Source organism: Pectobacterium sp. 1950-15 (assembly GCF_037136835.1).
GTDB lineage: Bacteria > Pseudomonadota > Gammaproteobacteria > Enterobacterales > Enterobacteriaceae > Pectobacterium.
The window spans coordinates 1-57671 of the sequence record NZ_JBBBQR010000018.1 but is presented as its reverse complement, the minus strand read 5'-3'; the positions used below and the strand labels follow the sequence as shown (position 1 = coordinate 57671).

At 52.5% G+C, this 57671-nt stretch carries 45 protein-coding genes and 4 pseudogenes (1 of these 49 running past the window's edge); 9 read left to right on the top strand and 40 right to left on the bottom strand.

Annotated elements, in window-relative coordinates:
• Both WCT94_RS17610 and WCT94_RS17605 read left to right on the top strand, forming a co-directional pair.
• Window positions 1–35 carry the final stretch of a MarC family NAAT transporter gene (locus WCT94_RS17610; protein ID WP_336870721.1) on the top strand. The gene continues 640 nt to the left of window position 1, outside the view, so only the last 35 of its 675 coding nucleotides appear in the window; its start codon lies off the left edge, out of view; it ends in the stop codon at window positions 33–35.
• Between the two features lie 179 nt (window positions 36–214).
• Window positions 215–1813, top strand: coding sequence for a sensor domain-containing diguanylate cyclase (locus WCT94_RS17605; protein ID WP_336870720.1), 1599 nt, complete (start codon window positions 215–217; stop codon window positions 1811–1813).
• Between the two features lie 256 nt (window positions 1814–2069).
• On the opposite strand, the gene WCT94_RS17600 is transcribed toward WCT94_RS17605, so the two are convergent.
• Complete coding sequence (locus tag WCT94_RS17600) at window positions 2070–3260, bottom strand: MFS transporter (protein ID WP_336870719.1); 1191 nt, start codon at window positions 3258–3260, stop codon at window positions 2070–2072.
• Window positions 3261–3381: 121 nt separating this feature from the next.
• Window positions 3382–4263 (bottom strand): LysR family transcriptional regulator, encoded by an 882-nt coding sequence (locus WCT94_RS17595; protein WP_336870716.1) that lies wholly within the window; start codon window positions 4261–4263, stop codon window positions 3382–3384.
• A gap of 215 nt (window positions 4264–4478) precedes the next feature.
• On the opposite strand from WCT94_RS17595, the gene grxB reads away from it, so the two are divergent.
• Window positions 4479–5114, top strand: a complete 636-nt coding sequence (grxB, locus tag WCT94_RS17590; RefSeq protein ID WP_336870713.1) for a glutaredoxin 2 — start codon at window positions 4479–4481, stop codon at window positions 5112–5114.
• A 90-nt stretch (window positions 5115–5204) separates the two neighbouring features.
• Here grxB and WCT94_RS17585 read toward each other — a convergent pair whose 3' ends face one another.
• The 5 genes from WCT94_RS17585 to WCT94_RS17565 form a co-directional block, all read right to left on the bottom strand.
• Window positions 5205–6545, bottom strand: coding sequence for a glycosyltransferase (locus WCT94_RS17585; protein WP_336870711.1), 1341 nt, complete (start codon window positions 6543–6545; stop codon window positions 5205–5207).
• A gap of 11 nt (window positions 6546–6556) precedes the next feature.
• Window positions 6557–7411 carry a TauD/TfdA dioxygenase family protein gene (locus WCT94_RS17580; RefSeq protein WP_442955503.1) on the bottom strand — a complete coding sequence of 285 codons (855 nt, stop codon included), beginning with the start codon at window positions 7409–7411 and terminating at the stop codon, window positions 6557–6559.
• 64 nt (window positions 7412–7475) lie between these two features.
• The gene (gene pvcA, locus WCT94_RS17575) at window positions 7476–8441 is read right to left on the bottom strand and encodes an L-tyrosine isonitrile synthase (RefSeq protein ID WP_336870708.1); all 966 of its coding nucleotides are present in this window, start codon (window positions 8439–8441) and stop codon (window positions 7476–7478) included.
• A 418-nt stretch (window positions 8442–8859) separates the two neighbouring features.
• Entirely contained in the window at window positions 8860–9192 is a 333-nt protein-coding gene (locus WCT94_RS17570; RefSeq protein ID WP_336870706.1) for a hypothetical protein, read from the bottom strand.
• Window positions 9193–9202: 10 nt separating this feature from the next.
• Window positions 9203–9493: a barstar family protein gene (locus WCT94_RS17565; RefSeq protein WP_336870704.1), complete on the bottom strand. Its 291-nt coding sequence runs from the start codon at window positions 9491–9493 to the stop codon at window positions 9203–9205.
• A gap of 61 nt (window positions 9494–9554) precedes the next feature.
• On the opposite strand from WCT94_RS17565, the gene WCT94_RS17560 reads away from it, so the two are divergent.
• Entirely contained in the window at window positions 9555–9788 is a 234-nt protein-coding gene (locus WCT94_RS17560) for a SymE family type I addiction module toxin (RefSeq protein ID WP_336870755.1), read from the top strand.
• 63 nt (window positions 9789–9851) lie between these two features.
• On the opposite strand, the gene WCT94_RS17555 is transcribed toward WCT94_RS17560, so the two are convergent.
• The 6 genes and pseudogenes from WCT94_RS17555 to WCT94_RS17535 all read right to left on the bottom strand — a co-directional run bounded on the left by WCT94_RS17555 (window position 9852) and on the right by WCT94_RS17535 (window position 12690).
• Window positions 9852–10115 carry an immunity protein TriTu family protein gene (locus WCT94_RS17555; protein WP_336870702.1) on the bottom strand — a complete coding sequence of 88 codons (264 nt, stop codon included), beginning with the start codon at window positions 10113–10115 and terminating at the stop codon, window positions 9852–9854.
• A pseudogene (locus WCT94_RS20855) lies at window positions 10109–10386 on the bottom strand (TreTu family toxin); the annotation flags it as partial. The pseudogene WCT94_RS20855 and the gene WCT94_RS17555, both read right to left, overlap by 7 nt.
• A 57-nt stretch (window positions 10387–10443) precedes the next feature.
• A pseudogene (locus WCT94_RS17550) lies at window positions 10444–11052 on the bottom strand (RHS repeat-associated core domain-containing protein); the annotation flags it as partial.
• Window positions 11053–11120: 68 nt separating this feature from the next.
• A complete protein-coding gene (locus WCT94_RS17545) occupies window positions 11121–11447 on the bottom strand; it encodes a hypothetical protein (RefSeq protein ID WP_336870701.1) in 327 nt (108 codons plus the stop codon).
• 644 nt (window positions 11448–12091) lie between these two features.
• Window positions 12092–12412, bottom strand: coding sequence for a type II toxin-antitoxin system RelE/ParE family toxin (locus WCT94_RS17540; RefSeq protein WP_336870698.1), 321 nt, complete (start codon window positions 12410–12412; stop codon window positions 12092–12094).
• On the bottom strand, window positions 12412–12690 hold the full coding sequence (locus WCT94_RS17535; RefSeq protein ID WP_336870695.1) for a type II toxin-antitoxin system ParD family antitoxin: 279 nt from the start codon (window positions 12688–12690) through the stop codon (window positions 12412–12414). The genes WCT94_RS17540 and WCT94_RS17535 overlap by 1 nt, the downstream gene beginning before the upstream one ends.
• Before the next feature lie 306 nt (window positions 12691–12996).
• On the opposite strand from WCT94_RS17535, the pseudogene WCT94_RS20850 reads away from it, so the two are divergent.
• Both WCT94_RS20850 and WCT94_RS17530 read left to right on the top strand, forming a co-directional pair.
• Window positions 12997–13081 (top strand): annotated as a pseudogene (locus tag WCT94_RS20850) (SymE family type I addiction module toxin); the annotation flags it as partial.
• Window positions 13066–13291 (top strand): annotated as a pseudogene (locus WCT94_RS17530) (SymE family type I addiction module toxin). The pseudogenes WCT94_RS20850 and WCT94_RS17530, both read left to right, overlap by 16 nt.
• A gap of 72 nt (window positions 13292–13363) precedes the next feature.
• Here the strand turns inward: WCT94_RS17530 and WCT94_RS17525 are convergent.
• The 27 genes from WCT94_RS17525 to WCT94_RS17395 form a co-directional block, all read right to left on the bottom strand.
• The gene (locus WCT94_RS17525; RefSeq protein WP_336870693.1) at window positions 13364–13762 is read right to left on the bottom strand and encodes a hypothetical protein; all 399 of its coding nucleotides are present in this window, start codon (window positions 13760–13762) and stop codon (window positions 13364–13366) included.
• Window positions 13762–19038 (bottom strand): RHS repeat-associated core domain-containing protein, encoded by a 5277-nt coding sequence (locus WCT94_RS17520; RefSeq protein ID WP_336870690.1) that lies wholly within the window; start codon window positions 19036–19038, stop codon window positions 13762–13764. The genes WCT94_RS17525 and WCT94_RS17520 overlap by 1 nt, the downstream gene beginning before the upstream one ends.
• 20 nt (window positions 19039–19058) lie before the next feature.
• Window positions 19059–19976: a DUF4123 domain-containing protein gene (locus tag WCT94_RS17515; protein ID WP_336870688.1), complete on the bottom strand. Its 918-nt coding sequence runs from the start codon at window positions 19974–19976 to the stop codon at window positions 19059–19061.
• Window positions 19973–20929 (bottom strand): DUF4123 domain-containing protein, encoded by a 957-nt coding sequence (locus tag WCT94_RS17510; RefSeq protein ID WP_336870686.1) that lies wholly within the window; start codon window positions 20927–20929, stop codon window positions 19973–19975. The genes WCT94_RS17515 and WCT94_RS17510 overlap by 4 nt, the downstream gene beginning before the upstream one ends.
• A 152-nt stretch (window positions 20930–21081) precedes the next feature.
• A complete protein-coding gene (locus tag WCT94_RS17505; protein ID WP_336870753.1) occupies window positions 21082–21780 on the bottom strand; it encodes an ankyrin repeat domain-containing protein in 699 nt (232 codons plus the stop codon).
• Window positions 21781–21860: 80 nt separating this feature from the next.
• Window positions 21861–23231 carry a PAAR domain-containing protein gene (locus WCT94_RS17500; RefSeq protein WP_336870684.1) on the bottom strand — a complete coding sequence of 457 codons (1371 nt, stop codon included), beginning with the start codon at window positions 23229–23231 and terminating at the stop codon, window positions 21861–21863.
• Window positions 23232–23240: 9 nt separating this feature from the next.
• On the bottom strand, window positions 23241–25277 hold the full coding sequence (locus WCT94_RS17495) for a type VI secretion system Vgr family protein (RefSeq protein WP_336870682.1): 2037 nt from the start codon (window positions 25275–25277) through the stop codon (window positions 23241–23243).
• A gap of 244 nt (window positions 25278–25521) precedes the next feature.
• On the bottom strand, window positions 25522–26040 hold the full coding sequence (locus WCT94_RS17490) for an Hcp family type VI secretion system effector (RefSeq protein WP_194430799.1): 519 nt from the start codon (window positions 26038–26040) through the stop codon (window positions 25522–25524).
• A 606-nt stretch (window positions 26041–26646) separates the two neighbouring features.
• On the bottom strand, window positions 26647–28002 hold the full coding sequence (locus tag WCT94_RS17485; protein WP_336870681.1) for a tetratricopeptide repeat protein: 1356 nt from the start codon (window positions 28000–28002) through the stop codon (window positions 26647–26649).
• Window positions 28003–28030: 28 nt separating this feature from the next.
• Window positions 28031–29467, bottom strand: a complete 1437-nt coding sequence (locus tag WCT94_RS17480; protein WP_336870678.1) for a VasL domain-containing protein — start codon at window positions 29465–29467, stop codon at window positions 28031–28033.
• Between the two features lie 48 nt (window positions 29468–29515).
• Window positions 29516–33013: a type VI secretion system membrane subunit TssM gene (gene tssM, locus WCT94_RS17475; protein ID WP_336870674.1), complete on the bottom strand. Its 3498-nt coding sequence runs from the start codon at window positions 33011–33013 to the stop codon at window positions 29516–29518.
• Between the two features lie 24 nt (window positions 33014–33037).
• The gene (gene tssA, locus WCT94_RS17470) at window positions 33038–34462 is read right to left on the bottom strand and encodes a type VI secretion system protein TssA (protein ID WP_336870673.1); all 1425 of its coding nucleotides are present in this window, start codon (window positions 34460–34462) and stop codon (window positions 33038–33040) included.
• 11 nt (window positions 34463–34473) lie between these two features.
• The gene (vasI, locus tag WCT94_RS17465; protein ID WP_336870671.1) at window positions 34474–35034 is read right to left on the bottom strand and encodes a type VI secretion system-associated protein VasI; all 561 of its coding nucleotides are present in this window, start codon (window positions 35032–35034) and stop codon (window positions 34474–34476) included.
• Window positions 35034–36572, bottom strand: a complete 1539-nt coding sequence (locus WCT94_RS17460) for a sigma-54 interaction domain-containing protein (protein WP_336870670.1) — start codon at window positions 36570–36572, stop codon at window positions 35034–35036. The genes vasI and WCT94_RS17460 overlap by 1 nt, the downstream gene beginning before the upstream one ends.
• Before the next feature lie 2 nt (window positions 36573–36574).
• Entirely contained in the window at window positions 36575–39172 is a 2598-nt protein-coding gene (gene tssH, locus WCT94_RS17455) for a type VI secretion system ATPase TssH (RefSeq protein WP_336870668.1), read from the bottom strand.
• Between the two features lie 13 nt (window positions 39173–39185).
• Window positions 39186–39962, bottom strand: a complete 777-nt coding sequence (gene icmH, locus WCT94_RS17450; protein WP_336870666.1) for a type IVB secretion system protein IcmH/DotU — start codon at window positions 39960–39962, stop codon at window positions 39186–39188.
• A gap of 15 nt (window positions 39963–39977) precedes the next feature.
• Complete coding sequence (gene tssK, locus WCT94_RS17445) at window positions 39978–41315, bottom strand: type VI secretion system baseplate subunit TssK (RefSeq protein WP_015841403.1); 1338 nt, start codon at window positions 41313–41315, stop codon at window positions 39978–39980.
• Window positions 41316–41317: 2 nt separating this feature from the next.
• A complete protein-coding gene (tssJ, locus tag WCT94_RS17440) occupies window positions 41318–41839 on the bottom strand; it encodes a type VI secretion system lipoprotein TssJ (RefSeq protein WP_194430817.1) in 522 nt (173 codons plus the stop codon).
• Complete coding sequence (gene tagH / locus WCT94_RS17435; protein ID WP_336870663.1) at window positions 41839–43059, bottom strand: type VI secretion system-associated FHA domain protein TagH; 1221 nt, start codon at window positions 43057–43059, stop codon at window positions 41839–41841. Before tagH ends, tssJ begins: the two co-directional genes overlap by 1 nt.
• 2 nt (window positions 43060–43061) lie before the next feature.
• The gene (tssG, locus tag WCT94_RS17430) at window positions 43062–44060 is read right to left on the bottom strand and encodes a type VI secretion system baseplate subunit TssG (RefSeq protein ID WP_015841406.1); all 999 of its coding nucleotides are present in this window, start codon (window positions 44058–44060) and stop codon (window positions 43062–43064) included.
• Window positions 44024–45790: a type VI secretion system baseplate subunit TssF gene (gene tssF, locus WCT94_RS17425; protein ID WP_180779059.1), complete on the bottom strand. Its 1767-nt coding sequence runs from the start codon at window positions 45788–45790 to the stop codon at window positions 44024–44026. Before tssF ends, tssG begins: the two co-directional genes overlap by 37 nt.
• Window positions 45791–45792: 2 nt before the next feature.
• The gene (tssE, locus tag WCT94_RS17420) at window positions 45793–46224 is read right to left on the bottom strand and encodes a type VI secretion system baseplate subunit TssE (protein WP_015841408.1); all 432 of its coding nucleotides are present in this window, start codon (window positions 46222–46224) and stop codon (window positions 45793–45795) included.
• Between the two features lie 5 nt (window positions 46225–46229).
• Window positions 46230–47708 (bottom strand): type VI secretion system contractile sheath large subunit, encoded by a 1479-nt coding sequence (gene tssC / locus WCT94_RS17415; protein ID WP_336870661.1) that lies wholly within the window; start codon window positions 47706–47708, stop codon window positions 46230–46232.
• 21 nt (window positions 47709–47729) lie between these two features.
• The gene (gene tssB / locus WCT94_RS17410) at window positions 47730–48233 is read right to left on the bottom strand and encodes a type VI secretion system contractile sheath small subunit (protein WP_319850310.1); all 504 of its coding nucleotides are present in this window, start codon (window positions 48231–48233) and stop codon (window positions 47730–47732) included.
• Between the two features lie 1142 nt (window positions 48234–49375).
• Window positions 49376–50788 carry an efflux transporter outer membrane subunit gene (locus tag WCT94_RS17405; RefSeq protein ID WP_336870660.1) on the bottom strand — a complete coding sequence of 471 codons (1413 nt, stop codon included), beginning with the start codon at window positions 50786–50788 and terminating at the stop codon, window positions 49376–49378.
• Window positions 50785–53928 (bottom strand): multidrug efflux RND transporter permease subunit, encoded by a 3144-nt coding sequence (locus WCT94_RS17400; RefSeq protein WP_336870658.1) that lies wholly within the window; start codon window positions 53926–53928, stop codon window positions 50785–50787. Before WCT94_RS17400 ends, WCT94_RS17405 begins: the two co-directional genes overlap by 4 nt.
• Window positions 53929–54004: 76 nt before the next feature.
• Window positions 54005–55183, bottom strand: coding sequence for an efflux RND transporter periplasmic adaptor subunit (locus WCT94_RS17395; RefSeq protein ID WP_336870655.1), 1179 nt, complete (start codon window positions 55181–55183; stop codon window positions 54005–54007).
• A gap of 189 nt (window positions 55184–55372) precedes the next feature.
• Here WCT94_RS17395 and WCT94_RS17390 point away from each other — a divergent pair, with 189 nt between their 5' ends.
• The 3 genes from WCT94_RS17390 (at window position 55373) to WCT94_RS17380 (ending at window position 57490) form a co-directional block, all read left to right on the top strand.
• Entirely contained in the window at window positions 55373–55945 is a 573-nt protein-coding gene (locus tag WCT94_RS17390) for a TetR/AcrR family transcriptional regulator (protein ID WP_336870653.1), read from the top strand.
• A gap of 476 nt (window positions 55946–56421) precedes the next feature.
• Window positions 56422–56913 (top strand): YhfG family protein, encoded by a 492-nt coding sequence (locus WCT94_RS17385; protein WP_336870651.1) that lies wholly within the window; start codon window positions 56422–56424, stop codon window positions 56911–56913.
• Window positions 56906–57490, top strand: coding sequence for a putative adenosine monophosphate-protein transferase Fic (locus WCT94_RS17380; RefSeq protein WP_336870649.1), 585 nt, complete (start codon window positions 56906–56908; stop codon window positions 57488–57490). The genes WCT94_RS17385 and WCT94_RS17380 overlap by 8 nt, the downstream gene beginning before the upstream one ends.
• Window positions 57491–57671 lie beyond the last annotated feature (181 nt).

The following is a 57671-nucleotide window of genomic DNA, read 5'->3' as shown; positions in this document are numbered from 1 at the left end:
ATGGCACGCTGGAAATCGTGCACTCTCTCCATTAAGTCAAGGATGATGGAGAGATATCAATACGTTGCCAGATAGCCTAATTAGCGTCTATAACTTTGAATGGCGGGTTTATTCATTGGTCGCAAGCGAATGCCCCGCCGGTTTGCCATTGATGATGACATAACAAAAAGACAGCGTGATTTTGCTTACCTAGCGGAAAATAGGTGCGGCCACCATGAAAATAACAAAACGATTCCCGGTCAATTTACGTTCACTCATTTTATCTCTCGCCATTATCAGCATGCTCATTACGCTGACCAATGCCTATATTGCTGTTTATAACGTACAAAAAAAGCTCATTACCGATCAAATACTGAGCTCAAACCTTAACTACTCTTCCAAACTCGCTGCTACCACGGAAAGTTTTTTATCCTCCGCACAACAAGAGTTGGCCTACAGCGCGACATTGATGGCTGAAAGCTTTGATGACGATAAGGCATTGCAGGAGAAAAGCGAGCAGACATACCGCATGAGCGAAAGTTTTAATTCCGTCTTCGTTGCGGATACGCAGAATCGCATACGCACGGTTTACCCAGCATCGCTGAATCTGAAAGGAAACACACTAACCTCAGCGGCCAGTAAGCAAGCACTAACGGAGCGGAAACCGTTAATCAGCCAGCCTTATATTTCTGTTACGGGCAATCTGATCGTACTGGTGTCCTCTCCAATCCAAGATAAACAGGGAAATTATCTCGGTTACATCGGCGGAACCATTTATTTAAAAAGCAAAAGCGTCTTAAACGAATTCATGAATACCCATTTTTATAACGATTACTCCAGCGTTTACGTGATCGATAAAAGTGGGATTGTTCTCTACCATCAGGATAAACAATGGGTCGGCAAATCCATCAGAGATGAGAAAATCAAAGCCGCATTTCAGAACAAAAAAAGTGGAACCCTCGCGATACCCGATATGCAAGGTACCCCATCGCTGGCTGGTTTTGATACGGTCAAGTCATCTGGCTGGATTATCGTTACCTTGCATCCTTACCAAAACGTTATTGATTCACTTAACGGCGTCATGCGTTCAGTCTTATATGAAGGCGCGCCAGTGATGGTATTAATACTTATCGCGCTCACCCTGCTCGCCTTCTTTATAGCTAACCCTCTACGCCTGCTGGCCGTTTCTGCCAGTAAAATGGAGGAGCCCGACGTGATTGAAAAAATAAAGAAAGTCCCCTCCTGGTACTTTGAAGTTGAGCAGCTAAAACGCGTCATTCTTTTCGGTACGGTCTTGTTGCACAAGCGAATCGGCAAACTGAGCTTGCAGGCCCACACCGATCCACTCACTGGGTTACTCAATCGCCGTGGTGTCTATGAAAACATTGAGCTCATTCTGTCAAAGAGCCATCAGGCTGCCGTGATCGTGATTGATATCGACCATTTCAAACGCGTGAATGATACCTACGGGCACAATATCGGCGACGATGTCATCAGGCTGCTGGCTAAAAGCATAAAACAAGGCTCACGTGACGCCGATCTGATTTGCCGTACTGGCGGAGAGGAATTTCTCGCACTCCTGCCCAACACGGATATGAAGCAAGCCGTTGATATTGCAGAGCGGCTGCGTAGAAAAGTGGAAAAAATGCCGCTGCCGATTCCTGAAAACATCACGATTTCATTAGGCGTCACCTGCTTTATTCCGGGAACGGAACAGATAGACAGCGTGTTGAAAATCGCGGATGACGCCCTCTATCAGGCCAAACATGAAGGCAGAAACCGGGTCGTCACCAAAATCGTGCCTGAGAGTGCAATCAACAACGACACAAAATAGTTACGCGTCTCGTGAGCGGGAAAACAGGCAAAAAAAACCCGCACAAGGCGGGTAAGGTCATTCTAATGACAGGGATGGTTAACTAACACAACACTCACAGAGATGTGAGGTACTGACAAGGGATGAAAGGACTATAGCAAGCCAAATGTATAGTATTGTCATCAGCAGGTAAGGTTAATCTACCGGTTGTAAAACAACATTGGCGATGTTTCCCTGCCGCCCTGTCTGGCTACTTCAGCCTGCTTTCCAGCCACCATTACGCTTTTTTCGTTTTCATCAGCGCAGCGAGCAGTGCCATGATTGCCAACGCGCAGGCAAGCCCTCCGACCATCAGCCATCCCCCCTGATGCCAGGCAGCCATCGCAACGGAGGATCCCCCCGCGCCACCTAAAAACATACCGCCCATGAATACGGTATTGATTCGACCTCTTGCCGCTTCACCGAGCCCGTAAATCACATGTTGGTTGGCCACTAATGCGCTTTGTACGCCGAGATCGAGCAGGATAACGCCAATAATCAGGCCAATAACGGAATCGAAACCGATGAATACTCCCCATGAGAGCAGCGTCAGCAGTGCTCCGGCAATCACAACCGGGCGACTACCAGTTCTGTCGGCGATTCTTCCCGCCAACGGAGCTGCAAAGATCCCCGCGACACCAATCACGCCGAACAGCCCCGCAGCAGCAGCGCCCATGTGAAAACGTCCGCTTTCCAGATACAGCGCAAGCACGCTCCAGAACGCGCTGAACGATGCAAACAGCAGCGCCTGAATCAGCGTGGCTTTGCGTAATGCGCGTTCACCGCGCCACAGCGTCACCAGCGAACGCATCAGCGCACGGTAACGAACGGTTTGATTCGATGGTGAAGCCGGTAACATTCTTCCCATTGCCCACGCGCCCGCCAGCGCCAACGGCACACTCAGCCAGAACATCGCACGCCAGCCCGCGCTTTCCGCCACAAGGCCCGCAATCGTACGGCTCAGCAGAATCCCGCTTAACAACCCACTCATCACCGTCCCGACAATGGCGCCGCGCTGTTTCGCATTGGCAAGCTCCGCCGCCGCCGGAACAATCTGCTGTGCGGCAGTCGCCCCAAAACCGATGAGCAACGAAGCACTTAGTAAAGCGACAGCCGATGTCGATAAGGCTGCAAACGCAGAAGCCAGCGCCAGCATCAAAAATTGCCACACAATCAACTGACGGCGATCGAATTTATCACCGAGAGGAACCAGCAGTAGCAGTCCCAAAGCGTAGCCCAGTTGGGTCACCGTTGGGATCAGCGAGACTGCCCCGCTCGACGTAAAACTTTCACCAATCACGCCCAGCATCGGTTGGTTGTAATAGATATTGGCAACAGAAATACCGCTAGCTGCGGCCATCGAGAAAATCAGTAATTTGCCGGGAACCTGCTGCGTTCTAACCTCGGCTTCGCTGGATAATGTACTCATCATCATACCTGTCTGTGTGTTTCCCGCCGGAAGTCGGCAAGTGATGAGCACAGCATAAGGTACCGTCTTCATTCCCAGTAGAGAGGTAAAATGGATATCAGCTATTCCAAACAGGAATGTATCAGGGGAAAAGACGCTGAACGAAACCGGTAAAAATTCTGGCGCGGGCTGATGTCATGCGACCTCCGGGGTAGACAGCCCACAGATCCATCTTACCCAGCGACCATGAATCCAGCGCAGTGACGACCTGCCCGCTTTCCAGTTCTGGCGCAAACATCCATTCCGACGCCACAATCAGTCCTACACCGGATAGCACCGCTGCACGCACGCCTTCCGCCGCAGAAACCCGGATACGCCCATTGGGGAATACTGTGGTCTGTGTTCCATCCCGAGAAAAAATCCAGCGATCGGTTCTCTCTCCCTGCAAATAGATGACGGCAGGATACGCAGCCAGAACGTCAGGAGAAGCTGGCACACCATGACGTGCGAAATAGTCAGGGGTCGCCAGCAGGCGCATGGAACACGATGCCAAGCGCTGGGCAATCAGGCTGGAATCCTTCATTTCGCCCAAACGCAGAGCCACATCAATGCCTTCAGCAATCAGATCGATCGGGCGATCGTCCAGAATGACATCAATATTTAGCTGGGGATGCTCAGCCATGAATTCATGGAGCCGCGGTATGATGAGCTGTCTGGCGAAAGTCACGGGTGCACCGATGCGTAGCCGCCCAGACAGCGCCGTGCTCCCGCTCACCGCCTGCTCTTGGGCATCCCCCAGAATCTTTAACGCGGGGGCGATTTGCTCATAAAAATTCTGCCCAGCTTCTGTCGGCGTCAACCCTCGGGTAGAACGAAGCAGCAACGGCGTTGCCAGCTGATTTTCAAGCTGCATGATCGCTTTGGAAACCGCAGGCTGCCCGATACCGAGCCTGCGGGACGCAGCGGAAAACGACCCCGTTTCAAAAACGCAGATAAATGTTTCCAGCGCGCTAAGGCGATCCATGGCTTCTCTTCCGCAAAAGGAGTTTCACTGCATCATACAGGAATCCGGCAAGGATAAGACGGATTCACACACGCCCTTCCTTTCCTCACCCTCTGCAGCGGTAAGCCACATTCGCTTTACCGCCAACCACATCAGGTATTACTCTGATGGCATGATTTGTCATGACAGGGCTGGCAAGCTTTTGCCGCCTTTTTCAAAATCTTACGAGGCGATGCATGAAACTTTTCATTTACGAACACTGCCCATTCTGTGTCAGAGCCAGAATGATTTTTGGTTTGAAAGATCTGCCTGTTGAGCAATCGGTCATTATGGAAGGCGATGTCGACACACCGACGCGCATGGTGGGCCGCAAAGTGGTGCCCATCCTGCAGAAAGAAGATGGCAGCTTCATGCCAGAAAGTATGGATATCGTCCACTATGTCGACAGCAAGCAAGCGCCGTTAATCGCCGACAAAGCGGTTGATGCTGAGATAGAAGCCTGGTGTAAGTCCGTTTCCAGCGCGGTGTTTAACCTTGCAGTTCCCCGCTTCACGAAAGCGGATTTCAAAGAGCTTTCCACGCCAGAGGCGCGTCATGCCTACATCTTGCGCGAAGAAAAAGCCTTCGGTGACCTGGATGCGCTGCTCGCAAAAACGCCGGAACTGATTGCGGAAGTGGAGCAGAAACTCAAGGCGCTGGAGCCACGTCTGGCAAACGTCAGTGCCATTTCCACCACCGATTTTATTCTGTTCCCAATCTTACTATCGCTCACGATCGTGAAAGGCGTACAGTTTGGCCCTAACGTTCAGGCGTACCTTGAGCGGGTATCAAAAGCCAGCAAGGTTGCGTTGTTGATCGATAAAGCGCTATAGGGTTAATCGCATTCGAATAGCGTTATGGGGCACAGTTTTACCCCATAACGCGTGGCGGATTTCAACACGTTATTACGTATGAAATAATAGCTACACGCGAAGCAGAGAAGTATCCCTACCTGATGTTATACCGTCCTCCTTTAGCGGACATTCCGTTGTAAAACACAGCGCATTAACCTCAGTCTGAATCAGGGCAAGCGCATCGTGGCTGGCATAATCTGCCTTAATCCATCTTGCACGCTGCAAATAGCCGGGATCCTCCAGTATCTCAATGACAGACTGCTTAATCTGCTGTTCACTTGGCGTACTGGTTTGCAAGTTAATCCCACATTTGGCGAATACCACACGTGCAGCACTTTCCTGCTTATCTTCTCCTACCCCGGCCACAATTAAAGGCACACCCTCTTTTAAGGCAGCATTTATCGAACCGTATCCACCGTTGGTGATGAAGATCGACGCTCTTGGCAGCCAATCGTCATAAGAGAGGAAGCTCACCACTCTGGCATTTTCAGGCAAGGAAGCTTGCAACGAATCAATCAAACGCCCTCCCGTGGTCGCCAGCACCCTGACAGGTAAATCAGCCAGCGCACGCAGTGTCGGCCCAATAAGCTGCTGGAGATCGACATTCGCCAGTGTGCCTTGTGAAACGATAATAAGCGGTCGACTGTCGTCCGACGTCCACCATTCAGGAACACGTTCTGCTGCAATCTGGCGAGATAATGGCCCGATAAATCGCACACTTTGTGGCAAATCATCACGCTGATACTCAAGCTCAGTAGTGGATAGCTGCAAGAAACGATCGCAGCGGCCAATCAGTGTATCCATAAAAGGCTGTTCGAGGGGCCTCCCTCCCGACTGCACCATCGCACGGTCAAACGCGCGCTGAACTTCACTCATCAATGCCCGCGTTTCCTCATCAACAAGCTGTTCATGGCTCAGATCGGGCGGCAGCAATTTCGGAGGAATACGAGGCCCATAGAAAACTGAATCTCGCGTCGAATAGGACAGCGGCGTAACCCCGATGACGATCACGGGCGGCCGCTGCCCAGAAAGCAACAACGGAAGGACACCATAAAAACAGTTTTCAACCATGAGCAGATCGGCCTGAGTTTTTGCCAACGCGTCCCGCAACTGGCGATCCAACAAGGGAATCGGTGCTGCAAAAAAATCTTTCAGAGCCAAAGCCATCTGTGCGTTACCCGGCGGCAGCATGGCACGTTGGGGGAAATGCTGTTCAAGGTGTCGGTAGTCAAAATCAATGTCATCGCTAAAAGGGATAAACCCGACGCCAGCCGCCTCCGCCTGCTCGCGGAACAACGCCCCGCTAAACAGCGTGACGTCATTCCCCTGCTCAACCAAATAGCGAGCGATAGTCAGTAACGGGTAAACATGCCCCGGCGTCGCCATCGCCGCCATAAGAATATGTGCCATGATGTTTGCCCTTATGCCGCGTTATCAATACAGGTATTCACACAAATCGGGGTGCCCTGAATGTGAACCCGTTGCAGGTGGCGTGCAGACTGCGCCGTAAAGGCTTCACGGCCATGCAGCAGCGAGAAATTATCGGCGACCACAACATCGCCCTGTAGCCATTGATGCGCATAGTAATAACGGGGATCGTACAGATGCTGCCGTAACGTCTGACTAAATGCGTTTTGCGTTTCCGGCGTGACATTATGGTATTCCAGCGCATGCTGGTTAAGGAAACGCTCTCCTTCGGTCGGCGGCTCGTTGTAACGCATGATCTCCCCCGTGCCGTTAGGGTGAGGAATGACCAATGGAGACGTGACCTCACCGCCATAATGCACAACGGCTTTAATACGGTAAGTGATTGAAACACTGCGCCACTCATCGACTAATTGTGCGTCGACCTCTGCCAATAAGCGCGTGGTGTCAACAAAGGTGGTACGTCCGCCTTGCTCCTGCCCCGGCGCAGAGACACAGTGGAACAGCTGAAACTCGGGTATGGTTGGTTTGTACATGCCATCCCAGTGCAGCGGTACATAGCTATTATCAAAGATGTGATCCTTGGTATCCGCATGCTCCTTCACGTCGAGCACCGCCCCGAAAGGCCACATCATGATTTCCCCCCAGTGACCAGCGTATTCGGTCAACGTTTCAGGATCGGAAAACCCGGAAGAAAACCCACGCAGTACCAGAAGATGATGCTCTCGGGCGAGCACACGCAGTGTGTCGATCGGCAGTGTAGTGATGCTCTGCCCCGTTTCCACAGGCGTCAGCAACGCACCAAAAGGGGAAAGCGGTTCAATGCGGCAGTTCAGGCTATTTTCCATCATGTATATTCCCTTATAAGATGACAATATCGGTGTCCCAGTAAACGATAAGACGAGAAAAGTGCGCTTAGGCCATATCAGTCTGTTTAACCAGGTAATGGCTGGGCGTACCGCGGATTTCCACAATCTCACCATCCAACTGCTGTGCATCAGCATTCTTCATCAGCACAAATTGCCCATTAACATTGGCGGCAACACCATGCCAGGGCGTCAGCCAGTCGTCCTTGGTAGGCATCATATGAATACCCAGCTTCAGACTGTCCGAAGGCTGAGGGTGAATAGACAAACGGATGGCGTCTGGGAATTGCTCAGCAAGCAGGTTGCCCCACGCCCAGCTGCGTTGAATAACGCCACACGCACGTTTTTTGGCATCCTTCTGTAACGCCGCATTAGAACCGGTATAGCCAGGCCGCAGGCTATCCTCATAGAGAAAACGGGTTATTGAACGATAAAGCTGCAAGCCTTCTTCACTCTGCATGAGCTGCGCCTTGATGTCCTCTTCTGACTCGGCGTAATCCTCAACCAGCCGCTGGCGGAGCTGATCGTAGTCAGCAGTAAGTGGCGCCATATTCTCGACGTCCTTAAGGTTAAAGACGCTGAGATGAACGGCTCCCAGCTCATGCAGTAAATTTTCAATCTCATCCTGATAGATGTTAATCGTTTCGTCGCTAGTCCCAATCAGATCGCCAAATACATGTCCATCTGAGCAAATACGGATATGCGCACCGGGCGGATAATACAGCTGAATACGCTGACATAACGAATTCAGGAAGGTCAGGGACAAACGCTCCGCCATATCTGGTTTTCTCCCTAACACCTTATAAGGACTGGGAGATTTCACCGGAAACGCTGGGAGAATAAGTTCAATGCGACGGCCTTCTTCAATAAAGGCACGGATTCTGGGCAACTGAACCTGAGTCACCTGAGACTCTTCTTCACGAATCGGTTTCGTCGAATGGGTAAATCTACGTCGATATTGAATTAACTCATTTAATATTAGCGATGAAACTAATTCATTATTTATTATATCCAAAATAACCTCATTAACTTAAAGAAGGGAATTAACTGCATAGCAGTGACGCACAAACAATAGAATAAAACCCTTACGCGATCACAAAAAAAATACTGAATAACATATTCAGTATTTTTATTTACGATGCTAATAATTAAAATCGTTCATAAAGTAATTATGAGAGAATAATTAAGTATCAGAACCTGGGAATAAGCCGCGATGCAGATTCTGCTATCGGCAGGATGGATAGGATTAGATGGATATAGGAGGATAATAGAGAATGGACTCTGACGGGCGGCGAACCACACAGTTCAGGAAAACGAGTCTATCGCTGACGATTGAAGTATTGGCGACTGGGTAAAGCGAAGGGAACGTTGGCGTAATGGTATTATGAGTGGAGTGATTAGCGTGAGGGGGATTGATTATGAATTGTTGTTAATTACTTCTCTTCAATTTGGTAATGGCCTGGTTTTGACCATAAAATGATTTTATACTTCCCTGTGTATAGCCCTTTCTCTTTATAAAACCCCATAACCTCTGACGGATACCAACCGTAACCGAACAAAAATAACGCATCTAATTTAACCATTTCTCTGATGAGATAGAGTTTATCACTCTCACTTTCTACAGCTTTGGTCATAAAACCACAAGAATGAAAAAAACCAAGAGATTTTACTTTATTTGTTAAGTCCTCTCCTTGCACACTAAGTTTCACAGTGCTCCCTGTCATATCGATTACAATAATCGTATTTTCTGGCATTGTGTTCATCATGCAACCATCATCAAGAAACATTAAATTTAAAAACACCTTCGTTAAACCCAGAAAACCTGGATATATTTCTGAAGGTTGATAACAGCCTTGAAAATTCTTCTGGATAACTATTTTTAAAAACAGAACTATTCCTCCACTCCACAATCAATGGTCGACATTCATCATCAATCGGGGTCATGAAATCATATAGAGCATCTGCGTTTCTTCCAAAATAAGGACCAAACGCTAACGCTTGTGAAAGGTGATCATAAATATCATGTGGTGTTTTCTGTTTTTCACCATCAAGGACGATGAGTTTCATATGATTCTCCCTTCACATCACTTAAAGTAATGAAACTACTGCTGGTATTTTACACGACTAAATTAGACGATCCAGCGCGTCATTCATCCGGTCTTTCCAGTATCTGACGCTAACGCAACTCCCACAGGGCGAATATCAAAATGAGACGAGTAAAATGGTAAATCTTCTGCTCCCGCCCTCCGCCATCAACCTTAAAGGCCGCTGGCTGGAAGAGTCGAGTTTCATCACCGGGATGCCCGTCATCGTCACGGTGGCGCGCGGCAGGATTATTATTGAGACCGAGATTAATTTGTAGCGACTGACCAACAGCTAAAAATAAAAAAGCCGGAAGGATCGTGTGCTCGCTTCCGGCTTTCATTTATTTTAAAAGATCGCTAAATTCTTTAAATGACTCTCTTATTTCACCTATATCAGATAGTTCTCTTCGCTCATTTATAATATATCTTTCAGTATCAACATTTATTATTTCCAACATGCATGATTTATCATCCCACACAGTAAAACGGGCGATATTATTTTCATCTTCAAAATCAACCACCAAGCTATCTGTATAGTCATTCTGATTAATTACAATTTGATAATCACTATTTAATAAAATCCAATCCTTTATTTCATTTAGCATTTCTTTTCTATTCCTTTCTCAGTTTTATGTGCTGTTACCTTTATATTTTCTGCTTTTGGCATTTCAGGAACAGGTAATCCTTTACGTTTAGCTAAACGTCCTTCAAGAGAATCTGGGCCTACAATTTTGCCCAGCCTTCATTGGTTTTAATTAAAGATCCTTCTGGCACATCAAACTCAGCATATACTGTTCCGGGTTTAGCCTGTTTACCAAAGGCTTCAACATCTGCGGGGAAAGCAACATGAGTTGTACCCGTATTGCTTTGCACAACTTTTCCCGTCTCCAGCATTTGTTTATGTTCGGCAGGGCTCATCCAACGACCAACTTTGACCAACCCAAGCGGATCAATCCACTCCAGCGGGTTATGAACATAAGCTTGAGGCCTTATTCCCCCACCCAGCCCTATCGGGTCCGGCGAAAGATATTGCCCGCTCTCCGCATCATAGTAACGATGCCGGTTGTAGTAAAGCCCCGTTTCCGCATCGTACAACTGCCCCTGATAGCGCAGCTCGCAGTACACCTCTTCGTTCGCCGCATCCCCAAGGTAGCGACGTAGCGGAATAGGCCGCCGCTCTTCCCGGTGGGCGCCCCACAGCCCCTGTTCCCCGCGCCAGCGAACGTCCCCTTCCTCGCTGCATAGCTCTCTTGCGGTTCCTGTCAGGTCCGTCACGATATAGTGCAACTGCGTGCTGTCGCCCTGTGCCTCGACCTGTGCCAGTGGGCGGAAGCTGCCGGGCTCGTAAACCCACTGTACTTCCCGTGCCGCTGAACCATCCGCCCGGTACTGCTGCTGACCAATCAGTTGGTCACCGTCCCATCGGTACGCCACCCGCGCTACCGCCTGCGCCGACGGCACCTGGCCCTCGTGCACCTTGTTGATTCTGCGCCCAAACGCATCGTAGCGATACCGCCAGCGTGCCCCGTCCGGCAAACTGCTAAAAATAATAAAGCCGGAAGGATCGTAGCGATCGCTCCGGCTTTTATACCTAACCTAGTTTAATTCATCTATAACCATCGAGATAATGGACTTTCTTGTAGATATTTTTCCAATAAATCTTTATCGATTATTTTCTTCTCAATAACAGGACGGAGAATTTCTTCCAAAATCTCAAAATCCTCTTGACAGCCTGTATTATCTAAAAGAACTTTAAATGCACTATCAACAAGTGACATTTCGCCATGAGAGTTAGCATCAAGAATAAAACCAACAACTTCTGATTTTATTCTCTTATTTTCAAAATATTCTTCCTCATCGGAAGAGTATTCTTTCTCGTAAGATGAAGCTAACTCATCAGACAGATATACTAACCGGGAATTTAAATTATCAGTCATTCTATTATCTCATATGCTCCAGCGGGAATACCATTTTTAATCAGCACTTCTCTATCTTTCTTAGCATACCTTGCTGCTTTACCACTTAAGCCCCCTCCGTCGCTAACATCTATAATATTTTCATCAGGTATTTTTGATAAATCTACTTTTATCTTACAACCATTCCTATTATAAAAATCGGCGGTTTTTTCGTTGTTGATATTAATTGCGTATCTAATTTCCCATTACTTACATGCTCTTGTCGTGGCGCGAGCCGTTTCGCAGCTTGCTGTGGGACGGTGAAGTGTCTGCCGGGCTCAGCCAGTGCAGCGGGGTTGTGGCGGGGGCGAGGTAAAGCCCTTTAGCGGAGGCCGTCAGGCCGACAACCCCGGTTCTGTTGACGTTGATGTTTGCTGAAGGTTGACGCCGGAGCCTGCGCCGCCAAGAAGGGCGGCCACGCCGTGGAAGCCGAAGAACGGGCGCGATATTCGCAGCAGAGCGAGCCTGCGAGCTGTGCGCCACACTGCACCAAGAACCCAACCCCGGCGGCCAGCCGCACACCGATGCCGAAGTAGCCCGCAGCGAGCCCTTAACCTGCCCTGCGCCGTCCTGCGCCCTTGAAGGGCGTGAGCTACTTTTTGTGACTGTCTGGCAACTCTGGGCGTTCAGTCAGCAGCATCCGTCACCAGGTCGCTTTCATAGTCCTGACCACCGTGCCAAATGCCCAGCACCGTTACCGTCCTTTTGTCTTCTTCCACCATAAAGGCAATGACCGTTCTTTTACGGTAGTTCGTCACGCGAAGCCCCGCCAGAAGGTCATTACGGGGGTTTCCCCTCTCTGGGAACAGCGCAAGTGACTCACAGTAATCAACCACGCTTTCCGTGTAGCTCAGCGCCGTATTCGGTGTCGCCGCCTCCGCGATATAACGATACAACGCTGCAAGTTGCTCTTCCGCCTCGGGTGCGAACACCACCTGATACGCCATTATGACTCTCCAGTCGCCTTCTTATGCTCGGCTTTCAGTCTGTTTCTTATGTCATTACCGCTGAGGCTGTCCGTTTCCCCCCGTTGCAGCGCATTCCATGCCGGAACAACCTGCTCCTGCAACCATTTATCCACCGCATTATCACGCGCCAATAACGCCCTAAGTCCCTCTCGGATGACCTCGCTTTCCGACGCATATTCGCCGCTGGCAACTCGCGCTTTGACCAGTGCCGCCATCTCATTCGGCAACGTGATGCTCATCTGCTGTGTCGTTCTCATTGGTAACCCCTTTCTCTCGCCAAGTAGGATTTAATCATACTCATTCTTTTGTCCCTTGTCAGGGGCGACCCGAGTTGTTTTCTTTCGGCATGACTTCAGTTTCCGCTCTGCCGGATGGGTCTTCTTATGCACCTGTTTCAGATGACCGATTGCTACTCGGGTAAGGAAGTGATTAAGAAGTTGCTGGATGCCTTTTTAACCAAGAAGCAGTTACAGGCGCTGGCAAAGTAACGGAGTTAACGCGGAACTGACGCGCTTGCAACACGTCAGCCCGCTCACCACAAGCAACTAAACGAGGTAGTTACTATGGCTAAGGCACATTCTAAGTCAGGCGTCACCGTTAATAAAGCAACCAAAACAGAGCGTTACTACACCGTGGGATACGCCCCGCACAAACCTGTGATAAACAGGTTTGAACAGCGTTAGCTGGCCCGCAGGGCGAGTCTCAAAATGAGACGAGTAAAATGGCAAGCCCAACCCGCCCTCCGCCATCAACCTGAAAGGCCGCTGGCTGGAAGAGTCCGGCTTTATCACCGGGATGCCTGTCACCGTCACGGTAGAGCGCGGCAGGATTATTATTGAGACCGAGATTAATTTATAAAAAATAACCTGGCCATAAAATAAAAGCCGGAAGGATCGTGTGATCGCTTCCGGCTATTTTTTAATTAAGAAATCACTCTCCCAGAGAACTTATCCATTTATCAAAATATTCTTTTTGCTCATCAGGGCTAACTAAATCTTCTACTTCATAATCAAAGATACCAACCAAATCACCCCGATCAGCTTGCCTCCCCCAAGTTAATTCATAAGCTTTTATTCCGCTTGCCATCTGTCTAGCCATTCTCGAAGGGTACACATTCTTTTTTGCCCCTTTACATAAGAAAGTGATATTTTTTACTTTATCTCTTAAACCACAGAGACAAGAAAAAAAATCATTAGCTTGAGATTGTTCTATAACTTCCCCATTAACAAGTAAAGTCATCAAACAAGATGAGTCTTTCTTCAGAACTATCGTCCCAAGAGTCTCTTTTCCATCAATTAATAAACTGACATCAACACTATTAATCATCATCACCACCCATAATGCTTAGGATTTAATATACTATAATTTCCAAAAGTACCATCGGCATTAACCGGAGTCACACCTAATACATTCTCTGGTTTAACTCCCCGAGGAATTGCGACCTCTAATTCACGAGGGAATGGTGTCGCTTTTCCCAATGCAGAATTAACATCTATGCCATTATTAGATCTTATAGCGTACACATAGCCACTTTCTGTATAGAGCTGCGAACCAAATTCTGCGGCTACTTCTGGTGATTTAGATGTGCTTATAAAATTACTAGGGGGAGATGTATTATCGGAAGCGTGTTTAAAAAGATCATTACTATCCCCCCAAGGCTGAAAACCCTCATTAAAAATAGTATTAGGGTCTCTTGAATCCCCTCGGTACGTTATTGTTTCCTTCGGTGTCAATCCAAGGGGATCTACCCAACTGAGCGGATTTTTTACATAACCATATGCCCTTCTACCACCCGCCAGCCCTATCGGGTCCGGCGAAAGATATTGCCCGCTCTCCGCATCATAGTAACGATGCCGGTTGTAGTAAAGCCCCGTTTCTGCGTCATACAACTGCCCCTGATAGCGCAGCTCGCAGTACACCTCTTCGTTCGCCGCATCCCCCAGATAGCGACGCAGCGGAATAGGTCGCCGCTCTTCCCGGTGTCCACCCCACAGTCCCTGTTCCCCGCGCCAGCGAACGTCCCCTTCCTCGCTGCACAGCTCTCTTGCGGTTCCTGTCAGGTCCGTCACGATATAGTGCAACTGCGTGCTGTCGCCCTGCGCCTCGACCTGTGCCAGTGGGCGGAAGCTGCCGGGCTCGTAAACCCACTGTACTTCCCGTGCCGCTGAACCATCCGCCCGGTACTGCTGCTGACCAATCAGTTGGTCACCGTCCCATCGGTACGCCACCCGCGCTACCGCCTGCGCCGACGGCACCTGGCCCTCGCGCACCTTGTTGATTCTGCGACCAAACGCATCGTAGCGATAGCGCCAGCGAGCCCCGTCCGGCAGGCTTACCCGCACCAGCCGGTCCTGCACGTCCCAGTCGAAATACGTTTCCTTCGGCCTGAACCCCGGCCGCGTTTCCCGCTTCACCGCCAGACGCCCGCAGTCATCATACCGGTACTGCGTATGGCCCCGCTCGATGACCCGGCCCGCCGCATCGTACCGCGCCGACGCCTGCACCACCGCATCCTGCACCTTCAGCGTCTCGCTCAGACCCGGCGCTATCTGCGACACCTCGCACAGGTTCTGTTCGCTGTCGTAGCCAAACAGCCGCGCCTGACGACGCCGCCCCTCATCACGGCGCTCCGCCGTCACCTGGCCTGCCCCGTTAAGCCGGAACGCCTGCTCGCCCCAGTGGCTGTCGCTGATGCCCGTCAGCCGGTCCAGCACATCGTACTGGTAGCGACGCTCCAGCACGTCATTCACCCGACCATCCGCCCCTTCCAGCGCCTGACGCTGCAGCAGCCCCGTCGGGCTCCACTCGTGGCGTAATGCAAACCCGCTGCCGTTAGTGCGTCGTTGCTCTTCGCCCGCCGCCGTGTGGCTGAACTGCAGCGGCTGGTGTGAACCGATACCCAGTGACGACAGCCGCCCCGACTGCCACGCCAGCTGCAGCGGGGCCAGAATCCCTTCCACGACAGCACGCTGACCACCCGCGTCGTACCCGCTCTGCACCGCCTCACCGTTGACCGTTTCCGACGTCACCTGACCGGCCCGGTTATAGGCGTACTCCACCACCGCATCCGGGCTGGCGGCTTGGGTCATCCTACCGGCAACATCATATGCCAGCTCGGTGATGCCGTCCGTTTCCCCGTCCGCTTTCCGCGCCGTGATACACGTTATCCGCCCTGCCGCATCGTGCTCATAATGCAGCGTGCTGCCATCCGGCGCGATGCGCTGCACCAGACGGTCAGCCACATCGTACTGATACCGGTATACCCGACCGTCGTAATGCCGCTCCTCGCTCAACCGTCCACTGCCGTCAAAGCCGTACGTCCAGTCGCGCCCCTGACTGTTCGTCACCCCGGCGAACTCGGCTTCCGCATTGTAGTGGTAGCGCACCGTCGCTCCCAGCGGGTCGGTCGCTTCCAGCAGGTTATCGAACGCCCCGTAGCGGAACTGGTAGCGCTGCCCCAGCGCATCCGTCACCGCCGTCAGGTTACCTTCCACATCGTAACCAAACCGCGTCTCGCTGCCGTCTTCATACACCACTTTCGACGGAGACTCACGCACGCCGTCATACTCCCAGCGCCGCACCTGCACGCCCGCTTCATGCCCGATATGCCGCTCTGTCAAACGGTCAAGATCGTCATACCGGAACATCACCGGTGGTGCATTATCCCGCTCAAGGCTGCTCAGCAGGCCACGACGATTATAGTGATAACGCTGCAACACACCGTCCGGCCCTATCACCGTCGACAGTTGCCCTGTTTCACCATAGCTATACAGCCACTCGCGCCCTTCCGGATCGTTAACCTCGACAACCTGCCCTGCTGCGTTACGCTGATAGCGCCATTCGCTGCCTAGCGGATCGATATAGGCCAGCAGTTGTCCGTTATCATCATATTCATATTGATGCGCCGCGCCGTCAGGCAGGATAACTTCGGTTACCTGCCCCCAGTCATTGCGCTGATACACCGTGCGGCCACCCAGCGGGTCGGTCTCTGCCACCAGTTGATTATCCACCCACTCAAACCGGGTCTCACCACCGTCTGGTGTACGTTCCAGCAGAATATTGTTGCGCTCGTCGCGTACATAGCTGAATACCCCACCAAACCCGCTGTGATAATGACTGGTCAGCGTGTCATCGTCGTATTCAAAGTGACCCGGCCAGTAGCCTTCCGAGGTTCTGTCCCGGATGGCGCGGCCTTTTTTATCATAGTCGTGCTCAACCCAGGTCGAGCCTAAATCCGACCAGCGTAGCAGCCAGCCTTCCGGCGAGTAGCGATAGTCAAAGTTGCGTCCCTCATCCGCCCGTACGCTCAGTAAATGCCCACGCTCGTCATAGGTATAGCTCGCCAACGTTTTTAATCGCTGACGCTGCGGGGTACACAGCGTCAGTGCCGTGATCCTTTGGTGTTCCGACGTGACGTGAATCAAACGCCCATCCGACAACGTAACCCAGTGCAGTTCGCCCAACACCCATTCGAAAACCACCCGATTACCCGCAGCATCGTCGATAGACGTCAAACAAAGTTGGAGGCCAAGCGCATATTCAAAGCGATAGTACAAGCCACCTACGTGGTGAAGCACCAGTTCACCCTGCTGCCGAGTCAGCCGCCATTGTGGGTTCGACGTTGAGCGACTGAACTCCCCTTCATTCGGGAGCGTGAAAAATGCCTGATTAAATTCACCATCCGTTAACGTTGCTACCCCATCGTTAAGCGTCAGGCTGATATCCCAGTTGGTACGCCACAATGTGCCTAATAAACCAGAGTGACGTTTTCCCGTGGAACGATAATAACGTTGCAATGAAAGCGGCAGAGGACTACTTACCTGAATATCCGTGCGCTGCTCCACCACCGCCCCGGTTGCCATGTCGACGGGGTCACCATTTTGTTTGCCATTTTTGGGGTCAGATTTAGCGTCTTCATTTTGTTCTTGGGCCTTTTTCTTGGCTGCTTCATCAACGTTTTGTTTGGGGGTCCGAGCACCCGCCGTTATAGTATGAGTGCCATCAGGAAGTGGCGTGGCATCATCTGGCGTGTGCTTCTTCTCACCCGATGAATGTTTTTCAGCCTCATGAGGCTGACTTTTTTGACTGCTATCAGTAGATTTAGGCTGAGGCTTATCTTGAGGTTTTGGCGTTTCCGCCGGTGTTGAATGGGGTTGCTCAGACGGTGTATGTGGGCGTTGAGAGGCATGTGAGGCACTCGTCGAATGTTTCCCGCCCTGAGAGGCCATACCGATTCTATTCTTACCGCCTTTCCCTGACATAGCAGAAACTATACCTATTGACGACACCATTCCGGCCTCAGCCATCGTCAAACCACTAGGCTTTTCTGCCCGTTGATTAAATTCAGTGATTTCCTCTTCGGTACGATAGTCACCCGATCCCCCCTTTTGCACAGTCATGGCAGATAACTCACAGCTCCCTTTAGGCCGCGCACTGCCAATAACCTGTGTCATGATTTGAGGGATAAATTCAGCAAATTCATCCTCAATTAATCCCGTGACAACGGTAAACATTGAGATTAATTTCTCGAGGACGTTCACCATGGCTCGAAAGCTGTCAGCCATCAGCACAACTATCCAACTACGCTCACCAGAAACACCGTTCACCAGCAGATCTAGCGCTGCTTTCATGGTTTCCAGTATTTTTTGCCCTTTCTCAGCGTAAATTCTGATATCAGAACGTATACTCATCAACCAGTTGACTATATTACCGTTACTCAAACTGCGAATAATTTGAGTGGCTTCCTCAATATTCTGCTGTTTGTTGCCTTTAGCACCTTTCAGCTTCCGTAAGGCTTGCGTAATGGCATTACCACTGACTTTTAGCGCATCCCCGACGCCAGGAACAAAACCAATGACACACAGCACCCCGTCAATCTTATGCATAGTGTCGCCCAATAATTCGGGGTCTTCGTAGCTATCCCAGCACCATTTTCCGAGGAAATACACATCAATACCTACCCCAACGACGGGAATACAGCCCAGAATTACCTCACAGAACAGCAGAACGGCGTTATCAATACTGGATGCCTTACTTGCCACCTCCGCCGACAATTGATGCTGAATCCGGCGAATTTCCCTTTGGAGCTCGCCATCACCGCGATGAAGCTGTCTTTCCAATTCCCAGAAACGCTTCAACGCCGGTTTATATTGATCCGGTATCGTACTCAGCGGCATTCTCACAGACTGTTGGACAGAGCCATACTCCACCAGTCCTCGCTCTCTCAGGATGACGAACAGGGAAAAGTATTCTCCGGCAAAACTCGCATAGGCAGCGTTAGACATCAAAACGGGGTTGTTTTGCACCGTTTTCTTAGGGTCAAACGTATCGCTGCCTTCCCCCAAAATGAGTTCATACGTGCTACACCCCATATCGTGGATGAAAAATATGCCGTTCTCATCAGTTTTCCCCCTTATTTCGTGGTTATTGCTATCGGTTACTTGAAAAGGGGCATTCGGTATTGGTTCACCCGAATCGTAATGGTAATAAACGAGTATTTCGCAGCCACAGGTTGTACATCCCCCTGAGATTTTATTATCCGTGGTGAAATTGCGCTTCGCGGCATCCCCGCTGGCAGCTAACGCGCTGCTTTTATCCTGACTCATGAAATGACGTCCTTTTTATTTTATGCTTCGTCCAGGTGGTCAATTGCTGCCTGATACAGGCGATCCATACGGCTTTGCGTGCCAATATATTCAGGCTGTACCAGAATGTTTTTTGCCCAAGGCTGATGCATGAATTCCGGCGAGATTTCTGTCGCCAATGCTAGCCAGCGCACGATATCGCGGTCGTTATTAAAGCCGCTGTTCCTCGCCTGTTCCGCCTGCTGACGGGTAAACGCCTGTAGTTCATCATCAGGCGCATTTTGCCAGTCAACATGGTAAGCACGCAGATGTTCCATATAGCGCGCCAGATGCTGATGCTCGGAAGGCGCCATGATGGCGTGCCATTGTTCGGTACTCAGCTGGCGCGGCAGGATGTCTGGAATGGAGTGCGGCTCACGGGCGGTGAGGTTTAAGGTGCGTATCACGCCATCAGGAGAAATGTCGCAGAAACTGGCTATCGGGCCATAGAGCGCACAAGCCTCTTGTGCGGAACTGGCGGATAACAGCTGCTTCACCACCTGCCAGTCCCCCACGCGCAGGATGGCATTCTCCCCGGAAGGAGAGGTCACCAGACTCCACTGCCGTAGATGCTTCGTGACCTCAAGCAGTTGATCGAGCGGTGAATATGCCTGCATAAACCACGCCAGCTGTAGCCCCATTCCCCAGCCCGGTTGAGTGACAATGTGTTCTTTCACCTGAGGCCAGTTAGCAACGTTAAGCGGGATGCAGTAGGGCGATACCGAGGCATGAACGCGCCCCGTTTCTCCCCAGTACAAACGGGTCTGTTCCAGACTGCCTCCCCAGCGTTCGGCCAGCCAGGGAACCGCCTCGTTCATCGAGGCTTCTGCGATAACAAAACAGCCGCCCTGAGCGATACGCGTTTGCCAGACCGCATCATCTTCCGGCATCAATTCAAGGAAAGGTTGCGATACACTCACAGCGTGACCTCCGTTATGTCAGGTAATTCTCCCCGCATCCAACCGGGGCGATGGTAATTAAGCTGCACACTTTCAATTCGTTCTGGCTCAGATTTAAAAATCCGAAGACTGTCCGCTATCGAATAACGTTCAGTCAGATGAATAAAGATCGGGTGCAAATAGAATTCACTACCGAGCACCCAGCGATGGGCAGCCCAGGCTTCACATTCCGCTTCGCTGGCTTTGGGATAATAGTTCTTTGCTAAGGCAATACCGCTAATAAAGTGCGCTTTGACTACTTCAATATCCAGAGGGAAAACACAGTACGCACTGACAAAAAGAAAGAGTTCATTCGCTAATCGGTGTAAGCGATTATCGTTAGCGAGAAGGTAATACTGATAGTGCGTTAGCGTAATGTGGTACGCATTATCAACGTCGTGCTTATTTTTATACTTAATGTCTCGCTGTGCGAATAGCTGATATTCCCCACGTTCGCTATTTATTATGGGTAAATACATATCATCGAGTGGACCGAGAAAATCAGTTTGCGCAACCAGCTCCAAAGTGGGCCACCAGGCCGATAAAACGTCTGGCGCATAACTACGAAACACCGCCCGTGTGCCATCAGGCCAGAGACAGAAAATACGCTGCTGCCAAAAATTCGCCACCTGCTGCAATGTCAGGTCGCCATGCGTGAGGATCACACCACCATGGCGCTCCGGCTGCGTTTCAGTCAACCAATGCAGCAACGTTTCTCCTGGTTTGCCTTCTTCTATTTTCACCACAATAGGTGCCCACATCTGCCAGTTTTCGGCATCCTTGCCAAATTGCAGCTGTTGCCATATATCCGCCGCAGCAGGTTGAAAAGCCTGCCAATATTCCGGTAATTGGGGATAATTCAGCGGCGAGATAATAGCGAACAACGGCGCATTAAACTGGCTGATTTCAAACAGGGTATAACCGTTTGCCATCATCGTTATTTGCCTGTCAATAAATGAGATAATTTTTAATACGATGAGCGTGTATTGATAATCGCAGCAACGACCCGATAATCATGCAGATTATCGGGTCAGAAAATACAGTTTATTTATATGATGAAAAATACGTAATAAAAAACGAATAGAAATTATAACGGCAGCCCTTTTTCCCAACGCTCCCGAACTTCAGCAGGTGGAAGCGGTGGGAATTTAACACCCCGCTCCAGTAACAACTGTTTTACCTTCAGCGCCCAAGGATAGTGGGGAGATTTAGGGGACATAATGGATAAGCTGTCATCCACGGTAAAAGCGAGATTACTGCCTGTATCATCATAAATATTACTATCTGCACCTTGTTCTATCAGCCAATATGCGACTTCATATTTATTCAGATAAGCAGCATAGTGGGCGCTGTTTACTTTGGAACCATCAACGAGGTTCAAATCAGCGCCCCGCTCTACGAGTAATTTGATATCGGCCCAGCGCTCCTCACCAATAGCACTAAATATTGCAGGTTGGCCACGACGCCCAATGGCATTCGGATCGCCCCCCGCATCCAGAATAATACGCAGCCAGTCTGGATCTTTGGCTCCCGCCACGGAATTTACGGCGCTGTCGCCAAACCCATCCTTATAATTCGGGTCGACACCCAGTTTAAGCGCCAGCGTGACGGCCTTTTTATCCTTCGTTTCATAAATCAGCCACAGCAGCGGCGTGATGCCTTCTTTCCCCTGAATATTCAGGTTAACGCCCTGCGACAGCTGATAACGAGCGGCTGATTCGTCACCTTTTTGAATACTTTCCAGTACCGCCACCACAGGGGGCTCAAAAAGTTCACTCGCCCGCATACTGTGTCCTCCCGCCTGACAAGCGGTTAATAATCCCAGAATAACGACACCTACCCATTTTATACGTGCCAACCATTGCATTATATTCCCCTGAATGTATTGGTTATCTTCCCGATATCTTCCTTTTTCTGGCTTTCAATACCCGCAATCACCTGATCCATACCGTGGCGAGCAATCGGCGAGCCCCCTACTGCGGGAAGCGCCATCATATCACCGCTGGCTTTCGGCAGGCCCCCTTCCAACAGTTTTGCTACACCAATGACTCCCCCAAGCGCCGCACCGGCGACTCCGCCAATCAATGCGCCCGCACCGGATAGCAAACCAGGAATCAACGCTTTGCCATAGGTTTGTGCCATCGTTAGTACCTCACCATCCACCGCCTGCGTTGTTATCAGCGAAGCTGTTTTCGCCAGATCCGCTCCACCAGCACGTGAAACAGTATTGGTATGCAAGCCCGCAGCATTAAAGGTATAGCCAGGTAACCCCGTTACACCAACGCCAGCCGATGCCAAACCACCGCCTAATGAATGCCCCACGATGACAGGTGGAGGAGAAAGAACGTTTTTTACCCGCTTTGCCAAATACATGGCCTGATTGTATTGATCCGTCTCCAATCCCATACCTTGTCCAGCGTTAGTCAGCCAGTCTTTAACGCCCGTCACCGCGTTATTCGTGCCCCGGTAGGTCAACATGGTTTCGCCATTAATCGCTGATTTAAACAGTGCAGAACCAAACCCTGTTTTCTTATCCATGAAGTCATTGTCCGTCAAACCCGGAAGTTTTTGGACATCCAATAGTTCCAGCCCGACCGGTGCTTTCGGCAGTTTATCCAGCACGCCTCGCCGGAATTCATCGACCGAATACACATACTGGGCCGCTTCGGCGCGTAAGATGCTGTCGTTGTTAAACGCCAGCCGCTTTGCCGCATCGGCTAATCCCGGCAGCGTTGCCGCCTCGGTCGCCAATTTGGCGCGCGCCAGATAGCGATCTTTACGCTGGGCGACGGAGAGCAGGTCATCAAGAATAGGCAGCTCGGCGACCGACGCCCACTCCATTAACGTCGGCAACAGCATTGGCGTCAATGCCAGCAGAGGGGCGCGGCTTTTTGCCGATTGCTCAGCGCACGGCTTCACCGGGGACTGATAAGGTGAGTCGCCGATGATCACATTCCCGCTGCCAGCAGCAACCGAGCCGCCGCAGCCGATCGCATCACCAATACGCGCCGCCAGTTTTCCATTGATGATAACCGTACCGGAGCCCGCAGATATCGCACGATTGTGCACGCCGTGGGGCACATTCGGGCAGGGGCAAGCGTGGAGTAAAACCGCATCGCTTTTACGGGCGGCCGGTTTGCCATTGATAATGACATCACCGCTGCCTTCAATAATCGGGGTAGCAGGGAAACAGCCGTGACCCGCGCAGCTGTCCCCTAAACGTGCAGCACCTGGCATAGTTCCTCCTTAACGTCTGTCTGGCGCATCCGGCAGCGTGGGCTTCGTCGGGTCTTCTGGCGTAATCGACACTGGCGCAGTCCCTACGCCGGCTGCACCGCCGTCGTTAATTTTCACTATCGTCCCGGAAATCGTGACGCCCGCGCTATCAATCTTGATAAAACCGCCCGGCGCTTTGATGGTCAGGGCCTGCCCCGCTTCCAGCACGATATCCGCGGCTTTCAGGTAGCTGTCCGTATTCACCAGAACGCGCTGGTGCGCGCCGATCAGCGTCTCTTCAGAGCCGGACATCGTCGTCTGACGACTTCCTTCGATACGGGTAATCTCACCTCCACCGATAAAGCGCTTAAACGAAGAACCTATTTTCTGAATAAAGCTTCGGCCAATTTCCTGATGATGGTCCTGACCGATGTTTTCAAAATCGTCCTTGCCTATCGTTCGGTGACGGTGACGAGTGACCCGTTGGAACTGATCCTGATCCACGCTGAGGTGCTGATCGCGCCCTACGCTCTGTCGATGGATGTTGTTGATGACACCATCCATATCTTTCTGCGCGTGATAGTAAATTTGTTCACGCGTTGCCTCATCCTCAAAACGCAGCTCGTTGAAACCACTGCCTTTATGGGTATCGGTGCGAAGCGTGGTGCGTGTTTTATGTGCCGGTAAAACATACGGCGTCGGATTGGTGGCGTGGAAAGTACGTCCGGTGATAATCGGCTGATCCGGATCGCCTTCGAGGAAGCTGACGATCACTTCATGGCCGATACGTGGGATGGCGATCATACCGTACTGACCGCCCGCCCAGCCCTGACTGACCCGCACCCAGCAGGAGCTCTGGTCATTGCTCGCACCGTAGCGATCCCACGGAAATTGCAGTTTTACCCGGCCGTACTGGTCGCAGTAGATTTCTTCCCCCACCGGGCCGACGACGGTGGCGATTTGCGGGCCGTCCACCATCGGTTTGTATGGCATGGCGGCGCGCCACGTCGTCGTGCCTTTCACCACCGCAAAGCTGTTGCTCATGGTGGTCGGTTCGCCGCCGCTTTCTTCTTCCAGCGCCTGCGGCTGCTGCCCGACGTGCGTCACGCTCACCGTCTGCCATACCGCATTCAGCGTCGCATTCGGGTGCTCCGTCAGCGTGAAGGTGTTGCCCGGCATCAGCCCCGCGCAGTTGGATTCCCCTTCGCTCGTCACCGCCCCTGACCGCAGCGCATCCAGCCGATAGCCGCTGAACGCCTTGCCGCTCGGGTCTTGCTTATAGCGCCCCGGATAGTCGTAATGCTGATAGCTTTCTCGCTGGTGCGCCAGCTCGCCGCTCATTTTCTTGTGCGACAGCCCGTAAGCCGGTGTCTTGAAGCTGTAGTCTTTCAGCTCGACTTCGGCCGTGCTCACCCGCTCCGCGTAGTGGAAGCGCCGGACATATTCACCCTCGCTCAGCCCCTGCGTCGCCAGATTGAAGAACAGCTCAGGGCCTTTGGTCAGTGCGCCCGCATCGTCGGCAAACACCACCCGGTGTTTACCCTCTTCGTATTCGTGGAAGAAATACATGCCCTCCTCGGCGGCCAGACGGGTGACAAACGCCAAATCGCTTTCCCGGTACTGTACACAGTATTCCCGCACCGCATGCTCGTTACGCAGCGCAAAGGCGTAGTCGGTGATGCCAGCCTCTTCCAGCAGCATGCTGATAATGGCTTCCGGTTTCTGCGCCTGAAAAATACGGGCGTTGGTGCGTAACCCCAGTCGCCACAGCGCCGGACGGACTTCTATCTGATAGCGCGTGCGCCGGAATCCGGTATCGCCCTGCGTGAAGCCACTGACAATCCCGCTGACCCGGCGCTTCAACTCGCCTTCATACCAAATCATCAGCTCGCACGGCTGGTCCAGCACCGCGCCGAAATCCACATCCGGCAGCGCGCTCGCCAGACTCAGCGACAGGCTAAAAGGCCGGTTCAGCCCTTCATCCAGCCTGAAATCCACCACCGCAAAAGTGCCTGCTGCCAGGGCACCGACCTTTACGGTGAACTGTAATCCTGTACTGTTTGCCACCTGCTTTCTCCTTCTTCGCCGTTGCCATGGCTACCGCACGCCTCGGGTTACCCCAGAGCGGCATGTCGCTATCCTGATGAAAATGAAAACCTGAGTTGTGGTCTGAGTCTGCTCACACCACAACTCATGCTGATAAAAACATCATGTTGATAAAACATGACGTTGATGAAACGCCACGCGGGTAAAAAACACCGCCCCAAAGAGAAACGCAGAAAACCCGGGACAAGCCCGGGTTCGGTAGGAATTACGCTTCGACCGGCGCACGCCAGTCATCGGAACCAGAAGTACCGGCAACCGTGTGCTCCCAGTCAATTTTGCGGTAGGCCAGTGACACTTCGATCAGTTGGGTGTAGTCCAGTTTTGATGGATCTTGGCAGTGTGGCATTTTGCAGTCGATGTCAACGATGGTGGCATCGGTCAGCACGGTAGAGAAGAAGTGCTCTTGCTTACCTTCAACCGACGTGCGGTACCACTTCAGGGTCACAGCTGGCAGCATTTCACCAGACGCCAGGGCGTTGTACATCAGCGGAACCGCTTTGTTCAGCGCGACGGTAAATTTGAACGGTTTGTGTACGCGCTGACCGGATGGCTGACCAGACTGCGGGTCGGTTGGTACGGTGACGATGTGTTTGAATTCCTGTACCAGCATTTCGTCTTCGTGGCCTTCCACATAGATGTTGCCGACAGAATCAGAAGTGAAAGCACCCGCGGTGATGTTGCCCTGCGTTTTACCTTCGATGCTGATATAGCATGGAGTTGGCATAGTCTTGCTCCTTGTTGTTGAATAGATTTAGCTGTTTAACAGAATGAGTAACTTCATCGTCTGTATAGCAAGACACATGCCAAAATTTATCTTTATGTTTTATAAAGGAATTTACCTAACAAAAATTTCACCTAAGTAAAATTTGAGCAAGAAGTTGCGCAGACTTCGCAAATCGTTTGCAGACATTGCGCAAAAAGTGATTTACACCAGAAAGTGAGCAAAAAGTTGCGCAGAATGCGCAGTTATTCTGAAAATTTGAGTTAGTGATGAATTAACGAAATGAATGACCGATAGAAATAGTGCTTATTAATAGCAAAAAACTATATTTGACGATAAATTGTTCATTTTCATAACAATAAGAGTAAGCAGTCACTTACATTTTTTGTGGAAAACAGGCATAGCAAAATCAGGACATCCTGTAATAAGAAGAGTAATAAAAGAGCAATAAAAACAAAAAAACGGGTGTTGCTATCACGCAACACCCGCCTGTTTATTGCCACTATTTATGATCCGGCCAGACCGCAATGATCTGCTGGCTCCGCTTTAACGATTTACTAGCAGCGGTTGCCTATCAGCGAGTGAGCACCGACAAACAACCAACACAGATTACTCTGTTTTCCCCGATGACCAGTGCATTGCCAGCCGCTGTCCGGCCTTGATTTCATCCGGCTGCATCGCCGCTTCCAGATCGTTACGCGCATGAATAGCTTCGCTCATCCCCTCCGTCGCCGCCATGGCATACCAGGCGTAGGCATGAATACGATTGCGGGATGCCCCCAGCCCATCCTGACGCATCATCCCCATACGATACTGCGCCATACGGTTACCGTCATTTGCCGCCAGACGGTACTGTTTCATCGCCTCAACATAATCCTCTTTGCCGCCTTGCCCCAGCCGCAGCATTTCACCGTAAGCCAGTCGAGATTCGGTGTCTCCTGCTGATGCCGCTTTGGCATATTCTTCACGCGCACGCGCCAGTTCGTTCGCTTTAAATAACCGTTCACCCAGCTCGCGCTGCGCCCGGATATAGCCCGCGGAGGAGGCCTGAACCAGATACTGTTCACGTTTTTCATGGGTTGTCTGGCTCTGGCTAAGCAAATAATCTGCCTCGCCCGATCCGCCAGATGCGGCACGCTCCAGCCAATAACGCGCCTTTTGCTCATCCCAATGTAAGCGCTTACCTTCGCGGTATGCCTTGCCCAGCCAAAGCTGTGCTTCAGCGTCGCCTGATGACGCGGCTTTTTGATACCAGTTCAACGCATTTTCGCCGTCTTCATGCCGCGCCATCCACAGCTGCGCCTGTGCCTGCCCCAGCGTCGCCGCGCGGAAATACCAGCGTTCAGCCAGATCGCGACGGATAACCACGCCATTGCCCTGTTCATAGCGCTGTGCCAGTTGGTACTGCGCATCCCGATTGCCGAGCTCAGCGGCTTTCAGCAGCCATGACACAGCCTCTTTTTCGCCGCCCGCATGCGTCGCGTGCCATTGGGCAACAATCAGCTGCGCAGGGGGATAGCCGTTCGCCGCTGAGGATTCAAACGCACTCAGGCAGGCCGCGACCAGTTTCCCCTGATGCTGAACCTGACAGTCCATTCCAAGCCGATGTCCCGCTTCGCCATTTCCCAGACGCGAGGACGTTGTCCACCACTGGCGGGCTGACGGGCTATTCTTTGGCGCCCCCAGTCCGGCCTGATACCAGTCGCCAACCTGAAGTGCGGCGGCAGCGCGCATTTCCTGACTGCCCGGCAGTTCAGATAGGCCAGATGCCTTCTGCATCCACTGCATCGCCTCGGTGTACTGCGAGCGCGCGGCTAGCGTTTTTGCCAACTGATATTGCGCCTCACCGTTTCCGCGGTTCGCTGACGCCGCCAATTCCGCTTCAGGCAGCGACGTAACCGGCGCCTGACATGACGCCAGCCAGCAGGCCGAGAGGACTATCAATAATTTTTTGTATTTCATCATGTGCTCAGCATTTTTCCCTTCACGATAATCAGCTGGCAGAGCTACCCTGCTGCAAACGGTATAAGCGAATATTGAAGGCGCGCAGTTCGTCTTCCATCGCACGCAGCTCCGATGGCGTCAGCGGCTGGCTCTTGATTTTACGCGCCTCAAGCTCCCGCAACCGTATTCCGAAGGGAACATCCGACATCAGGTCTTTTTGCATGTCGTAGAGCTTTGATTTCAGGTAGGAGATCGTCACGGTTCGGCGCTGGCGTTCCAGTTCCAGCAGTTGCTGCAAGGTATCGTTGACTCTGGCGCGCGCCTGTTCGTAACCCTGCGTTTTCGGTTCATCACCCTGTTGGCGTTCAAGCGCGATCTGCCATTGGCGTTCCATCTCCTTCACCGCCAGCGAATCGGGGTAGAGTTGCTGCATCACGTTTTTCAAGCCGTTGCCATATTGGTACAGGTAGAACGGCGACGCGTTTTTCACCTGTTCCAGCTGTGCCTGATAGCGGTTGATCAGCTCACCTTCCATGCCCTGCAGTTTCTGTTCACCCAGAACAATACGCACCCGGCGAATATCATTATGATCGGGGGCGGCGGGCAACGCGTACGCAGGTTGCTGCAGCAGCGCCAGCGCATCCGCTTTCTGATCCTGCCAATACTGCCAACCCGTCATCGCCGCCACAGGCAACGCACAGGTCAGCAGTCCAGAGACAAACCAGAACCACGCGGGTTTCTGCTTTTTATGCGCCTCAATTTTTAATACCGTCGGCTTCATTTGCCCTTTCTCCCGTCCGATGAGAATGCTACCTGCGGGCAATGGAGCCTGGCCCGAGCCTGATGAACCACCGCTTTGCACCGTCGCGCCGGGCTCCATGTCCGAATGAAAGAACACCATGGGCGGAATCTGCATATCCTGCTTTTTCAACTCCTGATCGTCCGACACAATGACAATCTCGGTTTCATCGAACAAATGGGTATAGCCTTCGACGAAGTGCAGCAGATTCTCGACGCGGGGGATGCGGCTCAAGCCCGAGTTGTGCAGCTTTTCACTCATCAATTGCAGCGCGCGTTCGCAACGATAAACCAGCCGCTTGTGTTCATGGCTGATGGCGTACTGCCGCACCACCTCGCTGATGCGGGCAATAAACCAGTCCAGCATCTCGATACGCGCCCGTTCCTGATGCACCGGCGGCCAGAAGTTATCCCACTGCGTCACGATCAGGTTCGCCAGAAACTCACAGCTTTCCGTGAATCCCGTCAATCCCGCCAGCCGCGAACGCGCCAGCGTAAAGTAGATCGCGGTCTGGAGATCCACGCCCTGCTTTTCAAAGATGGTGGTGGCCATATCGTGTACCAGCATCCAGTCCACATCAGGGCGAGACGCGTGACTCAACTTGTTAATTTCCGCCCGAAGTGCGTCAAACTCCGGCAGCATCCGTGGATCGCGGCCGACTTTCAGGGCCTGTTGTGCATCTTGCATATCACATCATCCAGCAATAGGGAGCCTGAACGGGCTCCCGAGAGTTAATTAATAAAGCGAGTCAGGCAGTGTGAACTGGCTGAACAAACCACCGGCAAACGGATTGTGGCTGGCATCGGTATACACGCGATACGTCATCGCACCGTTCTCCAGCGAGAAACGCACATCAAAGGTGTTCTCATTCACCTGAGTCAGCTGATCGCTATTGATTAACCGGAACATCGCCCACGGCCCGTTAAAGCTCAGGCTGCGCGGTGAACGCTCACGATCGTCCGGCACCAGCGTCAGCTTACTTTCGGCCCCGTCGCGCATACTGTTTGGCCACACCAGCGGCGTTTTCTGGCGACGACCGTGGCTGTATTCCAGCAGTTGTCCATCCAGATTGAGCACGCTACGGCGCTTGTTCGCTGTCAGTTCCAGCGGTTCCAACACGAAATGCACTTCCAGACTGCCCTGCGCATTAAACAGGGTCTGGCGGATGCGAGTGGCGCGTTCAAGCTGTTTCACCAGTTCAGCCTGCAACGGCGACGCCATGCCTTCTTCCAGCATGCCGCTTTCCATCATCGCCTTGAGGTTGGTTTGGTAGAAGCTGTCCAGCGTCCCGCCAGCCATGAAGAACATTTCCATTTCCGACAGCGGCACATCCTTGTTCGATGACGGGTCGAAGGGGTAACGATCCGCCAGCTTCTCATTGAATGGCTTCACGACTTTATCCAGCCATTCCTGATTCAGTGACGACATCGCCAGCCCGGTCACCAAACTCGCGCTCTCTCCGGCTAATTGTCCGACCCAGCGATCCAGCGGTGCGGGAAGACTGCGGGCGTATTGCTGCAAGGCGAATACCGGATCGGCAAATTTATTTCCCTGCCGCGCCTGCACCGCTTTCAACGCCGCCTGCCCCGGATCGGTCGCGTTAACGATCTGATCGAGATAGTGATAGAGATCGGTCAGCTTCTGATTGACCTCTTGCACCAGCGGCCCCTGCTCGCCGCGTCCGCTCAGCGCTGCATTGATGGTCATAAATGGACGACCGGTACGCGTGTTGATGTTTTGCGCGGTGTCGTTATCGTCATCGGACAGCTTACGAATGCGGGTGTTATCACTGACCGTCGTCAGCACGCGCTGGAAAGGCTGATCGTTGCCGGTAATATCCGTGAGAATGTCGAGTGCCTGCTCAGGCGTATCAAGCGTCTGCACATCAATGTTCGCCAGCACTTTCTGCCATTGGTTGATGTAATCCGTAATGTAGCGATCGTTCACCTGACGCAGAATTTCCCGCCTGTCGGCCTCGCTGAACTGCGCACGCTCACGCTGCCCCAGCACCCAGGCATCCAGCGCCGTCAGTTCTAACAGCGCTTTGTCCTGCTTGAGGTAATAATCACTAAAGCCGGGGTACGTCAGCAGCCGCGGCACGCTTCCCGCTTTGTCATTACGCAGGGAAAACACTGGATCAAAGGTCGGCCCGACTTCATCACGGATGGCTAAATCCGGTGGTAGCACCTGGGTCGCCTTCATGACCAGACTCTGATAAACGCGCTGATACATTGGCAGCTTGCTCAGTTCCTGCTGAGCCAGCGTGATCGGCTGATTAAAGGGTGCAAAGGTGCTGATCGCTACCGCATCTTTCTGCTCACGCGCCTTGTGCCAATCCGTGTGCTCAAGGGCATAATCCAGATGCTGCATCAGCTGTTCCTGCACATTGCCCTGACCGGGAAATGCCTTCTGCCAACGCTGCGCCATAAACTGTTCGACCAGCGTTTTATTGCGTCCTGACGCATCATCCAGCATCCGCATCACGCGCAGAATCGTCAGCTTTTGTTCGCTATTGGCAGGTGCCTGATTCAAATCTTCCAGCAGCCCTTGCATCACCGCCGGTAAAAAGCGCTGGTTCAGCATTTGCAGATAGGTGCCTTCAACATAAGGCCCAATCTTGCCGCCCTGATACAGGCCAAGGTCGGCCAATAGCGGCGTACGTTCGTGGTAATTACCAAAGGATAAGGTCGCATCGCGAATCAAATTCAGACGCGGCAGTTGCTGATAGCCGTAGCCCGGCTGCCCTTCCAGTTCATTGGTACCGATAAACGCCTGCGCTTTCGTCAATACGTTACGCCCAGCCTCTTCATTGATCCGATAGAAATGGTGCCAGCCACCAATCAGCGCCAGACTGGCGAGCAGCATGCAGCCCACGCCGATACTCAGTCGACGTCGGCGATAGAGGCTATGCAGCCGGTTTTCCCCCGCCAGACTGGCCTCAGGAAAAATGACATCAGGGAAAAGACGCTGCACAAAGAACGTATTGGATTCACCGCGCAGCGCAGGATTAATCGGCTCAGGCAGTTGATAGCGTCGGGAAGCCGACTGCGCAAAGGCATCGAACGGCACGCCTTGCTGATAGACAGAACTGACGTAAACGCCGCGGATCAGGAACGCGCGATCCTCGCCCGTCGCTAACGTTTCCGTCAGCACTTCCACCACGTAGTCTTTCACGCCAGCCAGTTGGCGAACAAACGAGAACAGCGAGTTGCGCACGCTTCTGTCGGACTGCGTCAGCAACATGTCTGGCAGGTTATCATTCAGGTGTGTGACCCACTCATCCCAGAAACGTTCCAGCTCTTCTAACCAGTCTTTGCTGTTGCTCGCCTGCGGGGTAAAGGTCACCCCTAATACCGCCTGCCGCGCCTCGCGGTTCAACTGGCGATAGACCTTATCGAACCCGCTCAACATATCCAGCCGGGTCAGCGCGATATACACCGGTAAACGCGTGTTAATGTTGACGGAAATTTCCTGCAAACGGGCGCGCATGACCTGCGCGTAGGCTTTGCGATCCGCGACGCCAGCCTGTGCCAGCCAGGAAATATCCAGCGTGAGCACCAGACCGTTGAGCGGCTGACGGCGGCGGTTTTCGCTAAGCCACTGTAGCAGGTGCTGCCACAGTCGGGCATGGCGCTGTCCGAGCGAATCGCCCTCCAGCTCTGGCTGTGCGAGTAGCTGTCCGCTGGGGTCCCAAATCACCGCGGATTCGCCAACCCAACTGCTTACCTGCTGGCCTGCCGCTACGTCTCGCAGCTCCGCATCCAGTTTCGGGTTCATTTTGTTTGCCGGATTGGCACGATGGATCAGGCTACTTTTCCCGCTCCCCGCCAAGCCAATCGTCAGATACCAGGGCATCGCATACAGCGCTCTTTTCCCCAGTTGGGTCTGAAAGGCTTCCAGCCAGCGATCGAGAAACGTTTGCTGGCTGTCGACATACACCTGCAAGGGATCCTGCTCAATCACCTGCTGTTCATGACGCTCTGCACGCATCTGCTGCACGCGACGCCAGACCATCCAGGCACTATAGGAGAACGCCAGCCACAGCCAGACCAGCGTAAACACCACGCGGCCCCAGATTCCCTGTAATGGACGTGATTCGCCCACCACCAAACGCGGCCCCAGCCACCAGGCCAGAACCAGCACGACGATCCACAGTAGCACGCCCAACAGCAGCCAGGAGGGTTTCAGTTTAGGCAACTGCTTGCGTAGAAAGGTTATGATTGTTTTAAACATAAGTGACCATTCACTCCGAATGTCTTATTTTTTGCGGGATGCCGCCAACCGCTCTACGCGACTGACCATTCCCGGTTCCCATTGCATCAGGCCCAATTGTTGGCTTTCCTGCCACATGTGCTGATAGTGCTGTGCTGCCAGTGACTTCATCCCTTCTTCGGCGAGTAAATCCGCCAGTACCAACTCGGCATAAAAGCGGTCACGCGGTTCTTTCAGGCGGCGCATGCGTTCATCTAATAACTGCATCGCCGCCCCAATCCCTTTCTCATCCCGACAGGCCGCCGCCTCCGTCGCCAGATCGTCCTGCCGCGCGCCGCCTGCGCCGCGAACAGGCTGGCTGGACTGCAACCACTGGCTACACTTTCCGGTCAAAAAGGGCGCGCCATCGCTGAACGCCAGTTCACGTAGCTCAGGCAAACGCTGAATAAACGCCGAAAGCTCTTCGGCAATCGCCGTCGCGACAGAGGTATGTCCCAATCGCGAGGCCACTGAAGCGGACAACATATGGCCATCAAACCAGTAAGGGGCTAGCACCAGGCTTTGTTCTATCCGTTCCCACAGCGCCAAATCAGCCTGTGCCAGCGCACTTTGGTATTCATCCACGCGATCCGCCGAGACGGGCGCCAGTTGGGTTTTATTCCCCTTGGATGACATCGGCGGTGTGGCAATACCAGACCAAATAGCGTGGCGGCGCAGACGATAGCCAATCGGTGAATCGGGATGACGCTCAACCAGCAGCGCGGCGACGTTCAACTGGGTTTGCCGCCAGCCACGCTCGTCGGATGAATTAATTTCTACCGAACTGACTGGCGTCGAGGCCACGCTAGCGCTGGTTTCACTGCCGCCAGTTGCTCCAGCGCCGCTGGCAGTCGGCGTCGCTTTCGCCGTCTGATTCGCCTGTTCCTGCGCCTGCTGCCGCTGTCTGGCACGCTTAATGCCCTGCACCAGTTCATCCATCAGCGCGGCTTTGTCGCTGACCAGCTCGCGCCAGCGGGTAGCCACCTGCTCCGTTAACTGCTGCAATTGCTCCAGCTCTGCGCTGGATCCGCTTTCTGCAATACGCGGAAGCACGCTCTCAAAACGCCGAATAATCTGGATCATCAGCTTCTGCTTCTGAACCGGACTGGCAGGCCAGGCGATCGCCCAATAACTCTCCAGCCAGCTGTCCAGCAGCATCAGCGCAGTAGAAAATGGGGTTGCTTTGGCCGGGTGCTGTAAGCAACGCAGTAGCTGCACCAGTACCCGCATGTCTTTGGTTTTGCTTTCCAGCAAGGTCAGGCAATAACCCGCGACTACGTTAAGGTCGACCTGGTTGTGCGCCAGCGATCCCAGCTTGACCAGTTCCGTCTCGACCTTTTCCCAGAGCGGATCGTCAGGCAATACCGCCGCGCTCAACCTCTCATCCGGTAACGAGGTTTGCAGGCGTTTACACCAGGGATGTGCATGCATGAACGCCTCCTTTACCAGTGACACTGCTGACGCAGCGGCGCGAGTGCTTCGCCCAACCCAGCGAGTTCGATACGCAGCGAGTGACCGTCTGCCCCGTTCAGCACCAGTTCGCGATGCCCAATCCAGCGCTTTAACGCATCAATCGCGGGCAGGCCGCGCCCCGACTCCAGCAGCAACCCGCGGTTACGAATAAACCAGCTGTCTGACACCGTTACGCCATCAAGCTGCGACGTGACGGACTCTCCTGCCCAGGGTTCACTGAGCGTTAAGCGCAAGTGCGTAATGTTGCTGGCGCAGCTAATCACCAGCGTGTTGCCATCAGCCAGTACGCGGGTGAGCGTCATATCGCCGCTGTCGGCTTCACGTCCCAGTTGAAAGGTATTGCCAGCTATTCTTTTATCCCCCTGCGGGGAGAGCGTACCGCTGCGTTCCGCTTCACGCCCCAGCGCGTCATAGCAGGCCAGCCGGAGCTCTGCTGCCGTCTCATTGCGGCACTGCTCCCATAACGACTGCCAGGCGGGATCGGGCGTCGCAGCGGTTGCCAACAGTAAGGGAGCCATCGTCAGAAACATCAATTTACCTCCAGCTTCTGGCATTTGTGGTCGAGGGTGCGTTTAGGAATATTGAGGCTATCGGCCACCAGCAGGCGGTTGCCCTGAAACTGGCGCAAGCGTGCCTCAATCACAGCCGCTTCATAGCGCTGTGTGGCAATACGCAAATCGTGGATGTGCTGATAGCGATCCTGTTCCTCAGCCGTGCTGCTCGTCAGCCGCTCGCGCAGCTCCGGCGGCAGCGACGCCAGAGACAAAACCTCTCCGTCCGGCGTATGTGCACAGGCGACTTCCAGCAGGTTACGCAGTTCCCGCACGTTACCGGGAAAGTCATACCCCACCAATTGACGCAGGAAAGCCCGGTTCAATGGTCCAACATGCTTTTGCTGTTTATTGGAAAATTGACCGATGAAGTGTTCGCACAGCAGGCGAATATCGTCCGGCCGCTCGCGCAGCGGGGCGACCTGCAACAGGCACTGGCAAAGGCGGTGGTAGAGATCCTGCCGAAACACGCCGTCAGACACCTGCTGTTCCAGCGGCTGATGCGTCGCGGCAATCAGGCGGAAATCGGAATGCACTTCTTTCTCCGCGCCCAAAGGACGGAAGCTGTGCGTCTCCAACACCCTTAACAGCTTGGCCTGCATGGACTGTGGCATATCGCCGACTTCATCCAGAAACAGGGTTCCGCCGTTAGCCTGCTCGACCAGACCAATCTTGTTGCTTTGTGCGCCGGAGAACGCGCCTTTCTGATAGCCAAATAGCTCGCTTTCAATCAGGTTTTCCGGGATTGCAGCGCAGTTGATGGCAATAAAAGGTTTGTCGGCACGCTCGGAACATTGATGCAGCAGACGCGCCACCACATCTTTTCCTGACCCGGTTTCACCCTGAATCAGCACCGCAAGACGGTGTTTTGCTGCCTGATAAATCTGTTGGTGCAGCGCTTTAATCACGGTGGACTGCCCCACCAGCGTCGTTTCCACCCGCTTTTCCTGCTCGCGACGGCTCTGCCCTTCATCCTTAATCTGGCGCAACGAATCTCTCAGCGCGACCTGCTCCCGACGGGTATGTGCCAGTTCACGCAGCAGGATAAGCTGGCGGCAAAACACCTGTGCCAGCCGTTCGCACGCGCCCTGCTGATTCAGCGTTTGCAGGCGCGTCGGCGTATCCAGCAGCGCCAGCACTGCCAACGGCTTACCGCTGTCCGACAGCAGCGGTAGCGCGTGCAGCCCGCACGTCGTCCCGACAGAGATCAGCATCTGCTGAAACTCACGGTGTTCAATGCGTGCGCCGCCATAGAGGGAATCCCAGGTGCGCGCCTGATTCTTATGCAGCGCATAAGCCAACGGGTGGCTAAAGTCATCCACCCCCAGGCTCAGTGCCACTGGCGCGTCATGTACCCGCCCCTGACAGGTCAGTTGCCTGCCGCTGACATCCACCATACCCAGTAGCATCCCTTGAGGCTGCCAGGCGGCCTGCATCGTCTCCAGCAGCCAGTCGCACAGACCGGCCTCGTCATGCTGCCGGGTGAGTGCAAGCGCCAGTTCGAGGGCATGTTGCATACTCAGCCCTCCACCTCAGTCTGGAACTGACCGGCGTCGACGCGGAAATGAATACGGCTGACGGGTTCGCCCGCAGACAGGCGTTGCAGCAGCTGTAGCGAGACCGGCGGCAGCAAGGCGCCATCAATCACCGATTCGAGCATACGCGCCCCATTTTCGCTGCGGTTCGCCAACCGCAGAATCTCTTCCGGCACCTCGTCTTCAATGATGACTTCCGCACCAAAGCGCTGTTGCAGCAGAGACACCAGACGCGACAGTTTGCCCTGCACGATCTCAACCATGGTGTCATGCGCCAGCGGCAGGTACGGAATGACCTCCATACGCGCTAACAGCGCAGGTTTAAAGAAGGCCGCCAGTTCGGGATAGAGCGCATCCAGCAACACATCCGACTGCTCGGCGTAATTCACGATGGTCTGGAACCCGAGGTTGGACGTCAGGAAGAACACCACATTGCGACAGTCGATCACTCGACCTTCGCCATCGGCGAGTTCACCTTTATCAAACGCCTGATAGAACAGGTTCAGAACATCGGGGTGCGCCTTCTCCACTTCATCCAGCAGTACCACGGAATACGGTTTCTGGCGGATGGCTTCGGTCAAGACGCCCCCTTCACCAAACCCGACATAGCCCGGCGGTGACCCGATCAGACGTGAAACCGTGTGTTTCTCCTGATACTCGGACATATTGATAGTGGTTAGATAGTTGCGTCCGCCAAACATCAGGTCGGCAATCTGCACCACGGTTTCCGTTTTACCCACGCCGCTCGGCCCCACCAGCAGGAAAGCCCCCAGCGGACGCCCCGGCCGACGCAGATCCGCCCGCGCGGTCAGCAGGTGCTTATGCAGATGAGCAATCGCCAACTGCTGCCCTTTAATCGACTCGCCCAGGAATTCAGGCAGGCGCGTGACGACATCCATTTCACCCTGTGAGATACGGTTCAGCGGCACGCCCGTCCACTCGGCAATGACCGCCGCAATCTGCGTTTTATCAACGTGAGGGGAGACCAGAACGGAGGACTGTTGTAGCGCTTCCAGCGCCTGTTCACAGGCCGCCAGCTCCGCCGCCGCCGATGCCGCATCAAAGTCGACAGCCTGCTCGTCATCCAGCAGCGCGGTACGCAGTTCAATCACACGCTGAACCTGTGTTTTCTGCTGCTGCCAATCAGCTTCCAACTGTGCCAGCTGCGCCGCGCCGGCCTCGCGCGCGTCACGCAGTTCAACTAAGCGCTCTTCGGTATTGCCCAGACCGATACGCGCCTGACGCTCAAGCTGGGTGATTTCCATCTCCTGCTGGCGCAGGCGAGTCTGGAGCTGGCTGACCGCACGCGGTGGCGTCGTCAGGTTAATGGCGACGCGCGCGCTGGCGGTATCCAGCACGTCAATCGCCTTATCTGGCAGTTGACGGCCGGAGATATAACGCGCCGACAGCTGCGCCGCCGCCTGAAGCGCATCTTCATCAATCAAAACACCGTGCGCCTTTTCATAGATGCCGCGCAGACCGCGCAGAATAACGGTGGCTTCTTCCGCGTTCGGCTCACCCACTTTGACAAGCTGGAAACGGCGGGAAAGCGCGGCGTCTTTCTCAACGTATTTTTTGTATTCGCTCCAGGTCGTGGCCGCGATCGTGCGCAGTTCACCGCGCGCCAGCGCCGGTTTGAGCAGGTTGGAAACATCCAGCCCGCCCGCCTGATTGCCGGCCCCGATGAGCGTATGCGCTTCATCGATGAACAGAATGATGGGGCGCGGTGCGTCCTTCACTTCCTGCATCACACCTTTGAAGCGTTTCTCAAATTCGCCTTTCACCGAGGCACCGGCCTGCATCGCTCCCAGATCGAGCGTGAGCAGTTCGACATCCCGCAATCTTTCCGGCACCGCGCCCGCAATGATGCGCAGCGCCAGCCCTTCGATCAGCGCACTTTTACCCACGCCCGCTTCCCCGACCACAATCGGGTTGTTTTTACGACGGCGAGAGAGAATGTCGATCATCAGATCGATTTCATGGTCGCGGCACAGCACCGGATCCAACTGTCCCTGTCGGGCAGATTCCGTTACGTTCTGGGTATAGCGGGACAGCTGTGTGGTCGCTGCCGCAGCCTGTTCAGCCGTGGCAGACTGCACCGCAACTTCCGTTTCAACCGAATCTTTCACCCACTCATCAAACTGCTGGCGTAAAAGTTCACGGTTAATCTGCGCCAGCGGGCGGGATACCGCACCAGCCACATAGCGATTTGGCGTCAGCAGCAAGACCAGCAGCAGAATGCCGCTACGCAAACGCGTGTGTTGAAATTCCGCCGACGCCAGCAGCCAGCTATCCTGCAACCACTCCACCAGCAGAGGAGAGAATGAAGGGTAGCCCGCGTCAAATTCTTTATCCACGGAGGAAGGTAGAAGCAGTGAAGACAGCTCATCCGCATCGACGCCCGCACGCTTAAGGATCTGGCGTACATCACACAGCGGCGTTTCCAGCATTTTCATCAACAGGTGCTCAATACGGATTTCCGCACCCTGATGCTGAATACAGAGTGCCGCCGCTTCTTCCAGCATATGACGGCACACGGGGTTGAGTCGTTCAACCAGTGTCGGCAGTTCAATTCGAATCACGGTGTAGCTCCTGTTATTGTAATAATTCTCCCAGCTGACGCAGTACGTCCTGGGTTTGAAGAGTTAGCTGGTAACGGTACAGGCCGAAGGCGGCCACCAAGACCACACACACGCCAATGAACAGCGTGCGCAATGACACCTGTCTGCGCAGGTGGTAGCGCGAGGCCTGTTGCCCCAGATTCAGGTGGAAGACGGTCGGGGAGTTCGCCGGCTCAGGACGCAGGGTGTCGTGCAGCTTGTTCACGACGCGATTGAGTTCCTCACGCCCCTGGGTCATCACCCGATAGCGCCCTTCAAAACCCAGACAGAGGCAGAGGTAGATAAATTCCAGAATGTCGCGATAGCGGGTGGGGTCGTCCAGTAGCTTCTCCAGCAGGACAAACACCTTTTCGCCGCCCCAGGTTTCATTGTGAAAACGGGTCAGCAGAGAATGGGCCGACCACATACTCTGCCCGCCCCATTCCCGTCCCATCACGGCTTCATCAATGAAGGTGCACAGGATGTAACGGAATGACAGAATCACGCCGTTTTCATAGCCATGAGAATGTAATTCCTGCTCGATAGCCTGAATCTCAGACACCACGCGCTGATAGAGATCTTCTACGCCCTCGTAGGCGGAGAGCTGGCGCACTCGCTCCACCATGCCCAATAGCGGCGTGACCGCATCAATCATCGGATTAATGCTTTGCCCGCGCAGGCGGAACCAGTAGTCGGAGTCCATATCCATCTGTCGGGCGTGATCAAACAGCAGATCGCCCAGTTGATCGTTTTTAATAACCTCGATGCTCATCTCTTCCTCTCCTGACTACTGGCCGCGGATCGCCCAAAGCTGCATATCCAGCTCCGGGAATTCGCCCGCAATGTGGAACGCCAACGTATTGCCGGACACCAGCATCTGCCAGGCGGGGCTTTGTCTATCCAGTTGGAAATAGCTGTAACCTGCGTGATAAGGCAGCTGGCGCGGCGCCACCGGCAACGGCAGCAGCGGGATACCCGGCAATTGCAGGCTGATCAGTTCACGGATCTTCTCGCTGGAAGCGATCTTCGTTTGTTGCAGCAGCTGTTTACGCAGGTGTTCCTGCGGCATGCGTGCGCGTACCGCCAGCACAAACTCGGCGCTGGTCATCAATTCCGCATCGCCGACCATTGCTACCATCACGCCATACGGCTGTTTCTTCAGTTGGATGGAAACGGCACGCGGTGACAACACAGTGCTCAGCGCCTGACGCAGTGCCATCATCAGCGGCTCAAAGCTGGCCTGCTGGTGCTCGTGACGATAGGCAGGGAATTCCGGCGGCAGGCGCGATTCATCGGTGAACGTCATCAGTTCGCCGCACAGCTCAACCAGCGTTTCGTGCAGGCGTTCAGGGTGCAAGGTGCCCAGGCGTGCCAGATGCGACAGTTTGGGCTGCGCGCGGTTAAGCAATTGCAGCATCATAAATTCAGCGACATCCGCGACGCCCTGCTGTCCCGGTGCGGCAATACGCTGCGCCAGACTGCGCGCGCGCTCCGCCACCAGACCGGCGGACTCCCCCAAAAAGCGTTTTAAAGTGGGGATTGCCGTGACGCTGATGCTGCACGGCATGAAGTTAGGATCCAAAATCAAGCCGCCGTCAGGACGTTTATCCAGAATATTGGCAATCGCCAGCGAGGCATAAGCGCTGCGATCGTCACGATCGAGCATCAGGCGCAGGCTGACCTTACCGACCTCCAGAGAAACGATATCGCCGCCGTCGCTGTGCAGATCGCGCACGTCATGTCGATGCGATTGCAAGCGGCTGGCGATCCCCTGCCCAGGCTGACCGACTTCACTGACGCCATTTACCGCCAGCGGCAACGCCAGATACACTTTCTGGTTTGCCAGCGCGACGTCGGTAATTTCCAGCGGCAATGGCAAAGCGTCATCACCCGGAATGTTGAACACGGTGCCGTCCGGCATCACCCCGCTGGCGTTCACCAGCGCGATACGGCCAAAATTGAGGTATTCCTCGTTAATCGCCAGCGACTGTAAGCCATAGAAATAATCACTGAGAGCGCTGAGACGCGCATGCAGTGCGTAATCGGTGTGTCTTTGCTGCTGTTGAAAATGCTGCGGTTTAATGAACAGGCCTTCCCGCCAGATAATGCGATTGCGACTCGACATAGTTATTCTTCTTCTTGGTCTTTTTTGATTTCGACTTCATCCCGGCGCAGGTGCACGAGGATCTGATACGTTTGCCCGGTATTTTTTAGCTTGATGACTTTGCGCCATTCCGAGCTTTCCGAATCCGCATAGCGCGCGATCACACCGAGGTAATGCACCTTTTCATCCAGCGCTTCAGGCGGCAGGTATTTGAACTGTCCCGGCAGCAGCGTGTAGTCCTGATGATTGATGTAATTCTTGGCTAACGCCTTTTCGATATCCGTCGTGACCTGATCGTAATCGGTGGCCAGCAGACGCGAATCTTCCGCCAGCAGAACCAGTTGGAATTCGATAGGCGCGGCTTCACCGCTGTCGTTCGGGTTAACGTCCGGCTCAGCCAACAGGCTGAAACCCACGGTAGAAGGCTGATGATTGTTGCTGCCAACCTGAATGTCAGGATTCGCCGCCACCTGCGCCATCTTGCCCAGCGTGGTACACCCTGACAGCAGGAACATCAGGGAACATAAGCACAGTGCTCGCAGCATTATTTTTGCTCCTGCTGCTGACGCACGGCACGGTCATACGCCTGCGCATACACCTGATGGAACAGTTTCTGGAAGCCCTGCTGGCGCGGGGACGTTAATTCACGGTAGTAGTGCTGATACATCTGCCATGCCCAGCCGTCATCCGCCGCCAGTGGTTCGCCACTGCGACGATAGTGCTCAAAGCGGTTGAGCAACGCGGCAGGCGAGAAAGCCTGAAGAATATTTTCCAGCGCGACGGCAATCGCTTGCTGATTCGCGATGTGATGCACCCGCACATTGTTCAGCACTTCTTCCACGGCAGCAGGCGCAGACAGGTGCACCGGGCTTTTCCCTTCGGCAAACAGCACCGACAGCGTATCCGCATAGCCCAGCCCCAGACGCAGCGGGTTATCTTCAATCGGGCGTAAATGCGTGTCCGCCATCGCCGCCTGTTCCGTCTGCAATGCCAGCAGACCTTCCACCATCGCGCGCAGGCTTTTCCCCATCTCTTCCAGCATTTCACGCAGTCGCGCATCATCGCCCGGCTGAAGCGACATCCCCAGCCCGCGCATCAGCGGTGCCAGCGAGGTGCCATCGCTGTAGCCCTCCAGCCCTTCTCCCGCGTACGGTGTGTTGATGGTCGGTAATTCCACAAATTTCTGATCCATGGTGTCCTCAGCAGAAGAAAAGGAAGAAAGAGAGGTCGTGAGCGATTCTCCGACCGTCTCACTATCTGATGGCAAGAGTGGCTGGCTCTGTTCTTTCTGTAACGCCCACAGCGGGTCGTTCAACGTGACCGAGGGATCCGCCAGATCCGTCGTTCGCCTTTTTTTATCGTCACTCAGCCAGCCGCCCAGCACATCGTCCGTGCGCTGCCCTAATACCTGATCGATATCCTGTTCCGTGGTGGGATCGCCGATGTAAACACCCAGCCGGAAAGGGCCGATAACCAGTTCATCGCCGTGCGACAAAATAACTTTGCGATCGCGCCCAATCGGCGACAGCGATCCGTTAATAAAAGACTGACCGCTCAGATCGCACAGGCTGAAATAGCCATCGGTCATGTCGATACGTGCGTGCTCCGGCACCACGGAGCCCAGCCGATCCCGCAACTGCCACTGATCTTTTTCCGATGCCCCCAGCGTGCCACCGCGGTGATCGAACTGGTGCTGTACCTGAGAATTGATATCGAGCTGCTCACTGTTGAGCACAACCAACGTGAGTGGATGGGTTATGTTCACATTTACTCCTGCACACAAATCGTCACATAGGGATCCGCGGGCGGCTGCCCGAGAAAGCTGCTCCATCCCAACCGGCTGCTTTGCTCACTGCCCAGACTTAAGCCCTTGGCTTCGCCTTCCGCAAAGCCAAGACGCAGATCCCAGGCCAACTGATCGCGAAGAATGAAAGAGACAAAACGCACCAGCGGCTGAAAATGCTCGCCATTGGGCAAAAAGCTGAGGAAGCGGCTAAAGCTGAGGTTGCCGACCTTGAGTAAAAACTTGCCGGCACAGTCACTCACTTTGTCGCCGATAACAAAATCACCGCCCAACATCATGTTGGCTTTGCCCAAGCGGTTCTGCTGGCCTTCATGAATGGGGACGCGGCGATGCTGCCAGGCCATAACGGCTACGTCATCTAGGTCAAAACAGTGAATAACCAACCCCGCGACCACTTCCGGCGAACGGCTGGGGCTGGCGAGCACCCCGGCGTAGGACAGCATCTTGGCGCGGTTAACCGGCAGGCTGTCGCGTACGGCGTCATTCCCTAGCCCCACGAGCGCAAACATCAGGCGGGAGAATCCATCCTCCCCATCATTCTGAAAACGCACGTGATAGCGGTATTTGCGCCATGCGCGGTGCAGCAGCGTCAGTAAGCGGTGATGAAAGAAGTCGAGAAACACGCCCAGCTTCTGTTCGCCCTGCGCGTATTCCCAGGCCAGCTCTTCAAGGTAATAACCGGGCATTGGTGACTGGCTGCCGTGCAACCCCAGAAACGCGACCTCCAGTTCCTGACGCCCCTCGTCATCGCATTCCACCTGCAAGATATCGCCGGGGTGAAAACCGATAGAGGCCGTAGAACGAAAGCGCAGGCGTTCCTGTTCCGGGCGGAAATCCAGCTCTTGTTCCAAATCCACGCCTTCCAGTTGGTTAAGCAATTCCACCAGTTGGAAAAAATTAAAGCGTGAGACATCCTGACGGAACGTCACATCATTGAGTGTTGACCTATCTGTACCGGCCATCGGTAGCGCTCCTTGTTATCGATGTTGACCACTTCCAACAGGTGGAAAGCGTTGACGCTGGCGTATAGCGAGAAGAAGTGCGCCAGCACCGTACTGAACAGATAGAGTTCTCCTTCACTGGAAAACGCGGATTGCCGTACTGACAGAATGGATTTCAAGCCGCGCACCGGCATCCCCTGAACCAGACGATCGATCGGGGTGGTTTCGATAGATTCGATACCCGCCAGACGCTTACGCGAGGCCTGTTCGGCCTGCTTGTCGTGCAGCGCCGGGAAATCATAGGTACGCAGGATCTGTACCAACGCATCGCGCCGCAGCAGCGACACATAGTTCAGGGACAGGTTGGAGATCAGCGTCCAGTGCAGGCTACCGTCCATCGCAGGCCGCAGCGGTCGCGTCGGCCGCACCAGATTGCGAAATGTCGCGAAAGACGGCGAGTTCCCGGTCGGCACGCAGATCGCTCCGACAGGTAACTGTGCCGCACGCGAGCGATTGGTGCAGGTCAGGGTGACCGAGATGGATTCGTCTAAATCAATCACTTCCTGCTCATCGCCACGGACAAAAGAAAGCATGTGATCAAAGCCGTTGCCGTTCACCGCTTCTCTTACCCGAATGCGGTAATAGAGCGCCAGCCGTCCTTTGGCGCGCTCGATTTGGTGTTGAAAGCTCTCAAAAGGCTGATAGGTTCGTGGAATGCCACGGGCACGGCCGGAATTCCCTTCCACCCAGCCTTCCACCTTATCGACAGAGAAGATTTCAAAGCTATCGGCGTTGCGGTAGCTGGCCTTCAGCGGGTAATCCGTCTGGCGACCGCTGAGGTTGATCGGCTCACTATCATGCTGGAAGAGGTTGATCGCCGGTACACAGTTGAGCATGAACGAATCAGGACGAATCTTCAGTTCCGCTGGCAGCGGGCGATCGAAACAAAAGTGCAGACGGAATTCCGTTACCGTCAGCGGCAGATCCGGCCATACCGCACCCGCGAGTTGGAAAAAGAGGAAGCTTTCAGGAAAACAGAAGTATTCCTGCAAAATGCGATAGCCCGAGTAAACGTTGCCGGGGTACGGCAATAGCGCATCTTCGCGTTCAAAGCCGACCGTCTTCAGTACGCTGGCTTCCTGACGGAAGCGTTGACCATCAATTTCCAGCTCAATATGCGACAGCTGACTGGCAATCCAGAAATAGAGTTCGTAGGCCGTATAGGTATCACCGCCCAGATAAAAGCGCAGCTTGTCGAGTTGCAAATCGCTGAGCGAGAGCGGGCCATGCAGCCCAATATCCAGCGTGATGGTGGAAAGATCGTTGCCGCTCTGTACCTTGATCTCGCGGATATCCGCCGGATAAATCCAGGCATCGTGACAGGTCTGAAAATGACAGACCACATCATCAATCGGCAGGCTATCAAGCTCACAGCCGCGCGCAACAAACGCCGGTTGGGCAATTGCGCCGGGGAGTACCGAAAACTGCATAATCGTCATGCTCGGTACCGGGCGCAGGTAATTAGGCCACAGCATGCCCAGCAGACCGTGTGTCAGCTCCGGAAATTCATCCTCGATCTTCGCCCGCAGGCTCCCTGTCAAAAAGGCGAACCCTTCCAGCAGACGCTCGACGTCTGGATCCGTGGTCTGTTCTGACAAAAATCGGGTAAGCTCAGGGTGCGCCTTGGCGAATTCACGCCCTTGCAGGCGCAAGTAGGTCAGCTCATCCCTGAAAAAATGTTCCAGTGACATAATCAGATCATTCTGTAATGGCGGTGGCTATCCATATGGATATTGAAAGAGGTGACCTGCTCCAGATCTTCCAATCTGACATGCGCGGTAACCTGAAACGACATCTCCATCGGATTCGATAAATAGTCCGATGCGTCGACATCCACATGAACAATTCGCGGTTCAAAGCGACAGATACACTGCCGGATCGCCTCCCGGATTTTCCCTCGAATGTCCGCCCCACCCTGCGTCGCGTCATTAAAATCAATCACGCCAAGCTCAGGTGCGCTGCGACAATTTCCGGGCCGGGTGTTGAGCACATTGTCCAGTTGACGCTTAACGGACTCGATCAGTGCTTCAACTTCCGTTTCTGGGGAGGAGCGGCGCTCCTCCCCACGGATACGATCAAACAGACTTGCCGCGTTTCCCCTTTCCCAGGCAGAAAGAGACGGCATAAGTCTTATTCCTTATCCAAACGCCCTACCAGCGACAGCTCAAAGTTTGCCCCCATGTACTTGAAGTGCGGGCGCACAGACATGGTGACCTGATACCAACCTGGTTCTCCTTCCACATCCAGCACTTTGATTTGTGCGGCACGCAGAGGACGACGGCTACGAACATCTGCTGGCGGGTTTTCCTGATCGGCGATGTACTGTTTAATCCAGGTATTCAACTCACGTTCCAGATCCTGACGCTCTTTCCATGAGCCAATCTGTTCACGCTGTAGCACTTTGATGTAGTGCGCCAGACGGTTGATGATGAACATGTACGGCAGCTGCGTACCCAACTTGTAGTTGGTTTCCGCTTCTTTACCTTCTTTGGTGTTCGGGAATACCTTCGGCTTCTGCACCGAGTTAGCCGAGAAGAACGCCGCGTTGTCGCTGTCTTTACGCATCGTCAGCGTGATAAAGCCCTCTTCGGCCATTTCATATTCGCGACGATCGGTGATCAGGACTTCAGTCGGAATCTTGGCCTGAAGTTGGCCCATAGCTTCATAAACATGCACTGGCAGGTCGGTAATCGCGCCGCCGCTCTGTGGGCCAATGATGTTCGGACACCAGCGGTATTTCGCGAAGCTGTCCGTCAGCGCTGTACCCATCAGGTAGGCGGTGTTGCCCCACAGATAGTGTTCGTGATCGGTGCTGATATCTTCCTTGTAGTTGAAGCCCTTAATCGGGTTTTCTACCGGGTCATAAGGCAGACGAGCCAGGAAACGCGGTGCCGTCAGCCCCAGATAGCGACCGTCTTCAGATTCACGCAGCGAACGCCATTTCGTGTAGGCAGGGCCTTCGAAAACGGATTTCAGATCTTTGATGGACGGTAAATCGGTGAAGCTATCCACGCCAAAGAAGGTCGGCGCAACGGAAGAGATGAACGGCGCGTGCGCCATCGCACCAACGGCGCTGACGTACTGCATCAGTTTGATATCCGGTGAGCTTTGCGTCATCGCATAGTCACCGATTACACCACCGATAGGCTGGCCGCCGAACTGGCCATAACCGCTGGAATACACGTGCTTATAGAAACCAGACTGTGAGATTTCAGGCGCGAACTCGAAATCTTCCAACAGCTCTTCTTTCGTCGCATGTAACACCAACAGCTTGATGTTTTCGCGGAAATCAGTGCGATCGACAAGCAGTTTCAGCGAACGCCAGGAAGATTCCAGTTCCTGAAGTTCTTTAGCATGCAGAATCACGTCAATCTGCTTGCTGAGCTTTTTGTCCAGTTCGACGATCATGCTATCGACCAGCGCTTTATTCACGGGCTCTGCTGCATTACCGCTATCAAGAATATTCGCGACCAGTGCGGCAATACCCTGTTTAGCAACGCTGTAGCCTTCATCGACCGGGGTGATACGCGCCTGAGCCATGATGTCATCAAGCAGCGATCCAGAGGCGCTGGCGGCCCCTGCCTGGGCCTGTTCTTCAATTATTGACATATTGTTTCCCTATTTCGTCAATTATTCGGCGGGTTTTACCAGATCGAGCTCTTTCAAAAGCTGCTCTCTGGCTTCTTCGCTGGACAACAGATCCTGCAAACGATTACGGAATGAGGGAATATTGCCGAGAGGGCCTTTCAACGCGACCAGTGCCTCACGTAAATCAAGCAACTTACGCAATTCAGGCACCTGCTGGGCGATACGGTCAGGGGAGAAATCATTCAGACCGCCAATGTTCAATTTCACTGGCAGGTCATCCTGGCTTTCTTCTTCAAGGCGGTTTGGCACACTGAAATTCAGTTCCAGCTCTGCTTCTTTCATCACCGAGGTAAAATTGTTCTTATCGATCGAGACGGTCTGACGTTCTTCGATCGGCGTTTCCTCTGTGCGCCCTTTCATATTTCCCACGATCATCAGCGTCAACGGCAATTCTATTTCCGCCTGCTGACCACCAGTGGCTGGAACATATTTGATATTAATACGTTCCTTTGGTGCGACAGATGCACCGTCAGTTCCTTTTGCCATGTGTCTATACCAACGTAAGGGCTCTCGGGCCCGGAGAAGTAAAGTCGATTCCTACCAAAAGCCCGCCGTAGTCCATGAGCACGGCAGTAATTCGGCAAACAAATATCCCCGTCATACTTCAAGTTGCATGTACGTTGGCTGCGTTCAGTCACCCGAATCACTTACCTCAGTAAGCTCATCGGGATGCCTTCTCTTGCCGCCTGCCTGAAACTCGAATTATTTAGGGTATAGCGTATTTGTTTTTCGACCAGCGAGATGAAATAAATTAAAACCGAATTAAAAAACCATAATAAAATCGTAATATTACGATTTATATCGGTATGAAAGAGTCACACCAAGAAGGAATTAAATACATTTATATTTTGAGTTTGGATCATACACACAACATAAATGCACGGTCAACGCTTATATAGCCGAGCAACTAAATGGAACAACTAAAAAACAAAACACATTAAAAACAATAAATTAAAACAAACTTAAGTAAAAACAGGCAGAAGAAAAAATAATATATCGCTGATTTTCAATTAACGGAAAAGGGATATATTTTATGCCTTTTAATTTCGTTAAAAACGAAATACTTAATACGCTAATAAAAATCACAAATAACAAAAAGCTAATTAATTTTAATTTAGTGAAAATATTTACCCTCTATTTTTTACTTTTGACAGAACAAATATCTCCATTACCTTAATAAACTATTTCCCTGTTAAGAGATAAATATTAGATAGTTTAGCAATCATTGATTTTTTAATGAAAATTATTAGTTTTTTATACTATAAAAAACAACTTCACAAGATTCATACTCTGAATCATAAAAACAAGCAGAGTTTCATAACAAAAATTACGGCACCAGGCAGTGAAATGATCTTTAAAACGGCATTTTTAGGTTAAAAAATGGCAGTTATTCGGCAGAGGAACCTTCCAGGCGATACTGGGCAGCCAAAGCACAATGAAGAGGAAAATGAGGAAGAAAGCACGAAGCTATCAAAGCACCTCGTGAAGTGAGTCGCGTGGAAGAGGGGCGCCCCGGCAGGACGCCTCTCTGGCTTCAGATTATCGTTGAAGAACAAGATCAGTGCTTTCAACTGTCCGACACGTAGGATCATTCAGCAGCAAGCTATTTAGCAGGTTACCGAATATGCTTAATGCACTTGCCGATTTTCCTCATTCCAGCCACCGCCCAGCACGCGGTAGAGTGTAGATAACGCCATTTGGTGCTGTGTTCGGATATCGATAAGTTGTATCTGGCTGCTAAATGCCCTGCGTTGTGCATCAAGATAGCGTAAGTGCCCATCCACCCCACCGATATATCTCGCTTCAGCCAGTCGCAACGACTCAAGATTGGTTTTCGTCAGGCTTTCCTGTGCCAGCACTTCCCGCCGTAAGGTATCCGTTGCATCCAATGCGTCAGACACTTCACGAAATGCCGTCTGAATGGTTTTTTCATAATCTGCCACAGCAATATCTTTTCGCAGATTTGCTACATCCAGATTAGCCATATTGCTTCCGCCGGAAAATAACGGCAGCGTTATCTGTGGGGAGAATGACCAAGCCTGTTGTCCACCACTGAAAAGATCGGATAACTCAGGACTGGCGCTGCCGTACATGGCTGTTAGAGAAATGCGGGGGAAAAAGGCAGCCCGCGCAGCACCAATACTGGCGTTTCTTGATTTCAGCCGATGTTCTGCTGCTTCAATATCAGGCCTATACACCAACAACTGAGATGGTGTACCCGGTGCAATATTTTGCAGAATTGCTTCTTCAGCAACAGGCTTCTGAGGCAGATAACGGTCAATATCGTTAGTGCCAACCAGCAAGCGCAGCGCGTTCTCTGATTGTCTTAACTGACGGATGACCTGCTCCCTTTCCGCCCGCGCTTGCTCCACAAGCCCCAGCGCTTCCTGATAATCAAGAGCAAAGACTACGCCTACAGCGCGTCTTTCTGAAATGAGCCTCAGGGAATCCTGCCGCGACTGCAATGTACTGTTTGTCAGTTCGTAACGCTGCACCGCCCCATTACGGGTGAGATAAGCCTGCACAACCTCCGCTATCAGCGTAATTCTCGCACCACGGGCATTGCTCTCTGTTGTCAGATACTCTTCCATCGCAGCATCTGTGAGGCTTTTAATTCGCCCGAACAGATCGAGTTCAAAAGCTGCGAGACCGATCCCAGAACGCCACTCGCTCTGAATAGCCGCTTGGCCGGTTGGGGATATATCACCAGGAACACGCTGGCGTGAACCCGACCCTTGAGCCTCAATACCAGGTAATCGATCGGCACGTTGGATGCGATATTGCGCCCGAGCAACATCCACATTTAACAGGGTTTGCCTTAAATCCCGGTTATTGGCGAGCGCCATCTCGACCAAATGTCGTAACTGTTCATCCTTAATGAATGTTTTCCAGTCGGTTGTGGCAGATGAGTGCTGAGCGGCCCGATCACTTTTCCATTGCTCCGTTATCGGTGACGGTGGCGTGGTATAACTGGGTGCAATGGAGCATCCCGCTAACAGAAGCGTAACCGCAATCAGACTGAGTTTATGCAGCGTTGTCATTCCCCCACCTCCTGAGCATCTGTCTGGCTATCAGACGGCGTCTTTTCTTTGCTTTTGTTCATCAAAGACATGACCCAAACATAGAAGACGGGCACAAACAGCACACCCAGTAAGGTCGCGCTCAACATTCCTCCCATGACCCCCGTACCGATAGCACGCTGGCTGAGTGCGCCAGCTCCAGTTGCAATAGCAAGCGGCACCACGCCAAGAATGAAGGCCAGCGAGGTCATCACGATGGGACGAAAACGTAAGCGTGCGGCTTCAATAGCGGACTGCCTGAAGGATTTTCCTTCTGCGTGGAGATCCTTTGCAAACTCGATGATGAGAATTGCGTTTTTCGCCGCAAGCCCAATGATGGTGATCAGACCCACTTTGAAATACACGTCATTAGACATACCCGCAGCCATTACGGCCGCAACAGCCCCCAACGCCCCGACAGGAACAATCAGCAGTACCGAGAACGGGATCTTCCAGCTTTCGTACAAAGCAACCAGAACCAGAAAGACCACGACGAGAGCCAGAGCTAATAGCATCGGAGCCTGAGAACCGGCGGCTTTTTCCTGATAGGACAAGCCGGTCCACTCATACCCAATACCCGGCGGTAATTGCGCCACCAAACGTTCAATCTCTTTCATCCCTTCACCAGAGCTCATGCCAGGCACCACATCACCGGAAAGTTTGAGGCTCGGATAACCGTTGTAGCGGACAACTTGCACAGGACCATGCTTCCATGCGATGTCGCTAAATGCTTCCAGAGGAACCAACTCCCCATTGCGGTTGAGAATGTTCAGTTTACGCAGCGTTTCCGGCGTAGCGCGGTTTTCAGGCGCGGCCTGAACGATCACGCGCTGCATACGCCCCTGATTTGGGAACTCATTGACTAACGCCGAACCGTAGGCGGTCGAGATGGCATTATTAATGGCATCAAAAGGAACCCCCATTGCTTCGGCTTTCTCACGATCGATACGAAGGTCAAGCTGTGGTGCATCAGCTAATCCTTCCACCATGATGTAAGCAAAAGTCGGGGATTCATACACCATACCCATGAGCTGTTGGCTTGCGGCAAGCAGCGCGTCACGCCCTAGTCCAACACGATCCTGAAGGCGTAGCGCAAAGCCACTTGAGTTCCCCATGCCTTCAACAGAAGGCGGGACGATAGAAAATAGCGTTCCATCTTTTATGCTCTGGAAAACACCGCTGGATTGATCCGCTTCATTTTGTACAGATTCCTCACTGGAGCGTTCCGACCAGTCCTTGAGCATGACAAAGCCCATGCCAGCATTCTGCCCCGTGCCGGAAAAGCTGAATCCCTGGAGTGTCAGCACATCGGCAACAGCAGGACGTTCAAGAAAGTAGTTTTCCATTTCCTTGGTTGATGCCATCAGACGCTGATATGTCGCCCCCGGAGGAAGCTGAATATCCGTCATGACATAGCCCTGATCTTCTGCCGGAAGAAACGCCGATGGCAGCCGAGTGTAAGACACAGCAAGCACACCAAGAATGGCGACATACACCAGCATCACTCGACCTGTGCGTGACAGCAATGTTGATGTAGTAGAAGAGTAACGTTCCGTCAGGCTGCTGAATTTACGGTTGAACCAGCCGAATACCCCTTTCTTCTCAGCAGGGTGGCCTTTAGCGATAGGCTTAATCAAAGTGGCGCAAAGCGCAGGTGTCAGCGTAAGGGCAAGGAAGCCGGAGAAAAGAATCGAAATAGCCAGAGAAACAGAGAACTGACGATATATCACCCCAACAGAACCACTCATGAACGCAAGTGGCAGGAACACCGCAGCGAGCACGAGGGTAATCCCCACGATTGCCCCACTGATTTGGGACATCGCTTTGATCGTCGCCTCTTTAGGCGGCAGACCTTCTTCGGCCATGATGCGTTCGACATTTTCCACGACCACAATGGCATCATCCACCAGAATACCGATGGCCAAAACCATACCAAACATGGTCATCATGTTGACGGAGAACCCTAACGGCAACATCACCGCCAGTGTGCCAAGCAAACAGATAGGCACAACAATCGTCGGGATAAGGGTGTAGCGAATATTTTGCAGAAACAGCAACATGACGAGAAAGACGAGCACGACGGCTTCAAGCAGCGTCATCAGGACTTTCTTAATGGCCACTTCAACAAATTTCGATGTGTCATGAGGAACGCTATAACTGATATTCTCTGGGAAGTCCGTCGACAATTCAGCCAGTCGAGATTTAACAGCTTTTGCTGTTTCAAGTGCATTCGCACCAGGGGAAAGTTGCACACCAATCCCTACCGCTGGTTCACCATTGAGCCGTGATGATAAACGGTAATCCTGCCGCCCCATTTCTACCCGAGCAACATCACTCAAACGGACAGTCGACCCGTCTACATCGGCCTTAAGCACAATACGAGAAAATGCCTCAATAGAGGACAGTTGCCCCTGAACCAGTATGTTTGCAGAGATTTCTTGATCAGGCGGGCTGGGCTGCTCTCCCAGGCTTCCACCGGATACCTGCGCGTTCTGCGCTTTGATGGCATTATCTACATCATTAATGGATAACCCATAGCTAATCAGCTTCGCCGGATCTATCCATACACGCAAAGCACGCTCTGCGGAAAACATTTGCACACGGCCTACGCCTGTAACTCGGCGAATTTCGTTGTTAATGTTTCGCGCGGCATAGTCGGCGAGGTTTACCTCATCAGCATTCTTATCTTTGGCTGTCAGAGCAAAGATCATCAGGAAGTTGGTACTCGCCTGCTCGATCTGTAATCCCTGCTGGGTTACCGAAGCAGGAAGACGGGATTCAACTTTTTTAATACGGTTCTGGACGTCAACCTGAGCGAGATCGGGGTTGGTACCCGGCTGAAAGGTAATGGTTATCTCTGCTAAGCCAGCACTGTTGCTCTGAGATTCATAATAGAGCAACCCTTTTGCACCATTAAGCTCTTCCTCTATCAGGCTTGTAACACCGCTATTGATGACTTCAGCGGAAGCACCGGGATAAGTTGCCGTCACCACAATTTGTGGCGGAGCAACAGCGGGGTACTGAGAAACAGGCAACGACGAAATGGCAAGCAGCCCCGCCATCGCGATAAAGATAGCCACAACCCAGGCAAAGTTGGGTCTGTGAATAAAAAAATTAGGCATGATTTATTCCGGCACGTATGATTTTTGCGGATTAAAAAAACACTGATGGTGCAAATCGAACGAGATAACGTCCCCGTCAGTACGAAGAAGAGACATTGCCACCCTGCTGTTTTGGCGTTTGTACTTCCTGTTGAGTTGTATCAGTGATTTTCACAGACATTCCCGGCTGAATTTTATCCACGCCACTGATAATGACCTTATCCCCAGCGCTCAGCCCTTCCGTTATCTGCCAATCCTTGCCTTGCATTACACCAGTGGTAACTTTCTGCTCAACAGTCAGACCTTCCGCATTGATGACAAAAACCTTTGCAGTTCCATCCGTTCCACGGATTATTGCCCGTTGTGGAATGAAAATAGCCTTCTGATCCACACCCAGTTCGGTACTCACTCTCACATACATACCAGGCAGGAGCCGATTATCCGGATTGGGAAACTCTCCACGCAGCATAACTTCGCCAGTGCTTCTGTTGACCGAAATATCGGTGAACAACAATTTCCCCGTTGTGGTATAACCCGTTCCTTCAACATGAATACTCACCTTAGGCGCTGAATCCTTATTCGTAGAAAGCTGCCCCTTTTCCATTGCCTCACGCAATTGCAGGACGGTATTCGCAGGCTGATTGAAATCGGCGTAAACCGGATCGGTTTGCTGTATCACAGCCATTGGCGTGGTTTCTCCCTGCCCCACCAGACTTCCTTCACTCACCAGACTTTTACCTATCCTGCCGGAGATCGGTGCTCTAACCGTGGCATAGCTGAGATCAAGTTCAGCAGTTTTGACGTCCGCACGAGCGGACAAGCGATTAGCCTTCGCTGTCTGTAGGGCAGTATCCGCATCATCGTATTCTTGACGGCTGACAGCATCGATTTTCACAAGTGGGGTATAGCGACGAACAAGGGATTCGGCCTGTTTTACCTGTGACTCTGACCGCGCCAGACCCGCCTTAGCACGGGCAAGGGCTGCTTCAAACGGCTCCTGTGCAATGGTGAAAAGCAGATCCCCTTCCTTCACCACGGTTCCTTCAGTGAAGTGCCTTTTCTGAACAATCCCTGCTACGCGCGCCCTAACCTGTGCGACACGGACAGGTTCGATTCGTCCTGGCAAGTCTGCCGTCATGGTTTTCATCTGCGGAATGATGGTCTGAGCTTCAACCTCTACCGCTTGCGATGACGGCTGTTCAGACCCAGTCGTTTCATCACCGCAGCCTGCCAATAACAAACTCAAGGCAAGCGCACTTATTTTTAACCTAGCCATACAACCCCCTGGGCCACACTGGAATTTTTGCTTAAATTTGCGACGCGAATAATACTTTCAAGAACCAAATGAGTCAACATTGATTCAAAAGACTCAAAATGAATTCTAATGAGGTGTTTTTTTTTCATTGCGGGTATGGAAAGATATGCAGGCACCCTGACGGGGCTGACAACAAGAAAAGGAAAGAGGATGTCTGAAAATATCAGTGACAAGTTGGCTGGAGCTCTGGCTCTTGCAATCGCCCGCAATCCCAGAGCAAATCTGCAACAAATAGCCAAGAAAGCGGGGATTAGCAAAGCCACTTTGTACCGCATCGCACCGACCAGAGAGGAAATTATTGTCCTCTTGCTTGAACGCGCCACCCGTCACCTTGAACAGGCTCTTTTCAGTGCAGAACTCGCAAGACCACCTTACCCTGATGCATTGATTCGGCTCACAGAGAACGTCATTGCAGGACGTGATTTTTACATGTTTTGGAATGCGGCTCAGTGGGTGCAGATGGTTGATGACAGAAAAGATGCCGTGGATGAAGCCATTCCTTCCTTTTATGGTGAAGCACTAGAAGAATTTTTCAGGCAGGGTCAAAAAGGAGGAGCGTTCCGCGTTGACATGCCAGCTCGCTGGCTCGCCAAAGCTTACGATTTTATGCTTTATGCTGCTGTTGACTCTGCATTACGCGGCGAAATTGCCCCCATCGATATGGCGGTGCTAGTTAATTCCATGTTTCTTTACGGGGCGAGTTCGGAGACGGAGAAAGACTGATTGAAAAACACCGATCTCTCGATATGTAAACAACATCATCAGCACATCACGACAGAAGTGATATCGGGCAAATTGGCGCCATTTTTGACGTTCGTGTCCCAAATATGTCCTGCTCAATAACAGGAACTAATAGAAACAGATGATAATAGGAGTCTAACTAAACTATTCATATTATTGTTTTTATTGATTATTTCCTGTTGTATAAATTTCATTTATACACATCGGCGCGTGAGCCCCAAAAAGCAAACGCAAAACTTCGCTGTGTAATATACACAATACCGCCCAATAAAAAGATTTTTCACAAAACTGTTCACTCTCTTCACTTTTCATTTTTTATCTTTATTTTTAGCAAGTTAAGTGGTTAACAGTGAGTGAACAGATGACGAGTTACTCATCACCAATGCAGATAAGATACTGCCAGGCTGAAATTGTGGTACTCTTTATCGCATATATATGCGGATTAAAGGTGAAAGCACATGCGCTATGAAATGGCGGTACTCGCGGCTCTGGTACAAGAGGATTCCCCTAATACGCAATCTATCGTAACCGCTACAGGTATCTCGGAAAGAAAAGTACAGGACGTGTTAAACACGCTCCAGTCCACGATGGATATCAACATTGCACGCGAAAAAAATGGCAAACGGCAAGCCTTGTCTATCTCGTCATGGGGCGTATTTGGTGACGGAGAACGGTTGATCGAGAAACTGAAAAATACCGATTTGTCGATATTTAAACAGCACCGGAAAATCACGACAAAAGCGTTACCAGACAAAACGCGATCCCCACGTATGGTGACGCTGGAAGAAAAGCGTGATTACTACAATCAGGTGAAACTCAAAAACTATCGGGACAGTATGCGTCTTGAAGGATTCAGCGTTGAGGATACGCCACTTCCAAGCGACAAGCAGGAAAGAGAAGCGCTGAGAAAAAATCTGATAGCCATGTATAAGGCGAGTGGTTATGTCTGATAAATACGGCTCAGGGCACGATCCTTATATCTACTCTGATAGCGATGTTCTGATAAATAAGCTCGGCATCAACGATGACAGTCAATTCGACGATGCGGAGCGTCAGTTATCCGAACTGGCCGTTCTCGATATTGAATTTGAAGAACCGCCTTACGATCTGCATTATTGGTGTGGGCTGCACGGGAAAATATTCGGGGATTTATTCGATTGGGCAGGAGAAATACGGCGTATCGATATTTCTAAAGGTCAAACACGTTTTTGCACCGTATCCCGTATTGAAATTGAAGCCAATAAAATTTTTATGCAGCTATCCAATGATGATTTTTTACAAGGCCTTGAACGTACAGCGCTAATAAATCAACTAGCAGAATACTATTCAGATTTGAATGTGATTCACCCGTTTCGGGAAGGCAATGGACGTTCTCAGCGTTTACTGTTCGAGCATTTGATTATCAATTGTGGCTATGGTGTCTCTTTCGAAAATATCGGCGTTCAGGAGTGGTTAGTGGCTAACGTAGCCGGATACCACGGCAATACTCGACCATTAGCCGATATTTTTGAGAAAAGTATTCTCTGACCTCTCCAATAAAAAGGTTTTGCACAAAACCGCCCTTCCTAAAAAATTTATTACTAATAATCAATAAATTAAGAAATAGTGAGTTGGTTAACAGATGACGAGTGAATCGCCACGGATAGTCTAGACACTTCTGAGCCGTTGATAATATAGGTTTTCATATTCAGCCGGTGGCATCTGCTCG

Bases quoted from the DNA above. Each gene is read 5' to 3' on its own strand.
- grxB (WP_336870713.1), top strand. From the start codon at position 4,479: ATGAAACTTTTCATTTACGAACACTGCCCATTCTGTGTCAGAGCCAGA.
- WCT94_RS17395 (WP_336870655.1), bottom strand. From the start codon at position 55,183: ATGGCTAGGTTAAAAATAAGTGCGCTTGCCTTGAGTTTGTTATTGGCA.
- WCT94_RS17570 (WP_336870706.1), bottom strand. From the start codon at position 9,192: ATGATGAACACAATGCCAGAAAATACGATTATTGTAATCGATATGACA.
- WCT94_RS17505 (WP_336870753.1), bottom strand. From the start codon at position 21,780: ATGCGGGCGAGTGAACTTTTTGAGCCCCCTGTGGTGGCGGTACTGGAA.
- tssJ (WP_194430817.1), bottom strand. From the start codon at position 41,839: ATGCTGCGAGCACTGTGCTTATGTTCCCTGATGTTCCTGCTGTCAGGG.
- WCT94_RS17535 (WP_336870695.1), bottom strand. From the start codon at position 12,690: ATGAGAACGACACAGCAGATGAGCATCACGTTGCCGAATGAGATGGCG.
- WCT94_RS17405 (WP_336870660.1), bottom strand. From the start codon at position 50,788: ATGACAACGCTGCATAAACTCAGTCTGATTGCGGTTACGCTTCTGTTA.
- tssM (WP_336870674.1), bottom strand. From the start codon at position 33,013: ATGTTTAAAACAATCATAACCTTTCTACGCAAGCAGTTGCCTAAACTG.
- tssK (WP_015841403.1), bottom strand. From the start codon at position 41,315: ATGTCGAGTCGCAATCGCATTATCTGGCGGGAAGGCCTGTTCATTAAA.
- WCT94_RS17600 (WP_336870719.1), bottom strand. From the start codon at position 3,260: ATGAGTACATTATCCAGCGAAGCCGAGGTTAGAACGCAGCAGGTTCCC.
- WCT94_RS17510 (WP_336870686.1), bottom strand. From the start codon at position 20,929: ATGATGGCAAACGGTTATACCCTGTTTGAAATCAGCCAGTTTAATGCG.
- WCT94_RS17480 (WP_336870678.1), bottom strand. From the start codon at position 29,467: ATGCAAGATGCACAACAGGCCCTGAAAGTCGGCCGCGATCCACGGATG.
- WCT94_RS17520 (WP_336870690.1), bottom strand. From the start codon at position 19,038: ATGAGTCAGGATAAAAGCAGCGCGTTAGCTGCCAGCGGGGATGCCGCG.
- tssE (WP_015841408.1), bottom strand. From the start codon at position 46,224: ATGCCGTCTCTTTCTGCCTGGGAAAGGGGAAACGCGGCAAGTCTGTTT.
- tssA (WP_336870673.1), bottom strand. From the start codon at position 34,462: ATGCATGCACATCCCTGGTGTAAACGCCTGCAAACCTCGTTACCGGAT.
- tssC (WP_336870661.1), bottom strand. From the start codon at position 47,708: ATGTCAATAATTGAAGAACAGGCCCAGGCAGGGGCCGCCAGCGCCTCT.
- icmH (WP_336870666.1), bottom strand. From the start codon at position 39,962: ATGAGCATCGAGGTTATTAAAAACGATCAACTGGGCGATCTGCTGTTT.
- WCT94_RS17460 (WP_336870670.1), bottom strand. From the start codon at position 36,572: ATGCAACATGCCCTCGAACTGGCGCTTGCACTCACCCGGCAGCATGAC.
- WCT94_RS17580 (WP_442955503.1), bottom strand. From the start codon at position 7,411: ATGATGGAAAATAGCCTGAACTGCCGCATTGAACCGCTTTCCCCTTTT.
- WCT94_RS17545 (WP_336870701.1), bottom strand. From the start codon at position 11,447: ATGACTGATAATTTAAATTCCCGGTTAGTATATCTGTCTGATGAGTTA.
- WCT94_RS17500 (WP_336870684.1), bottom strand. From the start codon at position 23,231: ATGCCAGGTGCTGCACGTTTAGGGGACAGCTGCGCGGGTCACGGCTGT.
- tssF (WP_180779059.1), bottom strand. From the start codon at position 45,790: ATGTCACTGGAACATTTTTTCAGGGATGAGCTGACCTACTTGCGCCTG.
- WCT94_RS17540 (WP_336870698.1), bottom strand. From the start codon at position 12,412: ATGGCGTATCAGGTGGTGTTCGCACCCGAGGCGGAAGAGCAACTTGCA.
- WCT94_RS17390 (WP_336870653.1), top strand. From the start codon at position 55,373: ATGTCTGAAAATATCAGTGACAAGTTGGCTGGAGCTCTGGCTCTTGCA.
- WCT94_RS17385 (WP_336870651.1), top strand. From the start codon at position 56,422: ATGCGCTATGAAATGGCGGTACTCGCGGCTCTGGTACAAGAGGATTCC.
- WCT94_RS17585 (WP_336870711.1), bottom strand. From the start codon at position 6,545: ATGGCACATATTCTTATGGCGGCGATGGCGACGCCGGGGCATGTTTAC.
- WCT94_RS17380 (WP_336870649.1), top strand. From the start codon at position 56,906: ATGTCTGATAAATACGGCTCAGGGCACGATCCTTATATCTACTCTGAT.
- WCT94_RS17565 (WP_336870704.1), bottom strand. From the start codon at position 9,493: ATGAAACTCATCGTCCTTGATGGTGAAAAACAGAAAACACCACATGAT.
- WCT94_RS17605 (WP_336870720.1), top strand. From the start codon at position 215: ATGAAAATAACAAAACGATTCCCGGTCAATTTACGTTCACTCATTTTA.
- WCT94_RS17525 (WP_336870693.1), bottom strand. From the start codon at position 13,762: ATGATGATTAATAGTGTTGATGTCAGTTTATTAATTGATGGAAAAGAG.
- WCT94_RS17595 (WP_336870716.1), bottom strand. From the start codon at position 4,263: ATGGATCGCCTTAGCGCGCTGGAAACATTTATCTGCGTTTTTGAAACG.
- WCT94_RS17490 (WP_194430799.1), bottom strand. From the start codon at position 26,040: ATGCCAACTCCATGCTATATCAGCATCGAAGGTAAAACGCAGGGCAAC.
- WCT94_RS17485 (WP_336870681.1), bottom strand. From the start codon at position 28,002: ATGATGAAATACAAAAAATTATTGATAGTCCTCTCGGCCTGCTGGCTG.
- tssB (WP_319850310.1), bottom strand. From the start codon at position 48,233: ATGGCAAAAGGAACTGACGGTGCATCTGTCGCACCAAAGGAACGTATT.
- WCT94_RS17400 (WP_336870658.1), bottom strand. From the start codon at position 53,928: ATGCCTAATTTTTTTATTCACAGACCCAACTTTGCCTGGGTTGTGGCT.
- WCT94_RS17555 (WP_336870702.1), bottom strand. From the start codon at position 10,115: ATGCTAAATGAAATAAAGGATTGGATTTTATTAAATAGTGATTATCAA.
- tssG (WP_015841406.1), bottom strand. From the start codon at position 44,060: ATGGCCGGTACAGATAGGTCAACACTCAATGATGTGACGTTCCGTCAG.
- vasI (WP_336870671.1), bottom strand. From the start codon at position 35,034: ATGTTTCTGACGATGGCTCCCTTACTGTTGGCAACCGCTGCGACGCCC.